This window comes from Streptomyces venezuelae ATCC 10712, from assembly GCF_008639165.1.
GTDB classification, from domain to species: domain Bacteria; phylum Actinomycetota; class Actinomycetes; order Streptomycetales; family Streptomycetaceae; genus Streptomyces; species Streptomyces venezuelae.
In genome coordinates this window covers 4,998,965-5,054,214 of record NZ_CP029197.1, presented here as the reverse complement: position 1 = coordinate 5,054,214, position 55,250 = coordinate 4,998,965, and the positions used below count along the sequence as shown (strand labels likewise).

The window sequence follows — 55,250 nt, the reverse complement described above, 5'->3', positions numbered from 1 at the left end:
GCTGTGGTCGCTCGCGGTGTCCGCGATCAACGGCTGCGGCCAGTGCCTCGACTCGCACGAGCAGGTCCTGCGTCAGGCCGGTGTCGACCGCGCCACGATCCAGGAGGCCGTCAAGATCGCCGCGGTGATCCAGGCGGTCGGCGTCACCCTCGACGCGGAAGCGGTCCTCGCCTCCGCCGAGTAAGGCGTCACGGTACGAGGAGGGCCCCGGGGCAGCGCGCCCCGGGGCCCTTCCGTCATGCCCGGCCCGTCACGTCCGGTCCGTCACTTCTTGAGCGCCGCCATGACGGCCATCATGTCCTGGGTCATCGGGACGTCGATGCCCGTCAGGTCGATCGGCTTCGTCTGCTGGATCGGCTTGCCGTCCGGGTCGACGTTGTGGTTCTCGTAGATGCTCATCGACAGCTCGGCCTGGCCGTCGAGGACCCTCAGCTCCCCGCCCTGGTCGCCCCGGCTGTCGAAGAACGCCTGCTCCCCCAGGCCCTCGATCGGCGTGACGACCTGGTAGTACTTCGCCCGCGGGGCGAACTCGGGCTCCGGGTCCGTCACCTTGTGCAGGGTGTACGAGAGCGCGACGCTGTAGCCGCTCTCGGGCGGCCCGAAGGTGATCGAGCACGAGGTCTCGTACACGGCGGGGTCGTCAAGGCCGGGCGCCGAGCCGTCCTCGCTCTTCTTCCCGAGGACGCCGGCGAGCGCCTTGAGCTCCACGGTCCCGCAGAGGTCGTCCGCCGGCCCGTATCCCCGCAGGTCGAGTCCCGGTTCCGTGGTCGACCGGAACGCGAGGAGCCCGCCGCCCCACACCGCGGAGGCCAGCACCGCGCCGCCGAGCGCCCACAGCCAGGGGCGCCGGGCCCGGGGCGGCCGCGGCGGCTTCGGCTGCCGCTCCTCGGTCAGCGTCTCGGCGACCTCGAATCCCGTCCCGCCGTCGAGTTCCGGCTCGGATATCACGTGACGTCCCCCTTGCCGTCCGAAGCGCCGCCCGCGGAGCCCGGCGCCGGTGTCGGCGCCACCTCGTACGCGGTGGCCCCGCGCGGCTCCGGCGCACTGCGCAGCGCCTGTTCGGTGCTGTACGCGCGCAGGTAGCCGACCACCGTGTTGAGGACGGCGACCAGCGGGACCGCGACCACGGCGCCGCCGATGCCGGCCGTCAGACCGCCGGCCGCGACCGCGAGGACGACCGCCAGCGGGTGGACCCGCACGGCCCGGCCCAGGATGAAGGGCTGGAGGACATGGCCTTCGATCTGCTGTACGGCGAGCACCACCACGAGCACCATCAGGGCGGTGAACACCCCGTTGGTGACGAGCGCGACCACGACCGCGAGGGCTCCGGAGACGACGGCGCCGACGAGCGGGATGAAGGCGAAGAGGAAGATGAACACGGCGAGCGGCACGGCCATCGGCACTTCGAGGAACCAGAGCCCGAGGCCGATGAAGACCGCGTCGATGAGGGCGACGAGCACCGTCCCCCGCACATAGGCGGTGAGGGTGCGCCAGGCGCGCGGGCCCGCGCCCGCGACCCCGGGCCGGGCCTGGGCGGGGACCAGCTTGAGCGTCCACTCCCAGACCTTCTTCCCGTCGTAGAGCAGGAAGAGCGTCGAGAACATGGCGAGCAGGATGCCGGTCATCGCCTCGACGACCACGGTCACGCCCTGGAGTCCGGCGGAGGTGATCTGCTCGGCGTTGGCGCCGATGGTGTCGCTGAGGTTCTTCGCGATGTCGTTGATCTGCTGCTCGGTCACGTGGAACGGACTGTCGAGCAGCCAGCGCTTGAGCTCCTCGATGCCGTCCTTGACGCGGTCGGACAGCGTGTCGATGTTGTCCATGACCTGCCACACCACGAACCAGCCGACCAGGCCCATCACGACGAAGCCGGAGACGGCGGTGACGGCGGTGGCGAGTCCGCGCGGCAGTCCCTTCCTGCGCAGCAGCGCCACGGTGGGCTGGAGCAGGGCGGTGACGAGGAGCGCGGCGACGAAGGCGAGGACGACCAGCTGGACGGAGCTGATCACCTTCATCAGCACCCAGACGGTGCCCGCGAAGACGAGCAGCCGCCAACTCGCCTCGGCCGCCACCCGCATGCCCCAGGGGATCGCCGCGACGGGGTCGGGGCGGGCGGCGACGGCCGGCGCGTACGAGGGGGGTGCGGGGACCGAACGGCCCGGCTCCCCGCCGGCGGTGGCCGGCAGGGGTGCGGCGGTGTCCGGGTCGACCGCGGGAGCGGCGGGCGCGGTCGTCGCCTCGCCGGCCGCGGGACGCTCGCCGGGCTCGTGGGCGGGGCGGAGCGGATCGCCCTCGCGTTCCGCCTCGGCCCGGCGCTCGTCGAGGCGTTCACCCATGCGGCTCAGGCTCTCGCCCAGCCTTCCCAGCCACCCTGGCACTCTCGACATCGCTTTCCTATCCCCCACTCGCTGTTCCCCCACCGGTTCCCCCGGAGACCGCGGGCATTCGAAAACTACACGCAAGAAGCCCCTCACCGTAGGACGGTGAGGGGCTCCCGCAGGTTGAGCTGCCGGTTCTAGTACCAGCGGTGGGACTGCCAGAACGACCAGGCGCCGCAGGGGCTGCCGTAGCGGCCGTTCATGTAGCTGAGGCCCCACTTGATCTGGGTGGCCGGGTTGGTCTGCCAGTCGGAGCCGGCCGAGGCCATCTTGTTGCCCGGGAGCGCCTGGACCAGGCCGTAGGCGCCCGAGGAGGCGTTGGTGGCCCGGTAGTTCCAGCCGGACTCGTGGTCCACGATGTTGCTGAAGCACTGGAACTGCGCGGCCGGGATCATCTGGCGGGCGATCGCCTTGACCTCGGCCACGGAGTACGAGCCCTGGGCGCTGAAGGACGAGGCGTCGCGGACCGCGGAGCGGCTGGCCCGCTCGGCCTCCGCCTCCTTGCGCTCCTTCTCGGCCTTGGCCGCCTTGTCGGCCGCCTCCTTCTTGGCCTCGGCGTCCTTGGCGGCGCGGAGACGAGCCGCTTCCTCCGCGGACTTCCGCGCGGCCGAGTCGGCTGCGGCGGCCTGGACGTCGGCCTGCTCCGAGAGGGACGAGACCTGTACCTGGGCCTGCTCGCCCACGGGGATGTCCGCGAGCAGCGTGGTGTCGGCCGCGGTGGCCTCGAAGTTGTCGTCCGAGGGCAGAGCGGCGTTACCCGACGCAACGCCCACGACGGCGCCGACGGTGGTGACCGCAGTGGCCGAAGCCACCGCGAATCCCCGGACCGAGATCCGGCTCACACGGTTTCCTTCCAGCATCGCTCGCACAGGTGACCACGCGGGCGAAATCGTGCCCCTGGCGCTGGTCTTCGACGTACTGGGTCACAGAAGACACGGGCCCGTGGTGCTGTGGGCGGCATACGGCGAACGGCTGTTGAGTTATGTGGTGCGTGTGCGCCCTGAAGGTGCACGTGTGCCGTATGCGGGGCCTGACGGAAGCAAGACTCTGCCGGACGGCGACACCGCAAGGCAATTCTGCGTTGCGTGTGAAAGCTCACACCTGGGTGGCGGCAGGTGTTTTGGCGAATCAGGCGGACATGGGGGCGCCGCCCGGCTAAGCTCCTGCGCTTTGCCGGGCGGCGCCAACTTCCGTACGCGGACGGAGCCGTACGAAACGGGTCAGATCTGCACGTCCTCCAGCATCTCCGTCACGAGCGCGGCGATCGGGGAGCGCTCGGAGCGGGTGAGGGTGACGTGCGCGAAGAGCGGATGACCCTTCAGTTTCTCGACCACGGCGACGACTCCGTCGTACCGGCCGACCCGGAGGTTGTCGCGCTGGGCCACGTCATGGGTCAGCACGACCCGCGAATTCGCCCCGATCCGGGACAGAACGGTCAACAGGACGTTCCGCTCCAGGGACTGGGCCTCGTCCACGATGACGAAGGCGTCGTGGAGCGAGCGGCCCCGGATGTGGGTGAGCGGCAGGACCTCCAGCATCCCGCGGCCCAGCACCTCCTCCACCACCTCGCGGCTCGCGACCGAGGACAGCGTGTCGAAGACGGCCTGCGCCCACGGGCTCATCTTCTCGGACTCGCTGCCCGGCAGGTAGCCGAGCTCCTGGCCGCCGACCGCGTACAGCGGACGGAAGACCATCACCTTCTGGTGCTGACGGCGCTCCAGGACCGCCTCGAGGCCCGCGCAGAGCGCGAGCGCGGACTTGCCGGTGCCGGCCCGGCCGCCCATCGAGATGATGCCGACGTCCGGGTCGAGGAGCAGGTCGAGCGCGATCCGCTGCTCGGCGCTGCGGCCGCGGAGCCCGAAGGCCTCCCGGTCGCCGCGGACCAGCCGTACGTTCCCCTCGGCGGTGACCCGGCCGAGCGCCTTGCCCCGCTCGGACTGGAGCACCAGGCCCGTGTGGACCGGGAGCTCGGCGGCCTCCGGCACGTACAGCGACTCCTGGTCGTAGAGCAGGTCCACCTGCTCGCCGGAGAGCGCGAGATCGGACATCCCGGTCCAGCCGTTGGCGTCCGTGATGGCCAGCTCGGCCCGGTACTCCTCGGCGAGGAGGCCGACCGAGGAGGCCTTGATGCGCAGCGGCAGGTCCTTGGAGACGACCGTGACGTCGTACCCCTCGGCCTGGAGGTTGCGCGCGACCGCGAGGATCCGTGAGTCGTTGTCCCCCAACCTGTAGCCGGCGGGGAGTACGCCGGGGTCGGAATGGTTGAGTTCGACACGCAGGGTGCCGCCCAGCTCTCCGATGGGGAGCGGGGCGTCCAGGCGCCCGTACCGGACCCGGAAGTCGTCCAGGAGGCGCAGGGCCTGCCGGGCGAAGTACCCGAGTTCGGGATGGTGCCGCTTGGCCTCCAGCTCCGTCACCACGACGATCGGGAGCACGACCTCGTGCTCCTCGAACCGGGAGACGGCGTTGGGGTCGGCCAGCAGGACGCTGGTGTCGAGAACATAGGTGCGCCGGTCGGAAAGGCGGCGCTTCGTGCTGGTCACCACGGAAGGACAGACCCCCTCGGAAGACCCCTGTGAGGTCGGGGTACGACGGAACCGGTGTCGCTGCGGAATGGGACCGGGTTCGGGCCGCCGTGCGCGGGCCGGACCACGGCCCTCCGCTTCTCCCGTACGTGTCCCGCACGGTCGTCCTGGTGCAAGGGGCCTCCCGGGTGGCGGTCTCCGTGCCGCTCACTTCACCAGGGATATGCCCTCGATCAGGCGCTGCCATGCCATGGCATATGACGACGTGTTCATGAACACGAGGTGATCGGTTCCGACCGCCTCCTGACGAGGCGGCGCGAGGCTCGGTCAGGTTCCGTAGCGCCGGTGCCGGGCGGCGTAGTCGCGCAGCGCCCGCAGGAAGTCGACCTTGCGGAAGGCCGGCCAGTGCACTTCGCAGAAGTAGTACTCGGAATGGGCGCTCTGCCACAGCATGAATCCGGACAGCCGCTGCTCGCCGCTGGTACGGATCACCAGGTCCGGGTCGGGCTGACCGCGCGTGTAGAGGTGCTCCGAGATGTGCTCGACGTCGACGATCTCGGCGAGCTCCTCGAAGCTCGTCCCGCGCTCCGCGTGCTCCAGGAGCAGCGAGCGGACCGCGTCCGCGATCTCCTGGCGGCCGCCGTAGCCCACGGCCACGTTCACGAGTATCCCCGTGTTGTCGTGGGTGGCCTGCTCGGCCTCCTTGAGCACCGACTGGGTGCGGGACGGCAGCAGGTCCATCGTGCCCACGTGGTTGACCCGCCAGCGGCCGTCGGCGGCCAGCGCGCGCACGGCGTTCTCGATGATGCCGAGCAGCGGGACGAGCTGCTCCTCGGGCCGGTTCAGGTTGTCCGTGGACAGCATCCAGAGCGTGACGACCTCGACGTCGGTCTCGGCGCACCAGCCGAGCAGCTCCTGGATCTTGTCCGCGCCCGCCTTGTGCCCCTGCTCGGGGGTCCCGCCGGACGCCTTGGCCCAGCGGCGGTTCCCGTCGAGGATGACCCCGATGTGCTTGGGCACCTGGGCATGGTCGAGGCGGCCTTCCACCCGGCGTGCGTAGAGCCCGTACACCAGGTCGCGCAGGTTCACTGTTCTTACCCCTCCATGCAGGCAGGTCCGCCGTGCCGCGGCGGTCCGCAAGCCGCCACACTACTGCGCACGGGCGACAGGCTCCCAGCCCGGGACTGTCACAAGTCCGTGATAAGCAGAGATACGTGACTGATTCCCCCCTGTATCGCGCCTCCGCCGACCGCTACGACGCCATGGAGTACCGCCGCTCGGGCCGCAGCGGCCTCAAGCTCCCCGCGATCTCCCTCGGCCTCTGGCACAACTTCGGCGACGACCGCGCGCTCGACACCCAGCGGGCGATCCTGCGCCGCGCCTTCGACCTGGGCGTCACCCACTTCGACCTGGCCAACAACTACGGACCGCCGCCCGGCTCCGCCGAGCTCAACTTCGGCAAGCTCTTCGCCCAGGACTTCGCGCCCTACCGCGACGAGCTGATCATCTCCACCAAGGCCGGCTACGAGATGCACCCCGGCCCGTACGGCGAGTGGGGCTCCCGCAAGTACCTGATGTCCTCGCTCGACGCCTCCCTGAAGCGGATGGGCCTCGACTACGTCGACATCTTCTACTCGCACCGCTTCGACCCGCACACCCCGCTGGAGGAGACGATGGGGGCCCTGGCCTCCGCCGTCCAGCAGGGCAAGGCGCTGTACGTCGGCGTCTCCTCGTACACCAGCGAGCAGACCGCCGAGGCCGCGCGCATCCTGCGGGAGATGGGCGTCCCCGCCCTCATCCACCAGCCCTCGTACTCGATGATCAACCGCTGGACCGAGGACGACGGCCTCCTCGACACGCTGGAGGAAGCCGGCATGGGCTGCATCTCCTTCGTGCCGCTGGCGCAGGGGCTGCTCACCGACAAGTACCTGAAGGGCATCCCGGAGGGCTCGCGGGCCACCCAGGGCAAGTCCCTCGACCCCAACCTGCTCTCCGACGAGGTGCTGCGGCGACTGCGCGGCCTCGCCGAGATCGCCGGGCGGCGCGGCCAGACCCTCGCGCAGCTCGCGCTGTCCTGGGTGCTGCGCGACGAGCGGATGACCTCGGCCCTGATCGGCGCGTCCAGCGTCGCCCAGCTCGAGGAGAACGTGGCGGCCCTCGCGGGTGCGCCGCTGACCGCCGAGGAGCTGGTGGAGATCGATTCGTTCGCCGTCGACACCGAGGGCACGAACATCTGGGCCGGCCGGGGCTGACGCTCCCGGAGTGACCCGGGGCGGGCCTTGAGGCGCCCCCGGGCAAAGAAAACGGGCCGGTCCGTGGGGGGGATACGGACCGGCCCGAGGGGGGGTTTCCACCATAACCCTTCGTTAGTCGTGTTGCGCGCCAGGTACGCCGAACGAACCCCGCCGAATTCGCCGGATCCCAGTCAGGACAAGGGATCCAGCCCCCCGTGGCGGGTTTGCGCCCCGGCGTGGCGGCGGAGTTCCGTCCCTCCGAAGAGGGACCGGTCCGACGGGGCGCGGCGTTGACGGCACGCCGCCGCGGGCCGCCCTGCGGCTGGCTTCCGCGCAGGTCAGGAGCGGGTCGCCCGGTCGAGCGGGGCGATGCCGTCACGCCGGGCGACGAGCCGGTGGCGGTACGTCCGCCGGGACGTCAGGGGAGGGCGGTGAAGGCGCCGAGGAGGAGGCCCAGCAGTCCGCCCCCGAGCATGAACGGCCCGAAGGGGATCGCCGAGGAGCGGTCGGCGCGGCGGAGGGCGATGCGCCCGTAGCCGTACACCGCCCCGAGCAGGAACCCGGCGAACGCCCCGGCGTACAGCACGCCCCAGCCGTACCAGCCGAGGGCCGCGCCGAGCGGCAGCGCCAGCTTCACGTCGCCCATGGCGAGCCCGCCCGGACTGATCAGGTGCAGCACCAGGTAGGCCCCGCCGAGGGCGAGCCCGCCGAGCACCGCCCCGCGCCAGGAGCCCGCCTCGTACGGAAGGAGCTCGGCGCCGCCGAGGAGCAGCGGGACGGCGACGGCGAGCGGCAGGGTCAGCACGTCCGGCAGCCGGTACACGCGCGCGTCGACACTGCCGAGGAGGACGGCGAACGGCGCCGCGAGCAGCCACACCGCCAGCTCCGGCCGGGGCCCGGTGGCGGCGGCCAGCACGGCGCAGGCGAGGCCGGTGAGCAGCGGCGCGGTGAGCGGGGCGCCGGTCGTGGCGCAGTCCCGCCGGCCGGGTCCGCCGAGCCAGCCGCGCGCGGGCCCGGTGAGAACGTGCCCGGCGGGGCAGCGGTCCCGCCACGGCTCCTCGGGCTCGACGGCGAGCCGGTACGCGGCCCGCGGCACGAGCAGCCCGACGGCTGCGCCCCAGAGGGCGGCGAAGGCGATCAGGAGGACGTCCACGGGCTGACCCTAGAAGCGGCGGGCCGCTACGGTCTGGCGCATGGGGAAATGGACGGACGGGACGGGGAGGCTGACGGTCGCCTCCCGCGAACTCCCACTCGAGGTGGCGGCCTCGTACCGGGCGCGGCGGCGGGGGCTGCTCGGCCGCGACGGCATCGACGGCATCGACGGCACGGCCGGCGCGCTGCTGATCGTCCGTACGAACAGCGTGCACACCTTCGGGATGCGGTTCGCGATCGACGTGGCCTATCTGGACCGGTCGTTCACGGTCCTGTCCGTCGTCACGATGCGGCCGGGGCGGCTCGGCATGGTCCGGCCGCGCGGACGGCACGTCCTGGAGGCGGCGGCGGGAGCCATGGCCGGCTGGGGGCTGCGGCCGGGGGTACGCGTGCGCGTGGAGACGGATTCCGGACTCACGGCGGGCCGGGACCGAGCAGGGTGAACGCCCCGTACCCGGCGGAGGCGAGCGCGAGCCCGGCGAGCACCGGCACGACGGTACGGGTACGGAGCCGGGCGAGGGCCACGGCGGGCGGGAGCAGCAGCCCGAACGCCGGCATCATCAGCCGGGGCCGGGAGCCGAAGTAGGCGGCGCCGACGAGCGAGACGAACACGACGCCGCACGTGTACACGAGCAGCGGCAGCGGCTGTCCTTGCCGTACGCACAGGACGAGCAGCCAGCTGAGCAGCGCGAGCGCCGCGCAGAGTCCGAGGGCGGCCGGCCACGGCAGCCCCACGATGAACCGGGCGAGGGCGACACCGCCGTCGATGGAGTTGCCCCAGGCGGCCTGGACGTCGAAGTAGGCCGTCGCCCTGCCCTCGCGGACACCGACGTACACGAGGTACGCGAGCCAGCCCAGCGGCGCGATGAGGACCCCGGTGAGCGTCCGCCGGGGCAGCCGCCGGTCCCGTACGAGCAGGACGAGGGCCGTGACGCCGAGCGCGGCGATCAGCGCGACGGCCGTCGGCCGGGTCAGGCCGGCGGCCGCGCAGAGGAGACCGGCCAGGATCCAGCGCTCGCGCAGCACGGCGTACAGCGACCAGGCGGCGAGGGCGGTGAACAGCGTCTCCGTGTACGCCATCGACTGGACGAACGCGGTCGGGTACACGCCCCAGAGCACGGCGAGCAGCACCCCGGCACGGGGGCCGAAGACATGCGCGCCGCACCGGTGGATGCCCCACGCGGCGGCCAGTCCCGCCGTCCAGGAGACGAGCAGCCCGGCGGTGGCCGCGTCGACCGGGAGGACGCTGGACAGGCCCCGCTCCAGAGCCGGGAAGAGCGGGAAGAAGGCCAGGTCGGAGTGGACGTCACCGTTCGGCAGGGTGGTCTCGTACCCGTAACCGTGCTCGGCGATCCGCACGTACCAGACGGAGTCCCAGCGGCCCTTGAGCCGGTGCGGCCCGTCCTCGCCCGTGACGGCGGCGGCGATCGCGAGGACCACGAGGCCGATGACCCGGGTGGCCGCGTAGCCGCCGAGGGCGAGCACGGTGGGACGGCTGAGACGGCGGAGACGGCTGGTGTCGGGCGCGAACATGCGCCCGATTATCAGCCCCTGGGCCTTATCCGGACGAACCGCGCGGCCATCACGGGCGGGAGCTGGTGGACGATCGCGTGCCCGGGCTCCTGCGGGGACGGCAGGTCCCCGAGGAACGAGGTGACGATGACCTCGTCGACGCCCAGCACCCCACGACAGCTCTGCTCCTCCAGGAAGGCCAGCGTGCGCCGCCAGTCGGCCGCGCACGGGCCCTCGCCGAGGAACGAGCGGACGGTGTCCTGGACGACGTCCCAGAAGAACACGTGGGGCAGCACGCCGCCCTGATGGAAGACGTGCTTCTCGTACACGTCCCGGAACTCGGGGATGTGTGCGACGAGATCACTGACCAACTGCACGCTCTGCACAGTCGGCGTTCTGTCCGCGCTCGGGGTCGCCATCTGTCCAGAATGCTCCCGCACGGCGGGCTTGTCCCCCCTCTTTTGCGCTTTCCTGACGACGGCTTTCGGGAGGTTTTCCACAGGGGGTGCGAAGTGTCCCCCTTCCGTGGATCGTTGGGCGTATGTACGAGTTGGCGATCCTCGCCAGGGGCGGGATCCTCCTGACGGTCTGGGCGGTCGCGGCGGGCTGGCCCCCCGGCCGCCTGACCGGCCGGCTGCGCCGCGACGGCTGGCAGCGGATCTGCCGGGGCGCGTGGGCGGCACCCGGGAAGGACGTGGACTGGCGGGTGCGGGCGACGGCGCTCCAGCTGCTGCGCCCCGACTGGGTGTGCAGCCACGGGACCGCGGCGCGGCTGCACCGCATCGAACGGCTCGGAGCGGGACAAGCCCCGAACCACCTGCACTTCACCGCCCGGACGCCCACCCGCTCACTCCTCGGCGACGGCACACACGTCCGCGTCCACGGCACGAGATTCCTCACGGCCAAAGACAGATCGACCCGCCGGGGCCTGCGGACGACGACCCCGGCGCGGACCGTGGCCGACCTGATACGGGACGCCCGCAGCCGCGAGGAAGCCGTGGTGATCGCCGACTCCGCACTCGCCCGACGGTCCGTCGAAGGAGTACGGCGCGAGGCACTCGTCCGGTACGAGGACCTCGCCGCCGAACTCACGGCGCCCCGGCGGGGAGCACCCCGCGCCCGCGACTGGCTCCGACTGGCCGAGCCCGCGTCCGGCTCACCGGCGGAGACGGTGGCGAGGCTCCGGATGAGGGACGCCGACCTGTTCCCCGAGTCCCAGCCGACCCTCCGCCCGGCGGCCGGGCCGGCCCTGCGCCCCGACTTCCTCTTCCGCGCCGAGGGCCTGGCCGTCGAGGTCGAGGGCTACGCCTACCACGGCACCCGCCGCGCCCACCGACGCGACGTGGCCCGCTTCAACGCGCTCCAGTCCTGCCCGGGCATCCACCGGGTCCTGCGCTTCACGGCGACGGAGGTCTTCCACCACCCGGACCGCATGACGGCGACGATCCGGGCGGCGCTCGCCCTCTGAGGAGGGCGACCGAGTCGGCGGAGGAATCAGAAGATGTCGGGCATACGGTTCAGGATCCGGCCCGGCAGGGAGAACCAGCGGCCGCCCTGGGCCAGGTGCCGGGTGTAGACGCCCTGGAGGAGCAGGGCCAGGGACAGGTCCACGGCGTCGACCCGGCCCTCGGTCCTGACATCGAGCGTCACCGGCCTGCTCCAGTCGTCACGGGTGACCCGGACGACGATCCCCTGCCGGAGCAGCTCGGTGACCCTCTTGTCCTGACCCCGCCGGTAGCGGTACGCCCGGCCGGCGAGGCCGACGCGCAGGGCCCGGCCGTCCCGGGACAGCCCGCTGCGGCGGCGGCTCAGAGTGCCGTTGTGCTCGCCGACCCGCACCCTGGCCCGGGCGGGCAGCGGCGCCCTGCCGAACCTGATGCCGCTGAACACCCCCTGCGGCAGGCCCTCACCCGTGACCGAAAACTGCGCGAAGCTGTCGCCCCGCCCGACGGCGTTCCCGTACCGCAGCTCCACGGACCCGAGACCGGGGATCACCCCGCCCCACGAGGGCCCGGGACCGAGCCAGCGGGACGCGGCCCCGGAGTCGGTACGGCTGAGGATGAATCCGGCAGTGCTCATGACACGCCAGTATGCCCGGGGGCGTCGACCTCAGGGCGTGACGGGCGGAGTCGTGCGGGGGAAGGAGATCTCGACCCGACGGTTCTTCTTCCGGCCCTCTTCGGTGGCGTTGTCCGCGATCGGATAGTCCTCGCTGTACCCCCGGATGTCGAAGGTCGTGCCCTGGTCGAGACTCCGCGCCAGCACCTGCTGCACGGCCACCGCCCGCTCCTTCGACAGCTTGAGCCCGTGCGCGTACGTCCCCAGGTTGTCGGTGAACCCGAAAACCCGGACACGACCGGAGCCGAGCTTTTTGATCTCGGCGGCGATGGCGGCGATACGGGCGTTGGCGGCGGGGGTGAGCTTGGCACTGTTCTTGGGGAACAGCACCTCGGCCTGCAGCGCGAACGTCACGTCCACGTTGGTGTCCTGCCGCCGCTGCTCACCGCCCTCCTCCTCGACGATCTGCTTGATGTCGAGCACCTTGGCGGGAGCGAGGGTGGCACCGTCGGGAAGCATGAGGCCGGGGGCGTTGGAATCGATGGCAGGCGGGGGCGCGGCGTCACCGGCACTCCCGGGCGGATCGTCGGCACGAGCCACGGGCACGGGCCCCAGCCCGACAGAAACGAAGAGAACCACAGCGGCGAGGCGTCGGGATGTCGTCATCATGGCGTCGCCTCAGGAGAGCTTGAGGGTGGCGGGTTCGAAGGTGGGGAGCTGGAGGGAGACGTCGGTTACTGAGGCGGGGGGTGCGGGGAATTGCATGAAGACCGGGAGCGACTTGTCGGCGCCAAGATTGGAGAGCCCGGAAGTGGTCAGTGGGCGCCCGTCTGTGTCCCGCAGCACGTAGTACCGCTTCTTGCCGATCGAGTCGACGAGCGTGGCTCCCCCCAGGGAGTTCCCGTGCTTCACGACCTCGGTCTCATCACCACTCAGGCGCGAGGAAACGATGGTCGCGGTAGCGGACGTGTTCTTCAACTGCCCCTTGATGGTGAGAAACCCACCCGCATCTCGCTCGGCCGAGTTGATGGCCAGCTCAAGCCCCTTCTGCCCCTTGGCGACTGCCAGCACCTCTGAGGGCTCTTCCGCGCTCTGCGTCTCCTGACCCGCCTGGGGCTTTTGTGACGAAGAGGTTGTCGCGGCCGGCTTGTTCGCGATCGGCTTGTCCTCGGCTCCACAGCCGACGGCGAGGACGGCGACGGACGCAATCGCCAGGGAGGCAAGCCCCTTTCGTGCGCACCGAATACTCATGAATCGCGTTCCTTACTCTTCGTCTCCGGCCAGTCGGACAGTGAAGAGATCCTCTATGGCGGGAAGTTCCGGGTTCTCGGGATCGATCGTCCAGGCCTCGCCATCACAGGTGAGCCCGGTAATCGGTTCGGGTTCAGGGACAGGCTCTTCGCCCGGTTCCGTAGGATCGGGATCCGGCTCGGTTACTTCCGGTTCAGGCTCTTCCGGTGGTTTGAAGGTGCACTTCGGCTCGATCACGGCCTTCGCGGTCGCGACAGCATGCCGCGCCTCAGTTCCCGGGAGACCGACGCTCTTCCGCGTGCTCACCGTGACGCTGAAGCCCTCCTGTCCCGACAGACGAAGGCAACTTCCGCCCAAAACGTCCGCACCGTTCCTGCCTGCGAAGTCATCCGCACGCCGGCACGCCAGAGGTACGTCATAGACGATCCCCCGCCGGAAGTCATCCCACTGACCCGGGTCGAGAATGACGGCGAGCCATCCCTCACGGAGCTGGTCCCGGGCATCCTGCGCGGCGGCAAGTGCCGCCGCGTCCGCGGCGGTCTGGGCACTGCTGCGCGTAGCGCCAGCCTGCCCCACCACGAAGTAGACGAATCCTAGGAACAACAGACCAGCAATGGCCGCGATGTAGACCGGAAAGGCCTGGCCCGCGTCGCCACTGCCGCGAGGCACGCTCTCTAGCCGCCCGTAAGCTCGGAGATCTTCGTGGCGATCGCATCCTTGATCGACTGCCCGATGTCCGTACCGGTGATCGCGACCACAATCGCCACCACCACCACAATGATCCCCAGATACTCCACCGCCGTCTGCCCGCGGTCCCCCCGCAGCAGGCGCGTGGTCAGTGTCAGTTTGGCCCTCGTCAGGGCCTTCAGCATCGCGTCGTTCATCGTGGTCCCCTCCGCGTTCAGACGCCTGTGCTCGGGTACGGTTCGCCGACCGGGGGGTCGGCGGACAGGGCCCGTGGGCCGGGTGGGCCCTGGTCATCGGGCGGGGCTCCTGCCCAGCCGGGAGGCCATGGCCTCGGACCGTGTGCGGGTGGCGGTTCGACGGGTCCCGAGGCTGCTCGCGATCACGTCCATCACTCCCCTCCCTCACACTCAGTCCGCACTGTGGCACATCCTGTTGTGCGCGCGAAGGCCTTTCCCGTGAATATGTCACCGGTCGCCCCCGCCACGCCCTTCACTTCCCCGTCACCGAGCCGAAGTCCGTGCCCGTGCCGAGGAACAGGCCCGCGCCGAGGAGGATCATCGTCGCGGGGACCATGAGGGTGGTGATGACCATGGTGGCCTTGGGGACGGCTTTCGCCGCCTTCCGCCGTGCGTTCTGCGCGTCCGTGCGCCGCATGTCGTTGGCGATCTGTATCAGCGTCTCGACGATCGGCGCGCCGAGCTCCTCGCCCTGCTGGAGCGCCGTCACGAACTGCGCCACCTGCTCCGAGTCGTTGCGGCGGCGCAGTTCGTCGAAGGCCTGGCGGCGGCTGACGCCCATGTCCATCTGCCGGAGGGTGATGCGGAGTTCGTCCGCCCAGGGGCCTTCGTACTTCTCCGCCACCCGTTCGAGGGCCTGTCGGAAGCCCAGGCCCGCCGACACCACGACGGCCAGTACGTCCAGGAAGTCCGGCAGGGTGCGTTCGATCTGGTCCTTGCGGATGCGGACGGCCGACCAGATGCCGACCTCCGTCCAGAACGCGCCGAACGCGAAGAGGAGGACCGCCACCAGGAAGGAGCCCCTCGACAGCATGAGCAGGCCGCCGAGGACGCCCAGGAAGCCGTAGACCGCCCGCCGTGCCCCGTACCGGTCGATGGTCAGTCCGCCGGGGTTTCCCGCCAGGTCGATGCGGCGGCGGACGGCGTTGACGCGTTTCGGGCCCATGAGGCGGAGGACCGCCGGCGACCAGCGCATGCCCAGGCGGTCCACGGCCGAGTCGACGGCCCCGGTGCGGGTGGCACCGACCTCCAGGGCGAGCCGGAGGTCGTCGGGGAGCCGGGCGTCGGCGCGGTAGAGGCGGATGCCGTACGCGGCTCCGGCGACGGCGAGGCCCGCGAGGAGGGCGAGGAGGAGTTCCACGGCGGCGGTCCGTCCCTACACGTCGATCTTCGAGAAGCGGCGGATGGCGATGAAGCCGACGACGTACAGGCCGAAGGCGGCCACGACCGCGAACTGGCCGAGGCCGGAGCCGGTCATCCGGTCCAGTGCGCCGGGCTGCATGTTGTCGATGAGGAGCAGCGAGCCGACGCCGATGACGGGCACGGAGTACGCGGTCATGCTCACCTGGGAGAGCTGGGTGCGGACCTCGCGCCGGGTCTCCTTGCGTTCTTCCAGCGTCTCGGTGAGGTTCCGCAGGGACGAGACGACGGTGCCGCCGGCGCGGTTGGCGAGGACGAGGGTGGTGACGAGGACGACGAGTTCGCGGGAGGGGAGGCGTTCCGCCAGTTCGCCGAGCGCGTCGTCGAGCGATGTTCCGACCGCCAACTGCTGGGCCACTTTCTCCAGTTCGTCCCCCGCTGGCGCCTCCATCTCGTCGGCGGCGAGGCTGAGGGCCATCCGGAGGGCGAGCCCGGCCTGGGTGGCGTTGGCCAGGATCCGGGAGAGTTCCGGGAGTTGGTTGATGAACTTCTCGATCCGTTTCTGCCGCTGCCAGCCGAGGTAGCCCATGGCCACCCAGATGCCGAGCAGTCCGCAGATCGGGCCGAAGAACGGCGACAGCGCGGCTTGTCCGACGACCCACAGGACGGCCACCGTCGCCGCGAGCGCCACCGTGAACTCACCCGGGGTGGTGTCGAGACCGGTCGCCGCGATCCGCAGTTCCAGCTTCCGGCCGAGCGCTGTCCGCCGGACCCGCCGGTCGACGCCTTGGAAGCGGCGCCTCCGGCGGCCGGTGCCCTCGGGCGCGCCCGATTCGTCGAGCCGCGCGACGAGTTCCGCGTGCCGGCGGGCCCCGCTCGCGTACAGCTGGATTCCGACGATCCCCAGGACGCAGCAGAGCAGCGCGACGCCGATCGTCAGCCAGAAGGGGTCGGTCGGCATCACTCCGCCTCTCGGGTGGCCAGGTGGGCGTCGGTGGGGGCCACGCCGAAGGCCTGCGGAATGGGCTGGCCCGCCAGGTAGAGCCGTTCGGCGACCCGCCTCGGCAGCGGGTGGTACGTGAACCGCCCGTACACCCGTCCGTCGGCGGCGACCGGCTGCGCCTGGAACCGGCACACCGTGGCGAGCAGGAAGCGTTCCCGGCCGTGGGAGGCGAGGACCGATATCTCGGTGATGCGGCGGGTGCCGTCGGGGTGCCGGGTGAGCTGCACGAGGACGTCGACGGCGCTGTTGATCTGGTCGCGGAGCGCCTCGAACGGCACCTTGACCTCGGACATCGACGCCAGCGTCTGGAGTCGCATGAGGGCGTCCTCGGCGGAGTTGGCGTGGACGGTGGCGAGGGAGCCGTCGTGGCCGGTGGACATCGCCTGGAGCATGTCGAGGGTCTCGCCGCCGCGGACCTCACCGACGATGATCCGGTCGGGCCGCATGCGGAGCGAGTTGCGGACGAGGTCGCGGATGGAGATGGCGCCGCGGCCCTCGATGTTCGGCGGGCGGGCCTCGAGGCGGATGACGTGGGACTGCTGGAGCTGGAGTTCGGCCGAGTCCTCGATGGTGATGATCCGCTCGCCGTCGGGGACGAGGCCGGAGAGGGCGTTGAGGAGGGTGGTCTTCCCGGTGCCGGTGGCGCCGGAGACGATCAGGTTGAACTTGGCCTGGACGAGTCCTGACAGCAGGAGCAGCATCTGCTCGTCGAGCGATCCGAGGCCGATCATCTCGTGGAGGGTGTACGCGCGGGGGAAGCGGCGGATGGTGAGGGTGGCGCCGGTGAGCGAGAGCGGCGGGATGATGACGTTGACGCGTTCGCCGGAGGGCAGCCGGGCGTCGACCATCGGGTTCGACTCGTCGACGCGGCGGTTGACGGTGGAGACGATCCGTTCGATGGTCTGCATCAGCTGGTCGTGGGAGGCGAAGCGGAGCGGCAGCAGTTCGACCCGGCCGGCCCGCTCGATGAAGATCTGGTCGGGTCCGTTGACCATGATCTCGGTGATGGAGGCGTCTTCGAGGAGCGGTTCGAGGACGCCGAGCCCGAGGGCCTCGTCGACGACGCGGCGGATCAGCTGGGCGCGCTCGGCGGTGGAGAGGACGGGCCCCTCGCGGCTGATGATGTGGCCGAGGACGCGTTCGAGGCGGGCGCGCCGTTCGGCGGCCGCGAGCGCGGACATCTCGGTGAGGTCGATCTCCTCCAGGAGTTTGGCGCGGAAGGCCGCGACCAGGTGGCCGTCCTCCCGCGCCGCCGCGCCGCCGTGATCCTCGGGGGCGTTGATCCGGGCCCGCAGGCTCATGGCCGGTCCTCCTCGTCGGGGCGGGGCATGGTGGCGGTCTTGGTCACGCTCCCGAGGCCGTTCCAGAAGGGCACGACGTTGGGGATGGTGACGGTGACGGTGACGGTGGCCTCTCCGTCCGTGCCGCCGGGGGTGACGGTGGAGCGGTTCGCGACCCAGCCGCTCACGGCGGCTTCGGCGGCGGCGCCGGGGGTCGTCGTCTCGTCGTCGTCGCTCGCGGCCCGCGCCGCGGCCCTGGCGGCGGTGCCCGCCTGTTGGGCGGCGTACGCGGCGACGCCGAGCTGGAAGCCCGCGAGTCCGACGAGGAGCAGGATGGGCAGGAACCCGAGGTACTCGATGGCGGCCTGTCCGCGGTCGCGGGACGAGGCGGGGGTACGGGTCGCCGCCGGCCGGCGCGTACGCCCGTGCCAGACGGCCCCACGCGTAGTCCCGCGCGCGCCCGCCCCACGCGTACGCCCGCGCCAGACCGCCCCCCACGTACGCCCCCGCGCGCCCGCCCCGCGCGTACGCCCGCGCCAGACCGCCCCGCTCCGCCCGCGCCCGTCCGTCACCGCTTCTCCTCCGACACCGCGCCCGCCTTCCCCGTGACCCTGAACAGGCCGCCCACGCCGGGGACGAGGACGGGCACCTCGATCTCGACCACCACCGTGGTGATGCCGTCGCTGGGGCCGCCGCAGTCCCCGCCGGAGGCGCTCCAGGCGCCGTCGATGTGGCGGCGGGCGGCCGCCGGCCCGTCGTCGCCGACGGCGCACGCCCGCGCCGCCTCGTCCGCCGCGTTCCCCGCCAGGGTGTACGTGTAGCCGACCAGGACGACCTGCCAGAGCAGGGCGAGGGTGAGCAGGATGACCGGCACCATGCCGAGGAACTCGACCGCCACCTGCCCCCCGTCGCCGCCGCCCCGCGCCCGGTCGTCCGTCATCGCTCAGCGCCCCCCGGTGCGGCGGCGCAGCCCCAGCGAGCCCCGGTCGCCGGCCCGGGCGAGCTGCTTGCCGGGCCGGCCGGCCGCCGGGGCCGCGCCGGGTGCCTGGACCAGGCCCAGTTCCCCCGCGAGGGCCCACAGGGCCTGTTTGACCGTGGACTTGGCGTCGAGTTCGTGCAGCCGGCCCGCGTCGACGACGGCCTGGAGCTCCTTGAAGTGGGCGGGGACGGCGACGCCGGCGATCCGGGTGCCGGTGATCTTCTGGACGAGCGGCGGCTGGATCTCGGTGGCGCGGTGGTGGCGGTTGACCAGGGTCACCGTCTCCTCGGCCTTGCGGACCTGGAGCCGTTCCCACATGCGTACGGTCCGCTTGGCGGCCCGGACGGCGACGACGTCGGGGGTGGCGACGAGGACGGCGGTGTCGGCCATCTCGATGGCGGCGGCGTTGGCGCTGTTGAGCTGGGAGCCGCAGTCGACGACGACGACCTCGTGCCGGCCGCGCAGGGCGCTGACGATCTGGCGGGCGGCGCGGTCGGTGACCTCTTCGCCGCGCTCGCCCTCCGCAGGGGCGAGGAGCAGGGAGAGGCCGGTCTCGTGGACGAACACGGCGTCCTGGAGGACGCGCGGCGAGATGTCGGCGATGGTGGCGAGGTCGGCGACGGAGCGCCGGAACTGGACGTCCAGGTAGGAGGCGATGTCGCCGCTCTGGAGGTCCATGTCGACGAGGGCGACGGTCCGGCCGGAGGCGCGGGCGGCGAGGGCGAGGTGGACCGCGGTGACGGTGGCGCCGACGCCGCCCTTGGCTCCGCTGACGGTGACGACGGTGCCGCCGGGGCCGGTGATCTGCTCGGCGCCCGCGCCGAGGTGGCGGCGGACGCCGACGGACCACTGGGCGGCGGCCTGGACGCGGCTGGCGAGTTCCTCGTAACCGAGCGGGAGCGTGACGAGTCCCCGGGCGCCGGAGTCCATCGCTGCGGAGAAGAGGACGGGGCTGGCGTCGGCGGTGATGAGGACGACGCCGACGGCGGGGAAGCGGAGGGCGACCTCGCGGACGAGTTCGAGCGCGGGGACGGGGCCGATCCGCTCGTGGACCAGGACGACTTCGGGGAGTTCGTCGAGGGAGGCGGCGGCGAGCCGCGCGAGGGTGTCGACGAGCTGGGTGGAGTCGGTGACCGGCGGGGCGGGTTCGGCGTCGGGGAGCTGCCCGATCAGGGTGGTGACGGACCGGGCCGCGTCGGGGTCGCCGACGGCCGGCAGGATCCTGGTGGTCATACCGGCCTCACTTGTCCTTTTCGAGCGTGTAGGTGCGGTCGCGCTGGTCGGCGGGGGCGCCGCCGGTGGTGGGGGCGACGAGGGCGAGGCGTACGTGCTCGGCGAAGGACTCGGCGTACGCGACGCGCTGGGCGTCGAGGGTGGAGAGGGCGAAGGAGATCGGTACGGCGTCGTTGGTGCGGGCGGAGCCCTGGGAGCTCTCCCTGATCGGGGTGAGCTTGCCGACGTCGAGGACGCGGGCGCCGGCGACGATCATGCGGGACTGGGCGGGCTGGTCCTTCTTCTCGCCCGCGAAGGTGGCGTAGATGTTGACGGTGGCGCCGGCGGTGATCTTGCCCGCGACGCCGGTGGCGGCGTCGATCATGATGGCGATCTCCTGCTGGCCGGGCTGGAGTTCGGGCCGCTCGACGATCATGTCGGACTGCAGGAGCGAGCCGGCCTTGAGGCGGGTGACGGCGATCCGGCCCTCGATCACGCGGAGGTCGGTGACGGCGGTCTCGGAGAGCCAGCGCTTCGGCATGGTGATCTTCTCGAACTGGTTCGCCCGCAGGGGGGTGTACGGGGCCACGTCGCCCTTGATCCGGTACGCGGTGGTCTCCGGTCCGACCTTGGAGTTCACGTCGCTGATGACGGCGAGCACGCCGGCGAAGGCGCCGAGGGCGCACAGGACGGACAGCAGCAGCAGGATGACGCCGCGGCGCTGGCGGGAGTTCATGGCCGTACTACCTCGATCGGAGACGTGGGTCCGGGGCGGACGGGGGCGGGCGGAGGGGGCGCGGAGGCGGGCTCGGGGCGGCTCATGGCAGGGCGCGGGTGGGATTCACGTGCGGGTCGCCGTGGGCGGTGCCGTGCGCGTTGCCGTACGAGTCACCGTGCCCGGTCCCGTGCGCGGTGCCGTACGAGTCACCGTGCCCGGTGCCGTGCCCGGTCCCCTGCGTGTTCGCCGGGGTGAGCTCGGCGTACGAGGTCGGGTGCGGGGCCGGCTGCCGGGCCGTCTCCAGGGCGGGGGCGCTCTGTCCGCCCAGCTCCCGTCCTCTCCCCTGTCCCCGGCCCTGCTCCGGCGCCGGCCCCACCTGGAGCGGCGCCCCGCAGAAGCCGCAGCGGTCGCCGATGAGCTCCATCCCGCACCAGTGGCAGGAGTCGCGCCGTACGGAGGAGACGAGCTGGTGGAGGACGGGCAGGTCGGGCAGGTACGCGGCGAACTCGACGAGCTTGCCGGTGCCCCACCAGCCGGGCGATGTGTCGGGCAGCGCCGCTTCGAGGACGGCCCCCTGGACCCGCCAGCGGGGCACGAGGGTGGTGGTGGGCCAGTCGGTCTGGAGCTGGCCGCGGGCGAGCAGGAGTTCGGTGGCGAACTCGGGCCCGGCGAGGGTCTCCTCGTTGTTGCCGAGGCGCACGATCTGGGGGACGGGTCCGGCGAGGACGGCGAAGTGGGCGCCGGGCAGCCAGCCCTTGAGGTGGGAGCCGAGGCTGACGGGGACGCGGTCGAGCCGGGAGACGGAGCCGAGGACGGCGCCGGCGTAGATGTAGTGGGCGAGCAGCCGGGCGGCGGAGGCGAGGACCCCGGGGCTGAAGTCGCAGCCCGCCAGCTGCCGTAGCTGGCGGACGAGTACGGCCGCGCCGAGTGGCGGCAGGTCGGTCCCGACCAGGGCGATCCGGTCGCTTTCGAGGAGGGAGCGGACGGCGCGGAGCCGGTCCTTGACCGCGGCGGGGGCGGAGCCGGGGCAGATGGCGATCACGTGGCCGTAGCGCGCGAGGAGCTGCTGCATGTCGGCGAGGGAGGCGTCGAGCGACTGGGTCCCGGGGTCGGGGAGGACGGCGGCGTGCGGGGTTCCTGGGTCGGTCGGCGGCAGCACGAGGTCGGCGCTGGTGACCGCGATCGCTGTCGGCACGCCGGACCCCCCGTCCCTCCGGGCCGCCGGCGCCCCGGGGGCCGCGGATCACTTACCGCGTTCGTGGCGTCACCCCAGGGTGCTGCCGCCTCTGCACCTTATCCACGTCCCCCGGGGTGGTGAACACACAATCCGCCAAGCTCACTCAAATATTTGGGCCGGGAGCTCGGGTCCTCCGGCCCTGCCCGCCCCCGGTGAACAGGCCTTGCTGCCAGAGGTCTTGACAACGCGATTGGTCTGGACCAGCTTGTTCCGACAACGGTGGCCACCGTCCGCACGCCCGTACCCCCCTGTACCAGGCACCCCGTACGACGACGAAGACGTACGGCACCTCCACATCCCCACATCCCCAACTCCCCTCCGGAGGATGCACGTGGACCGCACCACCACCCGTCCGCACGGACGCCGCTGGCTCGGCGGAGCCCTCGCGCTCGCCGTCGGCTCCGGGCTCGTCCTCGTCGGCGGCGCCGGCACCGCGCAGGCGGCGGACGTCAACGTCGCCAAGAACGCCGGCTTCGAGAACGGCCTCGCCAACTGGTCCTGTTCCGCCGGGAGCGGCGCCGCCGTCTCCTCCCCGGTCCGCACCGGCGCCGGCGCCCTGCGTGCCACCCCCGCCGGGCTCGACAACGCCAAGTGCGTGCAGACCGTCACCGTGAAGCCCAACTCGACCTACACGCTGAGCGCCTGGGTCCAGGGCGGCTACGCCTACCTCGGCGCGAGCAACACCGGGACCGGCTCCGGCAGCGTCTCCACGTGGACGCCCGACAGCGCCGCCTGGAAGCAGCTCACCACCACCTTCACCACCGGCGCGAGCACCACCTCGGTCGAGATCTACACCCACGGCTGGTACGGGACCTCTCCGTACTCCGTCGACGACGTCAGCGTCTTCGGGCCCGACGGGGGCGGCGGCCAGGACCCCGACCCGGTCGTCCCCGGCACCCCGGCGGGGCTCGCCGCGGGCACCGTCACCTCCTCCTCCGTCGCCCTGAGCTGGGGCGCGGTCTCCGGCGCCACGGGCTACAAGGTGTACCGGGACGGCGGCAACCCGCAGACGGTCAGCGGTACGTCGACGACGGTCACCGGGCTCACGGCCGACACCGCGTACCAGTTCCAGGTCGCCGCGACGAACTCCGCGGGCGAGTCGGCGAAGTCCTCCGCCGTGTCGGCCCGTACGGCCAAGGTCACCGACCCGGGCCCCGGCCCGAACGTGCCCAAGCACGCGCTGACCGGCTACTGGCAGAACTTCAACAACGGCGCCACGGTGCAGAAGCTGCGGGACGTGCAGGCGCAGTACGACATCATCGCCGTCTCGTTCGCCGACGCCACGGCCACGCCCGGCCAGATCACCTTCAACCTCGACCCGGCCGTCGGCTACGCCTCCGTCGCCGACTTCAAGGCCGACGTGGCCGCGAAGAAGGCGGCCGGCAAGTCCGTGATCATCTCGGTCGGCGGCGAGAAGGGGAACGTCACGATCAACAGCGACGCCTCCGCGACCGCCTTCGCGAACAGCACGTACGCCCTCATGCAGGAGTACGGCTTCAACGGCGTCGACATCGACCTCGAGCACGGCATCAACTCCACGTACCTGACCAAGGCGCTGCGCCAGCTCTCCGCCAAGGCCGGTTCGTCGCTGGTCCTGACGATGGCCCCGCAGACCATCGACATGCAGAACACCGGCACGGAGTACTTCAAGACCGCGCTGGCCGTGAAGGACATCCTCACGGTGGTCAACATGCAGTACTACAACAGCGGTTCGATGCTCGGCTGCGACGGCAAGGTCTACAGCCAGGGCTCGGTGGACTTCCTCACCGCGCTCGCCTGCATCCAGATCCAGGGCGGTCTGGCCCCGTCGCAGATCGGTCTGGGCGTCCCCGCCTCCACGCGGGGCGCAGGCAGCGGCTACGTCGACCCGCAGATCGTGAAGAACGCGCTCGACTGCCTGACCAGGCTCACCGGCTGCGGCACCTTCAAGCCGGCCCAGGCCTGGCCCGGGGTGCGCGGTGCGATGACCTGGTCGACGAACTGGGACGCCACGGCCGGCAACGCCTGGTCGAACGCGGTGGGCCCGCACGTCCACAACCTGCCGTAGCGGTTCGCACCACCCGCGGCGCCGCCGGTCCTCCGGCGGCGCCGTGCCGCGTTCCTCAGGCGGGCAGGAAGCGGGCCAGGACCCGTTCGAGTCCGCGGACCCACTCGTCGACCCGCGCCGCCCGGCGGCCGTCGATCTCGCAGGTGTACTCGGTGCCGTCGTACAGGACGACGCTGATCCGCAGCCACCGGCCCCGCCGGGTCCGCACGTACCGTACGGCTCCGATCTCGGGCCAGGTGAAATCGGCCTCGTCGTCGAGGAGTTGCAGGCATATCCCGGCGCCGTCGACGACGATCCCGTACACGTTGTCGGCGGCCACGAACTCCGGCACGGGCTGCGGGGGCGCGACGGGCGGCGGCGGCACGAAGAGCGCCGGCACGGGCGGCCCGAACCCCGCCGGGACCGCGTCACGCGGCGGCGGGGCGGCGAACCCCGGTGGCACCGAATCGGCCAGCGGCGGGGCCATGTACCCCGGCGGAACCGAATCCCGCCGCGGCGGAGCCACGTGCCCCAGCGGGACCGAGTCCCGCGGAGCCACGTACCCCGGCGGAACCGAATCCGGCGAAGGCGGTCCGAAGCCCGGGGGGACCGGGTGCCGCGGTGTCGCGGGCGCGTCGACGACCGTCGGCGGCGGTACGGTCCCCGCCGGGTCCCGCACCCCCTCGCCCAGCTCGTCCAGGATCTGCTCCGGCGTGGGCCGGTCTGCCGGGTCCTTGGCGAGGCAGCGGCCCACCAGTTCCCGCAGCGGTTCCGGTACGGAGGCCAGGTCGGGGGCCTCGTGGACCGCGCGGTACATGAGCCCCATCGGCGTACCGTCCCCGAAGGGCCGGCCGCCCGCCGCGGCGACGAGCACCGCGCCGAGGGCGAAGACGTCGGCGGCGCCGGTGACCTCCTCGCCGAGGGCCTGTTCGGGGGCGAGGTAGCCGGGCGTGCCGAAGGCGGAGCCGGTGGCGGTGAGCCGGGTGGACTCCAGCGCACGGGCGATGCCGAAGTCGAGGACGCGGGGCCCGTCGGGGGCCATGACGATGTTGCCGGGCTTGAGGTCGCGGTGGACGAGACCGCACGCGTGGATGGCCTCCAGGGCCTCGGCGAGCGCGGCGCCGAGCGCGCGCAGCCGCGCCTCGTCCATCGGGCCGTCGGCGGTGACGAGCGCGGAGAGGGTGGGGCCGGGGATGTAGGCGGTGGCGAGCCAGGGCGCCTCGGCGTCGGGGTCGGCGTCCACGACCTGCGCGGTGTGGAAGCCGCCGACCTGTCGGGCGGCGGCGACCTCGGCCCGGAAGCGGGCGCGGAAGGACGGATCGGCGGCGAGTTCCGGCCGGGCCACCTTGACGGCGACGGCGCGCCCGCCGCGCGATCGGGCCAGATAGACGGTGCCCATGCCGCCTTCGCCTAGTTTGTGCTCGATGACGTATCTACCGATGAGGGTCCCCACGCGGGACAGTATGGCCGAACTCGGTATCTTGACCGGTCCATGACAGAGCCCCACCATGTGCCCAACACGGAACGACCCGCACGAGTTTGTCGCACCCCCCACCCTCCCCACCCAGGAGACGACATGCGACGTCCCACCCGCGGCAGAAGGTCCGCCACCCTCGCGGCCCTCGTGGCGCTCGCCCTCGCGGCGCCCCTCTCCGCACTCACGACACCCGCCGGGGCCGACCCGGCGCCGACCGCCGCCCGCATCGCCGCCGGCGCCGAGGAGGTGATCCGGCAGTACGAGGTCGCCGGACCCTCCACCCCGGCCGCCCGCACCGCGCTCACCGCCACCGGCGTCTCGATCGACGAGGTCGACGCCCGCTCGGTCGTGGTGAGCGCCAACACCGAACAGCTCAGGACCCTCAAGGCGCTCGGCTACAAGCCGGTCGCCCTGCCGGGACCGCCGGACCGCGGCGCCGAGGGCGGCAAGACCGCGGGCCCGCTCGACTTCCCCTCCGCCGACGCGAAGTACCACAACTTCGCCGAGATGAACGCGGAGATCGACCAGCGGCTCGCCGCCTACCCCTCGATCATGAGCAAGCGGGTCATCGGCAAGACGTACCAGGGCCGGGACATCGTCGCCATCAAGATCAGCGACAACGTCGCCACCGACGAGAACGAGCCCGAGGTCCTCTTCACCCACCACCAGCACGCCCGCGAGCACCTCACCGTCGAGATGGCGCTGTACCTGCTGCGCGAACTCGGCGCGGGCTACGGCACCGACACCCGGATCACCAACGCCGTGAACGGCCGCGAGATCTGGATCGTGCCGGACCTCAACCCGGACGGCGGCGAGTACGACATCGCCAGCGGCTCCTACCGCAGCTGGCGCAAGAACCGCCAGCCGAACTCCGGCTCCTCCTACATCGGCACGGACCTGAACCGGAACTGGGACTACAAGTGGGGCTGCTGCGGCGGCTCCTCCGGCTCCAAGAGCTCCGAGACCTACCGCGGCACGGCCCCCGAGTCCGCCCCCGAGGTCAAGGTCGTCGCCGACTTCGTCCGCTCCCGGGTGGTCGGCGGCAAGCAGCAGATCACCGCGGCCATCGACTTCCACACCTACAGCGAGCTGGTCCTCTGGCCCTTCGGCTGGACGACGGCCAACACCGCCCCCGGCATGACCCTGGACGACCGGAACGCCTTCGCGGCGGTCGGCGGCAAGATGGCGGCCAGCAACGGCTACACGCCCGAGCAGTCCAGCGACCTCTACATCACGGACGGCTCGATCGACGACTACCTGTGGGGCTCGCAGCGGATCTTCGCGTACACCTTCGAGATGTACCCGTCCTCCGGTGGCGGCGGCTTCTATCCGCCCGACGAGGTCATCGAGCGCGAGACGAGCCGCAACCGCGACGCCGTCCTGCAGCTCCTGGAGAACGCCGACTGCATGTACCGCTCGATCGGCAAGCAGGCCCAGTACTGCACGGCCTGACGGCCCGTACGTGACGGGGCGCCCCGGCGGGGACACCGCCGGGGCGCCCCCGCGTCACGGGCCGGGCCGGGCCGGTCAGACGAACAGACTCAGCAGGGCCGCCACCACGAAGCCGGCCAGGGAGAGCACCGACTCCAGGACCGTCCAGGACTTCAGGGTGTCGCGTTCGCTGATGCCGAAGTACTTGGAGACGATCCAGAACCCGCCGTCGTTCACGTGCGAGGCGAAGATCGAGCCGGCCGAGATCGCCATGATGACGAGGGCCAGGAAGGCCTGCGAGTGGCCGCCGCCCTCGACCAGCGGCAGCACGATGCCGACCGTGGTGACGATGGCGACCGTCGCCGAGCCCTGGGCGACGCGCAGCACCAGGGAGATGAGGTAGGCGAGCACGATGACGGGGAGACCGACGTCGTGGAAGGTGTCGGAGAGCGCCTGGGCGACGCCGCTCACCTTGAGGACCGCGCCGAAGACGCCGCCCGCGCCGACCACGAGCAGGATGTTGCCGACCGGCTTGAGGGAGGAGGTGGACACCTGCTCGAGGGACTTGCGGGACCAGCCGCGCCGGATGCCGAGCAGCCAGTACGCGAGCAGGAGCGCGATCGTCAGGGCGACGAAGGGGCTGCCGAAGAACTCGATGACGGAGCGGAGGGTGGACGCGTCCAGGGCGATGGAGGAGAAGGTCGCGGCGAGGATGAGGACCAGCGGCGTGCCGATGATGAGGAGCACGGTGGAGAGGGCCACGGGCGCCTCTGACCCGCCGGACCGCTCGGCGGCGACCTTGGCCCTGGCCTCCTCGGCGGCCTCGACCATGTCCTGCGGGACGGCGACGAAGAGCCGGCGCCCGATCCATCCGGCGTACGCCCAGGCGGCGAGCACCGCGGGGAGGCCGACGAGGGCGCCCATCAGGATGACCCAGCCGAGCGAGACGTGCAGCAGGCCGGCGGCGGCGACCGGGCCGGGGTGCGGCGGCAGGAAGGCGTGGGTCATGGAGAGGCCCGCGAGCAGCGGCATGCAGTACAGCAGGATCGATTTTCCGGACCGCTTGGCAGCCGCGTAGACGATCGGCGCGAGGACGAAGATGCCGACGTCGAAGAAGACCGGGATGCCGAAGATGAGGCCGGTGAGGCCCATGGCGAGCGGGGCGCGCTTCTCGCCGAAGAGGCCGAGGAGACGGCTGCTCAGCACCTCGGCGCCGCCCGACACTTCGAGGATCGCGCCGAGCATGGTGCCCAGGCCGATGATGATCGCGACATGGCCGAGGATGCCGCCCATGCCGGTCTCGATGACGGAGGTGGCGGCGGACTTCTGGACGGTGCCGAAGAGTTCGGTGACGGAGAGGCCGGCGGCGAGGCCGACGCCGATGGAGACGGCGAGCAGCGCGACGAAGGGCTGGAGCCGCACCTTGATGATCAGCAGGAGCAGTACGGCGATGCCGAGGGCGGCGACGGTCAGCAGTCCCGCGGTGCCGGGTATGAGGTGGAGCAGTCCACCGGTGTGCGGGGGCGTGGCGGGGTTCATGGCGGGGGAGCCTCGCTTTTCGGGTAGGGCGGAGCGCGGCACGGCGTTCCGGGGGAGAACGCCGTGCCGTGGAGCGGCTGGTGGTTCGGGGGGATCGGTTCAGGTCCGTTCGGGCGGATGGGTGCGGGCCGGCGGGCCCGGGTCAGCCGAGGACGGCGAGGGCGTCGATCTCGATGAGGAGGCCCTTGGGCAGACCGACGTAGACGGTGGTGCGGGCGGAGGCGGGGGCCTTGAGGCCCTGCTCCTCGAAGTACTGGTTGTAGATCGCGTTCATCTCGGCGAAGTGGTCCACGTCCGTCAGGTAGACGCGCATCATCATCACGTCGTCCCAGCTCGCGCCGCCCTCCTCCAGGATCGCCTTGACGTTGGCGAAGGTCTGCAGGGTCTGCTCGCGCAGGGTGGGTCCTGCGACGGTCGGGGCCTGGCCCTCGACGGCGGGCAGGAAGCCGACCTGGCCCGCGACCTGGAGGATGCCGCCCTTCTTCACGCCGTGCGAGAACTTGGCGGGCGGGGCGGTGTGGGTGGCGGGGGTGAGGGCGATCTTCTCGGTCATTCGCTGTCCTTGGACGTGGTCGGGGCGGTGCCGGAGTACTCCCGGCTGATGGCGTCCGCGGTGCGGCGCACCTGCGGGAGGAGGGAGAGGAGTTCCTCGGCCGTGACGACCACGTTGGGCGCCGAGACCGACATCGCGGCGACGACGCGCCCGTCGGCGCCGCGGATGGGCGCGCCGACGCAGTTGATGGACTCCTCGTGGCCGCCGAGGTCGGTGGCCCAGCCCTGTTCGCGGACGGTCGCCAGCTCCTTGAGGAAGGCGGCGGCGTTCGGGGTCGAACGGGGCGTGTACGGGGGGTAGTCGAGCTTGCCCGCGAGGGCGCGGCGCTCGGGTTCGGGCAGGTCGGCGAGGAGCAGCTTGGCGACGGCGGCGACGGTGATGGCGACGGGCTTGCCGATGCGCGAGTACATGCGGACGGGGTAGCGGCTCTCGACCTTGTCGATGTAGAGGACCTCGCCCTCCTCGTGGACGGCGAGGTGGACGGTGTGCCCGATGCGTTCGTTGAGCGCGGCGAGGTGGGGGTGGGCGATCTCGCGGATGTCGAGGTTCTCGACGGCTTCCTGCGCGAGCGCGAAGAGGCGGGCGCCGAGCCGGTAGCGCTGGTCCTGCTGGCGGTAGACGAGGCCGTGCTCGTGCAGGGTGCGCAGCAGCCGGAGGGCGGTGGACTTGTGGACGCCGAGCCGGTCGGCGACCTGTCCGAGGTCGGCGGGCCCCTGCGCGAGCAGGGGCAGGATGCTGAGCGCCCGGTCGACGGTCTGGCTCATGGTGTACGTCCCTCCTGGTCGTCCCCCGTCCAGCCGGGGCCGAGCTGAAGTGTGCCCCAGGCGGCGGGGGTGAGGGCGGCGAGCCGGTCGGCGTGGGCGCGGCGGGGTGGTGCGGCGAGGTCGCCGGGGACGGTGAGGGCGGCGGCGGCGAGCAGGTGGCCGTGCCGGAGGCGGGCGGTGGCGTCGAGGCCGCGGAGGGTGGCGGAGAGGAATCCGGCGGCGAAGGCGTCTCCGGCGCCGACGGCGGCGACGACGTCGACGCGGGGGGCGGGCACGTGCGTGACGGTGTCGGTTCCGGTGCCGGTGCGTTCGTGGACGGTGGCGCCGTCGGCGCCGCGTTTCACGACGAGGACGGCGGGTTCGGGGAGGGCCGCGCGGATCGCGGCCGGGTCGGTGAGGCCCCAGGCCTGTTCGGCCTCGTCGGCGCCGACGAAGACGAGGTCGGTCCGGCGGGCGAGTTCCAGGAGGACGGGTCCCGCGGTGGCGGCGCCGTCGCGCCAGAGTCCGGGGCGGCAGTTGACGTCGAAGGAGACGAGGGGGCGGCCGGGCCGGGGCGCGGTGAGGGTGCGCATGAGGGCGAGGCAGTCGTCGGAGAGGGCGGCGGTGATGCCGGTGAGGTGGAGGACGCGGGCGCCGGCGACGGTCTCGTACGGCACGGTCGTGGGTGACATGGCGGAGGCGGCGGAGCCGGCCCGGTAGTAGACGACCTCGTGGGCGTCGGTGGCGCGGTCGGCGGCGGTGCGGAAGTAGACGCCGGTGGGCCGCCGGGGGTCGCGGTCGACGGCGGTGACGTCGACGCCGTAGGACCCGATGGTCTCGACGAGGTGGTCGCCGAAGCCGTCCCGGCCGACGCGGCCGATCCAGCGGGTGCGGTGGCCGGCGGCGGCGAGGGCGCAGGCGACGTTGGACTCGGCGCCGCCGATCGCGCGCTCGAAGGCGGGTACGTCGGCGAGGCGGCCGGGTCGGGAGGGGAGGAAGGTGACCATGGACTCGCCGAGGCACACGACATCCACGGGCGGTTCTCCGGCCACTCTGGCGCTCCCTTGCGACTCTGGCGGGGTCCATTGACCCGGCCTTGGCCCGGATGCTAGACAGCTTTGAGCGACATACGCAATGACTGTTGCATCATTCGCAACGCTTCGATGAGGAGGCCTCATGCCCGACCTGGCGAACGAGCGCGTCGACCACCGCTTCAAGGCCCTGCCCCCGGACGCCGAGGGGCTGACCGTCGGCGAGCTCGCCGCCCAGCGGCGCAACCTCTTCACGGGCGGCTTCACCACCCCCGTCCTCGCCCTCTCCGCCGAGTCCGTCGAGCACAACCTCCGCCTCCTGGAGACGTACGCCGAGCGCCACGGCCTGGCCTTCGCCCCGCACGGCAAGACCTCCATGGCCCCCCAGCTCTTCGACCGGCAGCTGGCGCACGGCGCCTGGGGCATCACCGCGGCCGTGCCCCACCAGGCCCGTGTCTACCGCGCCCACGGCATCGCGAGGATCTTCCTGGCCAACGAGGTCGTCGACCCGGTCGCGCTCCGCTGGGTCGCCGCCGAACTCGACGCCGACCCGGACTTCCGCTTCCTCTGCTACGTCGACTCCGTGCGCGGCGTCGAGCTGATGGACGAGGCCCTGCGCGCGGCCGGCGCCGCCCGCCCCGTGGACGTCGTCGTCGAGCTGGCGGCCGGCGCCGCCGGGCGTACCGGGGCGCGGACCGAGGCGGAGTGCGCGGTCGTCGCGGACGCCGTCGCGGCCGCCCCCACCCTGCGGCTCGTCGGGGTCGCCGGGTACGAGGGCACGATGCCCGGGGCCGACGGCGACCTGGTCAGGGAGTGGCTGCGCCGCCTGGTCGCGCTCGCCGCCGACTTCGACAAGGCCGGCCGCTTCGACCCCGCCGTCGGGGAGATCGTGGTGAGCGCGGGCGGCAGCGAGTGGTTCGACGCGGTCGCGGAGGTGTTCGCGGAGATCCCCGGCCTCTCCCTGCCCGTCCTGAAGCTGCTGCGCTCCGGCGCGTACGTCTCGCACGACGACGGCCAGTACCGCGAGCGGACCCCGTTCAACCGGGTCCCCGAGGAAGGCGCCCTCGAGCCCGCGTTCCGCCTGTGGTCGCAGGTCGTCTCGCGCCCCAACCCCGAGCAGGCCTTCACCAACGCGGGCAAGCGCGACGCCGCCCACGACCTGCACCTCCCCGAGGCGCAGGTGGTCCGCGACGGCCGCACCGGCGAGATCCGGCCCGCCGAGGGACTGACCGTCACCGGCCTCTCCGACCAGCACACCTGGGTCCGCACGGAGGAGGGCGCCGACCTGGAGGTCGGCGACTGGCTCGGCACGGGCCTCTCCCACCCGTGCACGATCTTCGACAAGTGGCAGCTGATCCCACTGGTCGAGGCGGACGGCACGGTCGTCGACTACATCCGCACGTTCTTCTAGGAGGGACCGGGCATGGATCTCGTCTTCCACGACGCGGAGGTCGTCGACGGCACCGGCGGCCCCTCCTACCGCGCCGACGTGGCGGTCGACGGCGGCCGGATCGCCGCGATCGTCAAGGAGGGCGCGGCGGCCGGCTGCCAGCGCCCCACCGCCCGCCGCGTCGTGGACGCCGAGGGCCTCGTCCTCTCCCCCGGCTTCATCGACATGCACGCCCACAGCGACCTCGCGCTGCTCCGCGACCCGGACCACAGCGCGAAGGCCGCGCAGGGCGTGACCCTCGAGGTCCTGGGCCAGGACGGTCTGTCGTACGCCCCGGTCGACGACCGCACCCTCGCCGAGGTGCGGAAGGCGATCACCGGCTGGAACGGCTCCGGCGACGACATCGACTTCGACTGGCGCACGGTCGGCGAGTACCTGGACCGCCTGGACCGGGGCATCGCCGTCAACGCCGCGTACCTGATCCCCCAGGGCACGGTCCGCATGTACGCGGTCGGCTGGGACGACCGCCCGGCGACGGAAGCCGAGCTCGACCACATGCGCCGCCTCGTCGCGGAGGGCATGGAGCAAGGGGCGGTCGGCATGTCCTCCGGCCTGACCTACACGCCGGGGATGTACGCGAAGGACGCCGAGCTCACGGAGCTGTGCAAGGTGGTGGCGGGGTACGGCGGCTACTACTGCCCCCACCACCGCTCGTACGGGGCGGGCGCCCTGGAGGCGTACCAGGAGATGGTGACGCTCACCCGGGAGGCCGGCTGCGCCCTCCACCTCGCCCACGCCACGATGAACTTCGGCGTCAACGAGGGCCGGGCGCCGGAGCTCCTCGCCCTCCTGGACGAGGCCCTGGACGGGGGCGCGGACATCAGCCTGGACACGTATCCGTACACCCCCGGCTGTACGACCCTGGTGGCCGTGCTGCCCAGCTGGGCGAGCGAGGGCGGCCCCGAGGCGGTGCTCGCGCGGCTGCGGGACGACGCGACGGCGGAGCGGATCCGGCACCACCTGGAGGTGATCGGCTCGGACGGCTGCCACGGGGTGCCGATGGACTGGGACACGATCGAGGTCTCGGGAGTGTCCGAGGCCGCGCTCACCGACTGGGTGGGGCGCCGGGTGGACGGCTGGGAGTCGGCCCGCCGGCTCCTCCTGGAGGACCGGCTCGGGACGACGATCCTGCAGCACGTGGGCCACGAGGAGAACGTCCGCACGATCATGCGGCACCGGGTGCACACGGGCGGCTCGGACGGCATCCTCCAGGGCCTGAAGCCGCATCCGCGCGCGTACGGCACGTTCCCCAGGTACCTGGGCCGGTACGTGCGCGAGCTCGGCGTCCTCTCCCTGGAGGAGTGCGTGGCGCACCTGACCTCCCGGCCGGCCGCCCGCCTCCGTCTCCCCGACCGGGGCGTGGTCCGCGAGGGCCACATCGCGGACCTGGTCCTCTTCGACCCGGAGACGGTCGGAGCGGGAGCCACGTACGAGTCCCCCCGCACCCTGCCGACGGGCATCCCGCACGTCCTGGTCAACGGCGAGTTCGTGGTGGAGGACGGCAAGCGGACGTCGGCCCTCGCGGGCAGGTCAGTCCGCCGCGCGCGCTAGCGCCCGGCGGCGCGCCGCCCCCTCGTCCCACGGCTCCCGCCGCAGCCACAGCAACCCCGCCGCCAGCACCACGCCCGCCGCCAGGAAGCCGTACCAGGGCGTCCGCCCGTCCAGCGCCGTCTCGTACCCGAGGGCCGCCGACAGCACGGCCAGCAGCTGCCCGGCCCGGCTCCGCCAGGCCGCGGCCGCGACCGCCGCCGTCCCCCACAGCAGGTACCAGGGCTGGACCATCGGGGACAGGGCGACGAGCGCGACCAGCGCGAGCCCGAGACCGAGGACCGGGTCGAGCAGCCCCTTCCAGGCCCGCCACGCCAGCACCAGGATGATCACCACGGCGGCCAGCAGCCCGAGATTCTGCACGAGCGCCTTGACGGGGTCGGGGTCGTCCGCGAGGAGCGACCCGACCGCCAGACCGAGATCACTGCTCACGGAGAGCGCCGTGTGGATCGTCCCGGCCACGCTCTGCGTGCGCAGCCACCCGAACCCGGTGCCCGCGAGCACCGTCGCCCCCGCCGCCACCGCCCCGGCCACGAGCCCCGGCAGCACGAGCCCCTTCACCAGGGACCGGACGTTCCCGCCGTCCCGCCGCGCGACCAGCACCCCGATGAAGAGCAGCGCGACCGCCGCCGGCGACTTGACCATCATCGCCAGGCCCACGAGGACACAGCCCAGCACCCACCGGCCCCGCACGGCGAGCAGCACGCCCGCCAGCATGAGCCCGATCATCAGTCCGTCGTTGTGCATGCCGCCGACGACGTGGATGAGCAGCAGCGGGTTGAGGGCGGCCAGCCACAGCGCCCCGCCCGGGCCCCCGGGACCGCCGCCGAGACCCCGGACGGCCCAGACGATCAGCGCGAGCGCGCCGAGCGCGATCAGCCGCATGCCGAGCACGGCGGGCACGATCTCGCCCTCGGTCAGCTTCACGACCAGCTGTGCCAGGACCAGGAAGGCGGGACCGTACGGCGCGGGCGTGTCGGTCCAGTGGCCGCCGACGCTCGCGGCCGCGTCCGCGCCGAGCTCGCCGGGTCCGAGGACGGAGGGCCCGCCGCCGTACACGTCGTGCCCTTCGAGGACCATGGCGCCCTGGGCGATGTAGCTGTAGACGTCCTTGCTGTACAGCGGCGGCGCGAGGAGCAGCGGCAGGGTCCAGCAGGCGAGGGTGGCGAGCACCCCGTCGCGCACGCCCCGGGCGAGCAGGACGCCGTACCGCCACCAGGCGGCGACGAGCAGGGTCAGGCCGAGGTACGCGAGGAGCGCGCCGGCCAGGGTGAGCGCGGAGCCGCGCGGCTCCCACAGCCCCCAGCCGCCGCGTACCGGCAGCGCCCCGGCCGCCCACCCGCCCACGGCGACGGCGAGCGACCCGGCAGCACCCAGCCACCGGCATCCGGAAGCACTGAAGACCCACATGACGGGCCAACCTATCCCGCCGGACGGAGGACCCCTATTTCGACGGTCCTCACCGGCGAAGACACGGGCCGGCGCGGCCCCGCAGGTGTCCGACGTGTCCCAAAACACGAGGCGTCCCGGCCGACCCGGCCGTAAGCTCTCGTCATGCAGGTGATCCAGTCCACGAAGCTCGCCAACGTCTGTTACGAAATCCGGGGTCCGGTGCTCGAAGAGGCGATGCGGCTCGAAGCCGCGGGTCACCGCATCCTCAAGCTCAACACGGGCAATCCGGCCGCGTTCGGCTTCGAGTGCCCGCCCGCCATCCTCGAGGACGTGCTGCGCAACCTCTCCGAGGCGCACGGCTACGGCGACGCGAAGGGGCTGCTCTCGGCCCGCCGCGCGGTGATGAGCCACTACGAGACCAAGGGCATTCCGCTCTCCGTCGAGGACATCTATCTCGGCAACGGCGTCTCGGAGCTGATCCAGATGTCGATGCAGGCGCTCCTCGACGACGGCGACGAGGTGCTCGTCCCGGCCCCGGACTATCCGCTGTGGACGGCGTCGGTCTCGCTCGCGGGCGGTACGGCCGTGCACTACCGCTGTGACGAGCAGGCGGACTGGATGCCGGACCTCGCGGACATCGAGCGGAAAATCACCGACCGTACCAAGGCGATCGTGATCATCAACCCGAACAATCCGACGGGCGCGGTCTACGACGACGAGATGCTGCGGCAGCTGACCGAGATCGCCCGCCGCCACAACCTGGTCGTCTGCTCGGACGAGATCTACGACAAGATCCTCTACGACGGCACCACGCACACCCCGACGGCCGCCGTCGCGCCCGACCTCCTGGTCCTCACGTTCAACGGGATGAGCAAGAACTACCGGGTGGCCGGTTTCCGCTCGGGCTGGCTCGCGGTCTGCGGCCCGAAGCACCACGCGTCCTCGTACATCGAGGGCCTGACGATCCTCGCGAACATGCGCCTCTGCGCGAACATGCCGGCGCAGCACGCGGTGGCCGCCGCCCTCCAGGGCCGGCAGTCGATCGAGGACCTCGTACTGCCGGGCGGGCGCCTACTGGAGCAGCGGGACACGGCGTACGAGCTGCTGACGCAGATCCCGGGCGTGACGTGCGTGAAGCCGAAGGGCGCGCTGTACCTGTTCCCACGCCTCGACCCGAACGTCTACAAGATCAAGGACGACCGGCAGATGGTCCTCGACCTGCTGCGGGCCGAGAAGATCATGGTGGTGCACGGGACGGGCTTCAACTGGCACGAGCCCGACCACTTCCGGATCGTCACACTGCCGGCGGCGGCGGACCTGGCGGACGCGGTGACCCGGATCGGCCGGTTCCTGGACGGCTACAGCCAGCCCTGACACCCCCGACCGGACCCCGCTCAACTTTAGACTGAATCTAAGCTAGGATGGCTCCAGAACACTCAGGAGGCCGTCCCATGTACGAACCGATCCGCACCAAGTCGGTCCACCGGATGGCCGACGACGCCCACGACGCGTACCCGCACCGCTCCCGCGAGGAAGAGCTGGACATCCAGCTCGCCGGACACCTCTCCGCCCTGCTCGCCGTCACCGACGAGCTCGGCGACACGGAGGCCGCCGAGCAGATCGCCCGGCAGGTGGCACGGCTGCGCGGCGCACCGCCCGCGCGGCACGCCGGTCTCACCGGCTCGCCCGCGCGGGACCTGCACCGCAGGGCCCACGCCCTCGCGGGCCGCGCCCTGGTCGTCGCCGCCTCCCGGGCCGACACGGCCGCCGCGATCCTCGCCGCCGGGCGCATGGACGCGCACACCGCGGCGCTGGCCGGGGAACCCACCCTGGCCGCGGCCGGCGCCCCCTGACGGCCCCGGTCCGCGCGGCACGAACCGCGCGGACCGGGCGCCACCCACCCGGCACACCCCTGAACCGCCGCCGGGCACCTCCCCCTCCGCCGGCGAACCGCCCGTGAAAATCCGGCGATACGGCAGTCCACGCTCCGGTTCGGTACCGGGATCGGCCCTTCACCCCCCGTCCACCCGACTCCCCCTGGAATGTGGGTTTCCGCGAGCACGCTGCCCGCGTGAGACGCATCCTGGGAATCGTCCTCGCCGTCCTCCTCCTCGGCGGCGTGGCCGCCGTCCTCCTGACGGGCGGCGACAAGGACACGGGCACGGCAACGAAGACCGTGCGAGGAGTCATCGGGTCGGAGAAGGCGGAGTTCTTCGCCGACCCCCAGGTGGTGAAGGCCCTGGCCACGAAGGGTTTCACCGTGGGCACCGAGACCTCCGGGTCCTGGGACATGGAGGAACTGCCCCTCGACGGTTACGACTTCGCCTTCCCGTCCTCCAAGGCCCCGGCCGACGGGCTGCGCGCGAAGACGAAGAACGCCAAGGCCACGACCGCACCCCTGCGGCCCTTCTACTCGCCGCTGGTCGTCGTCGCGCACAGCGCCGCCGCCCAGGTCCTCGCCGGGAACGGCCTGGCGACCCTCGGCCCGCGCGGCACCAGCGGCACCCTGAAGATGGACGCCTACCTCGCGGCGGCCCGCGCCGACCGGACCTGGCAGCAGCTCAAGGGCTCCGCCGGGCACGCCGAGCTCAGCGGCACCGTCTTCATCACCTCCACCGACCCGGTCGCCTCCAACTCGGGCGCCCTCTACCTCGCCGCCGCGAGCTACGTCGCCGACGGCGGAAGGGTCGCGAACGGCACGGAGGCCGTCACCCGCACGGCCCCGCTGCTGCGCAAGCTCGTCCAGGTGCAGGGCGCCCAGCAGTCCGGCTCCGACGCGCCCTTCCGGGACTTCATCAGCGGCGTCGGGAACCCGCTCGTCCTGGTGTACGAGTCCCAGGTCGCCGCCCAGCTGCTCGCCGGCCACCCGATGGGCGACCTCGTCGTCCTCTACCCGGACACCACGGTCAACAGCGACCACACGCTCGTCCCGCTCACCGAGAACGGCCGGGCGCTCGGCGAACTCCTCGCCACCGACCCGGAGTTGCGCGGGCTCGCGGTCCGCCACGGCTTCCGGCCGCAGGGCGCGGCGAGCGAGTTCACCACCGCGACCCAGAGCCACACCGCCTACCTCAACCAGACGCTGACCGGAGTCCGCCAGGCGCCCGTGCCCACCGGCAAGGTGCTGCACGAGATGGCCCTGCGGGCCCGCGACCAGGGGGAGTCCGCATGACCACGCCCGAGGACCCGAGAAGGACGATGTCGCTGACACCGCCCGAGCACGACACCCCGCTCGTACTCACCCCGCCCGAGCCCGTTCCGCCGGTCCGCGCCGAGCAGGCCTCGGGACTCGTACCGCTGGACGAGTCCGTCGTCGCGGAGATGTCCCGCAGGGCCGACGAGTACGTCGGCTCGCTCTCCGGCCTCGACCCGCGCTCCCCCGAGTTCGCGGGCCGCATCGGCGAGATCGCGGCACTGGGAGCGGGCGAGATGCGCTCCGCGGCCCAGCAGTCGAACCGCATGCTCGACCGCACGATCCGCTCGCTCGGCTCCGGCGGCTCCGGCGGACCGGGCGGTTCGGGCGGCTCCGGCTCCGACGCCCAGTCCCGCGTCGGCTCCTCCCTCGTCGAACTCCGGCGCACCGTCGAGGACCTGGACCCCCGGGACACCCCCGGCAAGGGCCTCAAGGGGCTGCTCTCGAAGCTGCCCGGCGGCAACAGGCTGCGCGACCACGTCGCCCGGTACGCCTCCTCGCAGGCCACGCTGAACCGGATCGTCGGCTCGCTGCGCGGCGGCCAGGACGAACTGCGCCGCGACAACGCCGCGTTGCAGACCGAACGGGCCCGGCTCTGGGAGACGATGGGCAAGCTCCAGGAGTACGCGGTGCTCACCGACGCCCTGGACGCCGCCGTGGAACAGCACATCGCCGCCACCCCCGACCCGGCCCAGGCGGACGCCCTCCGCGCCGACGTGCTCTTCCCGGTCCGGCAGAAGCACCAGGACCTGCTCACCCAACTCGCCGTCTGCGCCCAGGGATACCTGGCGATGGACGTCGTCCGCCGGAACAACGACGAGCTGATCAAGGGCGTGGACCGGGCGGCGACCACCACCGTCTCGGCGCTCCGGTTCGCGGTGATGCTCGCCTCCGCGCTGGAGAACCAGCGGAAGGTCACCGAGCAGGTGAACACCCTGCGCGCGACGACGGAGGACCTGATCCGGGGCAACGCCGAGATGCTCGCCGGGCAGGCGGGCGAGATCCAGCGGATCGCGGCCGATCCGGCCGTCGGCGCGGAGACCCTCCGCACGGCCTTCCAGCAGATCTACCGGACCCTCGACGCCATCGACACGTACAAGGCGCGGGCCACGGAGTCGATGGCGGCGACGGTCGAGTCGCTGACCGCCGAACTCCAGGAGGCCGGCGCCCACCTGGCCCGCAGCCGCCGCACCGGCGCCCTGGAAGGCGGCGGCCTCGCATGACGACGACCCGCACCCGCCCCCGCCGCTCCCTCTCCCGTACGGTCGCCGGGCTGGCCCTCGCGCTGCTCGTCACCGCCTGCTCCGGCGGGTCCGGGGACGGCGGCAGCGGCGGCGCCACCGGCCGGCCCGACCAGCGGGGCCAGGGAGCCGCCCCCGGCACCCTCCGGGTCCTCGCCTCCTCCGAGCTCGCCGACATGGCCCCGATCCTCGAAGAAGCCCGCAAGACCACCGGCGTCACCGTCCGGCCCACCTACACCGGCACCCTCGACGCCGTCGAACAGATCGCCTCCGGCACGGCGGAGAAGGAGTACGACGCGGTCTGGCTCTCCTCCAACGACTACCTCCGGCTCCGCCCCGACACCGCGAAGAAGATCACCGGCGAGACGCCGATCATGACCTCGCCGGTGGCCCTCGGCGTGCGCCCCGCGGCCGTCGCGCGGCTCGGCTGGGACCCGGCGAAGGTCACCTGGTCGCAGCTGCACCAGGCGGTCGCCGCCGGGAAGCTGACGTACGGGATGACCGACCCCAAGCGCTCCCACTCCGGTTTCTCCGCGCTGGTCTCGGTCGCCTCGGGCCTCTCCGGCGCCCAGTCCGCGCTCACCGCGCAGGACGTCGGCGAGGCCACCCCGCGGCTCAAGGAGTTCTTCACCGGCCAGAAGCTGACCTCGGGCTCCTCCGGCTGGCTCGCCACCGCCTACGCCCGCAGGACCGACGTCGACGCGCTCGTCAACTATGAGTCGGTGCTGCTGTCCACGCCCGGCGAGCTGACCGTGATCCGCCCCTCCGACGGCGTCGTCACCGCCGACTACCCGCTCACCCTGCTCACCGCCGCCCGCCCCGAGGCGAAGGCGGCGGCGGGCCGGCTCACCGCCTTCCTGCGCACCCCGGACGCCCAGCGGCAGATCACCGTGAAGACCCTGCGCCGCCCGGTCGTCCCCGGCGTCGACCCGGCCCCCGCGCTCGCCCGGGACCAGCGGCGCGAACTGCCCTTCCCCGGGGACCGGAAGGTGGCGGACGGACTGCTCGACGCCTACGACAACACCCTGCGCAGGCCCTCCCGGACGGTCTACGTGCTCGACACCTCAGGCTCCATGAACGGCGACCGGCTGGAACGCCTCAAGACGGCCCTCGTCGAGCTGACCGGCGACTTCCGGGACCGGGAGGAGGTCACCCTGATGCCCTTCGGTTCGGCGGTGAAGCGGGACGAGGTGCGGACGCACACGGTCGACCCGGCCTCACCGCGGCAGGCCCTCGACGCGATCAGGGCCGACGCCCGGAAGCTCACGGCCTCCGGCGGCACGGCGATCTACTCCAGCCTCCAGGAGGCGTACCGCTCGCTCGGGAAGTCGTCCGGCGACACGTTCACCTCGATCGTCCTGATGACGGACGGGGAGAACACCGACGGCGCCCCGGCCGCCGCGTTCGACTCCTTCTACGGCTCGCTGCCCGCCGGGCAGCAGCGCACCCCGGTCTTCCCGATCCTCTTCGGTGACTCGGACCGCGCCGAGCTCGGCCATCTCGCGGACCTGACCGGGGGCAAGCTCTTCGACGCCCACCAGGGTTCGCTGGACGGCGCCTTCGAGGAGATCCGTGGCTACCAGTGACCGTCTCCTCGGGTACGCCGGCTCCCGCAAGAACCTCACCGGCTGCGTCTGCGGCCTGGCCGGTGTCGGCGTCACCCTGACCGGGGCGGCGGGTGCGCTCTGGCCGCTGGTCGTCGCGGGGCTCTACGCGGCGGGGGCGCTGATCGCCCCGCCGGAGCGCCCGGACACCCCGGAGTTCGCCGAGGAGGGCGACCGGCTCGACGGCGTACGGGCCGACTTCGCGACCCTGCGCGCCTATCTGGCGGAGGTGGAGCTGCCGGAGCCCGCGCGGCGGGCCGTCACCGCGCTGGAGACCCTGGTCGAGGCGCTGCTCGCACCGGGCTGGGTGACCGACCCCGAGCAGCTGCACGTGCTGGCCCGCGCGGTGCGGCAGGACGTCCCGGAGGCGGTCGACGCCTTCGTACGGACGCGGTGGTGGGAGCGGTTCGCGCCGGGGGCGGAACCGCCGGAGAGTCATCTGGAGCGTCAGCTGGCCGCACTGCACGGGGAGTTGACGGGGATCGCCGCCGCGCTGCGGGACAGCGAGGCGATCCGGCAGCAGATCCACACCCGGTACGTGGAGGAGCGGGGCGACTGAGCGCGGACGTGCGCCGGCCCCCGGGGCCTGAGGGGGCTCCGGGGGCCGGTTGCGTCGTGATGGACCGTCGTGACCCCACTGGTCAGGGCGGTGTTTCGGGGCAGCCCACCACGAGTTTCGGGGGGACTAGCCGAGGCGCTCCACGAGCGCGTGGTACTCGTCCCACAGCTCCTTCGGCGTGTGGTCGCCGAAGGTGTTCAGGTGGTCGGGGACGAGGGCGGCCTCTTCGCGCCACACGTCACGGTCGACCTTGAGGAGGAACTCCAGGTCCTCGGCCGGCAGGTCGAGGCCGTCGGTGTCGAGGGACTCCGGGGTCGGCAGGATGCCGATCGGGGTCTCGACGCCCTCGGCCTTGCCCTCGAGGCGCTCGACGATCCACTTGAGGACGCGGCTGTTCTCGCCGAAGCCGGGCCAGACGAACTTGCCGGCGTCGTTCTTGCGGAACCAGTTCACGTAGTAGATCTTCGGCAGCTTGGCCGCGTCGGCGGTGGCGCCCACCTTGACCCAGTGGGCCATGTAGTCGCCCATGTTGTAGCCGCAGAACGGCAGCATGGCGAAGGGGTCGCGGCGCAGCTCGCCGACCTTGCCCTCGGCGGCGGCGGTCTTCTCGGAGGCGACGTTCGCGCCGAGGAAGACGCCGTGGTTCCAGTCGAAGGACTCGGTGACCAGCGGGACGGCGGAGGCGCGGCGGCCGCCGAAGAGGATCGCCGAGATCGGGACGCCCTTGGTGTCCTCCCACTCGGGGGCGATCGTCGGACACTGCCCGGCCGGGACGGTGAAGCGGGCGTTCGGGTGGGCGGCCGGGGTCTCGGACTCCGGCGTCCAGTCGTTGCCCTTCCAGTCCGTGAGGTGGGCGGGGGCCGTCTCGGTCATCCCCTCCCACCAGACGTCGTTGTCGTCGGTGAGGGCGACGTTGGTGAAGACGGAGTTGCCCCAGAGGGTCTTCATGGCGTTGGCGTTGGTGTGCTCGCCGGTGCCGGGCGCGACGCCGAAGAAGCCGGCCTCGGGGTTGATCGCGTAGAGGCGACCGTCCTCGCCGAAGCGCATCCAGGCGATGTCGTCGCCGATGGTCTCGACGGTCCAGCCGGAGATCGTGGGCTCCAGCATGGCCAGGTTGGTCTTGCCGCAGGCGGACGGGAAGGCCGCGGCGACGTACTTGGCCTCGCCCTGCGGCGGGGTGAGCTTGAGGATCAGCATGTGCTCGGCGAGCCAGCCCTCGTCACGCGCCATGACGGAGGCGATGCGGAGCGCGTAGCACTTCTTGCCGAGCAGGGCGTTGCCGCCGTAGCCGGAACCGTACGACCAGATCTCGCGGCTCTCGGGGAAGTGCGAGATGTACTTGGTGGAGTTGCACGGCCACGGCACGTCCTCCTGGCCCTCCTCGAGGGGGGCGCCGAGGGTGTGGACGGCCTTGACGAAGAAGCCGTCGGTGCCGAGCTCGTCGAGGACGGGCTGGCCCATGCGGGTCATGGTGCGCATGGAGACGGCGACGTACGCGGAGTCCGTGATCTCGACGCCGATGGCGGAGAGCGGGGAGCCGACGGGGCCCATGCAGAAGGGCACGACGTACATGGTGCGGCCGCGCATGGAGCCGCGGAAGATGCCCTTCTCGCCCGCGAAGATCTCCTTCATCTCCGCCGGGGCCTTCCAGTGGTTGGTCGGGCCCGCGTCCTCCTCCTTCTCGGAGCAGATGAAGGTCCGGTCCTCGACGCGCGCGACGTCGGTCGGGTCGGAGGCGGCGTAGTACGAGTTCGGGCGCTTCACCGGGTCGAGCTTCGTGAAGGTGCCCTTGGCGACGAGCTCCTCGCACAGGCGCTCGTACTCGGCCTCGGAGCCGTCGCACCAGACGATGTTGTCCGGCTGGGTGATCTCCGCGATGTCGCTCACCCAGGAGAGGAGCTCCTGCTGCTGGGTCGGAAGGTTCTGGGGAGCCGCGTTGTCGCGCGCCACGATTGCTCCTTGTAGAGGGGTTTTTTGGTGTGTGCCCCGTGGGGGCCGCGACCCGGATGCTTCGTAGCTGCTCATCCGGTGCCGACCGCACTCATTTGATCATCCGATGGATCCGCCCATATGTCCAGGGGTGTGCACACGTGAGCATCGCCACTCATATCCGAGACCTACGGGCCCGTAGGTACGATTCCGTTCCATGACTGCAGCCACGCCGGAAGTGACCCCGATCGAGCCGAACGTGGTCGGCGAACCCCCTGCACTCCCGCTGAAGCCCCGCCTCAGAGGATGGCTGCACGCGGGCATGTTCCCCGCCGTGATCGTCGCGGGCCTCGTCCTCGTCGCCCTCTCCGACTCCCCCCGCGCCCGCGTCGCCTGCGGGATCTACGCCCTCACCGCCTGCCTGCTCTTCGGCATCAGCGCGCTGTACCACCGCGGCAACTGGGGCCCGCGCGGCGAGGCCGTCCTGCGGCGCCTCGACCACGCCAACATCTTCCTGATCATCGCGGGCACCTACACCCCGCTGACCCTGCTGCTGCTCCCCGACTCGACGGCCAAGCCGCTCATGTGGGCGGTCTGGGCGGCGGCCGCCGCCGGCATCGCCTTCCGGGTCTTCTGGGTCGGCGCCCCTCGCTGGCTGTACACGCCCTGCTACATCGCGATGGGCTGGGCCGCCGTCTTCTTCCTCCCCGACTTCATGCGCGCGGGCGGCATCGCCGTCCTCGTCCTGGTGATCGTCGGCGGACTGCTCTACAGCGCGGGCGGCGTCATCTACGGCATCAAGCGCCCGAACCCCTCACCGCGCTGGTTCGGCTTCCACGAGGTCTTCCACTCGCTGACCCTGGCCGCGTTCATCGTCCACTACGTCGGCATCTCGCTGGTCGCCTACCAGCACGCCTGACCGGGCCGTCGCCGGCCCGTGCTCACGGGCCGGCCGGCCCGCCCAGCGCCTTCCTGACCACCCGCGCCGACTCGGGATTGTCGGCGCACCCCCACACCCCGTGCGGGCAGTAGTCGGTGACGGTCTGGTACACCGGCCGGTGGGCCGCGAACCAGTCGAGCATCCCCCGCACGTACGCCGGGTTGTCGCCGTTCCTGAAGAGCCCCCACTCCGGATACGAGACCGGCTTGCCGTGCGCCGCCGCGAACCGCACGTGGTGCTCCAGGCCGTACTCCTCGGCCACCTGGTCCTCGAAGGAGAGCCCCGCCGGCTGGTCGTACGCGTCCATCCCGATGATGTCGACGACGTCGTCCCCCGGATAGCAGCGCGGCCACTCCACCGCGTCCCGCCCCCGGCTCGGCGTGAAGTCGAAGCGGAACCGCTGCCCCGCCACCCCCCGCAGCACCCCCACCACCCGGCGCCAGTACGCCTTCCAGGCCGCCGGGTCCGGCCCGCAGCGATGGCTGTACGTGGTGCCGTTCATCTCCCAGCCCAGCACCAGGACCGCGTCCCCGAGCCCGTGCTCCACCAGCCGCTCCCCCAGCGCCAGGAAGTGCCGGTCGAAGGCCCCGGCCGCCCCGCTCCTGAGCCCCGCCCGCACCTCGGCGTCCGGCAGCCCCGCCTCGCTGCGGTCCATCAGCGGCACGTTGAGCACGAACAGCCGCCCCGGCCGCGCCGCCTTCCAGCGCGCCCAGGGATCGAAGAGCGCCGGGTGTCCCTCGATGTTGGACCAGCGGTCGCCCGGCAGATAGGTGTGGCCGACGGTCAGGGAGTCACCGCCGAGCCACCGCTGCGCCTGCGCGATCCTGCGCACCCCGGCCTCGTCGGAGCCGGTGAAGAAACCGGACGGCACCCCGGGCAGCGGCTCCGGGTCCGGTTCGGGCGCGGCCCGGTTCCCGCCGTGCCGGTCGCCGGGGGCGATCCGGTCGTACGGCAGCAGGAGCACGAGAACGGCCGCGAGCAGCACGGTGAGTGCGGCCCGCGGCCAGGTGAGGTGGCGGTTCACGTCAGCTCGTCCAGAATTCCCACCAGCGGGTCAGGATCAGCATCCCGATGATCCCGATGTGCAGGACGGGGAGGGCGAAGGTGAACTCGCCGAGGAAGGTCCGCACCCCCGCCGGGGCGGGGATCACACCGTGGCGGACGTTGTGCGCGGTGACGTACCAGAACATGACGATGGTGGCGACCCAGGCCAGGCAGCACCACAGGCAGAGCGAGTTGATCTCGTACAGCGACTGGTACATCAGCCAGGTGCAGAAACCCACGCCGAAGAGCATCCCGGCGTTGAGGCCGAGCCAGAGCCAGCCCCGGTAGCGCGCCCCGGCGAGGAGCCCGGCACCGACGGCGACGACGACGGCGTACGTGACGAGCCCGAGCATCGGGTTGGGGAAACCGAAGACCCCCGCCTGCTCGCTCTTCATGATGTTGCCGCAGGAGACGACCGGGTTCAGGCTGCACCCGGGCTGGAAGCCGGGGTCCTCCAGGAGCTTGAACTTGTCGATCGTGATCACCCAGCCGGACAGCACACCCGCCGCCCCGGTGATCATCAGCAGCCAGGCGAACGCCCGGCCGCCGCCGATCGTCCCGACGCGCTCCGCCGGCGACTCCTCCTCCTGCCGCTGACCCGGCACCCCGCCCCGTACGTTCAGCGTCGCCATGGCGACCCCCTTCCCGCTCAGCCCTGCAGGCGCCGGACCGGCATCATGATGTGGGCGCTCTCCTTGAGCATCTCCTCGTCGGAGACGAAGGCCCGCAGCCCGGCCTCGTCGACCGGCTGCCCCGGGACCGCGTCGGGCCACGGCCGCACGGAGCAGATCAGGTAGACCTGTCCGCTCTCGCGAGCCGCCGCCTGCCACTCGTCGGGCACCGGGCACTGCACCTTCAGGAAGGGCAGGTTGAGGACGACGGAGCCGCCCTCGACGAGCAGGGAGGCGTTGATCCCGGCGTCCTTGTCCAGGTCGAAGAGCCGGTCGCCGACGGAGACGCCCATGCTCTCCAGAGCCGTCCGCATGGCCTGCTGACCGGCCTCCGGCCCGTCCCGGCCGTCGCCGAGCGAGTACACCATCAGAAAGGGCGTACCCGCCGAATCGGCGGAGGGCTCGCTGGACCACGGAATCACCGTGAGAGTTCCCAGCGGAGAGGCGCTGCGCGCCGAGGAAACGACGTTGGAAGTGGTCATGAATCCGGATGCTAGGGGCCAACCACCCTCTCCCCGCACCGTTTTCACCCGAACGGCCGACATTCACGCCGCTGGCATTTCCGGCGCAACGAACCCGGGGTTTCATCGTTGTGCCCTGAGGGCAATCGCCGACCCCGAGGAGATCACTCATGATCGTCCCGCGCCGCGTCGCACTGCGGTCCCTCTTCGCTCTGGCCGTCACCGCCTTCACCGGCGGCGCGCTCGGCCGGGTCGCCGGCCGGCCACCGTCCGGGGCGGCCCCGGACGGCACGGACCCGCACGCCTTCGACGAGATGTACCGGGGCCGCCGCGTCATCGGCTTCTCCGGACCCGGCGGCGCACCGGTGGCCCTCGTCGACGGACGGCCGCTGCACCTGATGCGCTGCGCGGACGGCGGTTACGTCACCCCGATCGACCACTACGAGTCCTGCCCGACGCCCCTGGCGGCCGTGCGCGCGGCGGTGGACGAGCTGGGCGGCGCCCGGCTCTCCCCGCTCGCCGCCGCCCATGGCGTCCCCACCGACCCGACGGGAGGGAGCCCGCGTGGTGTACACGCGTAAGAACCAGCGCGATCTGACCGGCGCCGAGCGCCGGAAGTTCGTCGCCGCCGTCCTGGAGCTCAAGCGCACGGGGGCGTACGACCGCTTCGTCCGCACCCACATCGACCACTACACGGCCGACGGCGAGGGCAAGCTGCGGGTCGCGCACATGACGCCGAGCTTCCTGCCCTGGCACCGCAAGTTCCTGCTGGAGTTCGAGTCGGCCCTGCGCCGGATCGACGCCACGGTCTCCGTCCCGTACTGGGACTGGACCCGCGACAACAGTCCGGCCTCCTCAGCTCTGGGGCGAGGACTTCATGGGCGGCAACGGACGGCGGGCCGACCTACAGGTGATGACCGGCCCGTTCGCCCACTCGGCGGGCCGCTGGACGATCACCCAGTCGATGACCGAGGGACGCTTCCTGACCAGGGACTTCGGCCGACCGCACGACCCGGTCACGCTGCCGACGCAGGCCCAGCTGGACGAGGTGATGCGGGAGCGGGTGTACGACGTGGCGCCCTGGAACTCGACCAGCGCCTCCGGCTTCCGCAACCGGCTGGAGGGCTGGGCGCCGGGCCGGGGCAACGAGCGCTTCCGCATCCACAACCGGGTGCACCGCTGGGTCGGCGGACTGATGCTCGGCGGCGGTTCCGTGAACGACCCGGTGTTCTGGCTGCACCACTCCTTCGTCGACCTGGTCTGGTCGCGCTGGCAGCAGCGCAACCCCGGCGCCGCCTATCTGCCCGCGGAGCCGCCGCCGCTCGGCGACGCCCAGTACCGCAAGGTCGTCGCGCGGAACGAGCCGATGGCGCCGTGGGGCGTGAGTCCGGCGTCGATGTTCGACCACAGCCGGATCTACCGGTACGCCTGAGGCCGGGCCCCGGGCCCGGCCCCGTACACACGTGTCCCCCCGACCCGGCCGGATCGGGGGGACACGGTCGGTGCGGGGGATCAGCCGCCGTAGCCGCCGTCACCCTTGTCGTGACCGTCGGCGTTGATGCAGGTGTTGCCGAAGGCCGGGTTCAGCAGGCCGATGACGTTGACGGTGTTGCCGCAGAGGTTGACCGGGACGTGGACCGGGACCTGGACGACGTTGCCGGAGGCGACACCGGGCGAGTGGGCGGCGACGGCCTCGGCGCCCGAGTCGGCGACGGCCAGGCCGGCTCCGCTGAGGGCAACGGCACCCGTGCCGGCGAGAACAGCGGCAGCCTTCGCGATGCGAGACATCAAGAACTCCTTGGACGTGGAAAGCGACCGCAGGAATCACGGCCGTCATTCCCGTTCAACGGCGTACCACGGACCGGGTCACGGCCATTGGGCCGAAAGGGAAGGAGGAAAACCGAAAAATGGCCCGCGGGCCGAGAACCGTCCGCCGTCGGATACGGCGGGACGGCCTCGGTCCACGGGCCGCGGCCATGCGACAAGCCTTCTCTTGCAACGACCGAGAGCCCTTCGGGTGGCGGGGAAGAATCGTGTCTTCACCCGCCCGGTGACCGGTCATACAAGCGAGCGGAAGGCGGGGGGTGTCAGTTCCCGCCCGGCGCCAGGCCCAGCTGCGGGTCGAGGGCCCCGCTGAGCACCGGGGTGAGGAGACCCACCTGAGGCTTCGTGAGCTCGGGGAGACCCGCGAGCCCGTCGCCGCGCGGAGCCTCCACCGGGTTGCCGACGACGGCCCCGGGGGTGGCCGTCCTCATCTCCGAGTGCGGGCTGCTGAGGAGCGCGTGGCCGGGCTCGCTGCCCTTGAGGAGCTCCGGCAGCGGCGCGTCGACGACGGTCTTCGGGAGGGTGCCGGTGAGCGGCACGCTCGGCAGCGTCACGTCGGGGAGCGAGCCGAGGCCCTTCTGGAAGCCGGTGGGCGCGCCGGGCATCGGGACGGGCACGCCGGTGGCCACGGTCGGCGCGTCCATCGGCAGGACCGGCTCCAGGCCCTGGAGCGGAACGATCACCGGCGCCTCGACGGCGGCGGCGGGGGAGGCCATGGCGGCGGAGGCGAATGCGGTCATGAGGAGTCCCATGCCCGCGCGAGAGCGCAGAGTCATGTGAGGTGAACGATCCCTTTGGCCGAAACGTGGCGGGACTAACCCGTGTGCAGCAACGCGCGGGGCCCTCACCGGTGAAGGTGAGGGCCCCGGTTGACGCTCGGCCGGGTACGGCCGGCGCGTCAGTGGCGGCGGGCGATCCGGCCGCCGCGGAGGTACACGACCGATCCGCCGACGATGAGCGCGGCGCTGATGGCGGCCGCTCCCATGAGGGCGGCGTCGCTGCCCGTGTCGGGGAGTTCGGGGTGGCCGGGCGGGGTGCTCGGCGGGGTGGTGGGCTCCTCGCAGCCGGGCTCCGGCTCCTCGCCGGGCTCGGGCTCCTCGCACTCACCGGGCTCGTCCGGGGTGGTCGGCGGCGTGGTGGTGGGAGGAGTCGTCGGCTCCTCACAACCCGGCTCCGGCTCCTCACCGGGCTCGGGCTCCTCGCACTCACCGGGCTCGTCCGGGTTGGTCGGCGGCGTGGTGGGGGGATGCGTGACCGGCGGAGTGGTCGGCGGCGTGGTGGTGGGCGGAGTGGTCGGCTCCTCGCAGCCGGGCTCCGGCTCCTCGCCGGGCTCGGGCTCCTCGCACTCACCGGGCTCGTCCGGGTTGGTCGGCGGCGTGGTCGGCGGGTACGTCGGCGGCGTGGTGGTGGGCGGAGTCGTCGGCTCCTCGCAGCCCGGCTCCGGCTCCTCGCCCGGCTCGGGCTCCTCGCACTCACCGGGCTCGTCCGGGTTGGTCGGCGGCGTGGTGGGGGGATGCGTGACCGGCGGAGTGGTCGGGGGGTGCGTGGGGGGATACGTCGGCGGGTGCGTGGGGGGATGCGTGGGCGGCGTGGTGGGTTCACCCGGATGGGTCGGCTCACCGGGGTGCGTAGGTTCACCCGGCTCGTCGCCGTAGCCGCCGGGACCCTCCGCGTGGGCGCAGAGGTCACCGACGGCCGCGGCGACGAAACCGCCGAGATCCATGCTCTTGCCGCAGACGTCCGCGGGCAGGGGTGCCTGGACCTGACCGGGGCCCGGACCGTCACCCGTACCGGCATGGGAGTTCGCGGCCAGGGCGAATCCGCCGCTCAGCGACAGGATGCCGGTCGCTGCCGCCGCGGTGAGTACTTTCCTGCTGATGATGGACCGCATACCGCTCTTCCTCTGGAGAAAGGGAGAGACCGGCGAGGATCCCCCCTCGCTCCGACCGGCCTGATCCACGCCGACGTTCGCGTGGGACTGGCCAGAGGGTATGGGTCGGCGAACCCCGGGCAACCAGGGCCACACGGCAGCTGATCAGAAAATCATTCGATCAGCCGACCGTGGGAAACAGGGGCGCGAAGGACCCTGCAAATGCCCTCACAGGCAGTGTTGCTGAGCGGCCGTCAGCCGCCGAGCGGCAGGCCACCGAGCAGCTGGGCGCCCTTGGTGGTGTCGTTCAGCTTGGTCGCGGTGTCCGTGACGGTCTTGACCGGCGAGCCGTCCGTGGTGCTGCTCAGCACATCCGACTTCAGCCCATTGGCGGCGATCGCGTCGAGGCCACCGTTCAGGCTGGTGGGGGTCAGCGCCTCCGTGGCCATGGCGGGCGCGGCAGCGCCGAGCGCCATGAGCGAACCGGCGACGACCGCGGCGACCTTGGTGGGCTTCATGGAGTGAATCCTTCCTTTGTTCTTTCAAGTCACTTACCGCACAGGGTTCTTGGCCGAATCCCGTGCACTTTGTTCTGCTTCTGTAACGAACGGCGCGCCACCCGGAAACTCCGGAAGGAAGGATTTCTCGACACTGCACCCGATCGAAGGGGACCGGTGCTATTTGCCGATCGCGCGCCGGTCGGCCCCGGCCGGGCACCTCCGCGCACGCCTGTGCCGGCCCGGCGGGAACGCCGGACCGGCACAGGGACCGCGAGGTGACTACGGGAGCGACACCGGGGGCTTGACCGGCAGCTCGGGCGCGGCGACCGGCGGGTCGACGGGCAGCGCCGGCGGGTCCACCGGCAGCTCGGGCACCGCGACCGGCAGGCTCGGCAGCTGGGGCAGTCCGGCCAGGTCGGGAGCGGGCAGGCCGCTGCCGAGGACGGTGGCGACGGCCAGGTTGACCAGCGAGGTCAGGGTCGCCGTGACCTGCGGTACGACTCCGCCGGCGTCACCGGAGGTGACCGCGGCGAGCAGACCGGCGACCGCCTTCTCCACGGTGGCGAGGGCGTCGGTCACGACGTCCGCCGGGGCGGCGGCCTTGCCCGCCCACGCGGCCTTGGCGCCGGCCGCGACGGGCAGGCTCACGGGCGGCTTCACGGGCAGGGCGGGGGCTTCCACCGGCGGCTTCGCCGGAAGCTCGACCGGGGTTTCGGCGGCCGGCGGGGTGACGGGGAGCTCGGCCGCGGGCGGCGTGACCGGGAGGTCGGCCGAGGGGGGCGTGACGGGCGCGTCGGGCAGGGCCGGGGCGGTGGCCTTGGCCTGGTCGACGGCTGCCGCGATCTTGGCCTTGAGTGCCTCGGCGTCGGCCGCGGGGAGCTGACCGGAGTCGGCCTTGAGCGTGGCCGTGAGGAGATCGGTCACGGGAGTGATCACCGAGCCGAGCTCGCCGAGCGCCTCGGTCTGGCTCAGCAGGGCGGCGGCGTTGGGAAGCGGCGCTCGGGCGGCCCGGGCGGCCGCCGTGGAGGGACGGTGTTCGTCGGCGAAGGCGGGTCCCGCCGTGCCGAGGGTGATGGCGGCGGATATCGCCAGGGCGGTGATGCGGCGCGTGGCCAGGGGACGCATATGTGTTCCTTTTCCTTATGCGTCGGACAAGTTCCCTCTCACCGTGCCTGCGGGTATAGCGCTCCGCAACCGTAGAACTACGGAGCGCCACACCTCCGTTCGAGTGAATCCACCCCTCACACCTGCCCTCATGCGGGGCGTACGCCGTTGCACCGGACGGCGCACCCACGTGCGGCCGAACGAGTGACGAACCAGTGGCCACAAGGAAAAGCCGGTGCGCCCACCCCGGGAGGGATGGGCGCACCGGCTTCGGAAGGACCGATCAGGCGTGCCGGATCAGGCGTTGACGCAGGCGTTGCCGAAGGTCGGGTTCAGCGCGCCGATGACGCTGACGGTGTTGCCGCAGACGTTGACCGGGATGTGCACCGGGACCTGGACGACGTTGCCGGAGCCGACACCGGGCGACTTCACGGCGGCGGCCTCGGCGCCGGCGTCGGCGGCGGCAGCACCGGCGGCACCGGCGACCGCGGCGGCGGCACCCACGGTCAGGACAACGGCCTTCGCGATACGGGACATGGGGAAGTGCTCCTCGATCGAAATTCAACGTGGACTGCGCGGACTGTTCGGCCCGGCTCTCTCAACAACGCCCCGGCTTTTCATCGGTTGCTCTCCCGAACGGGTGACGTTCAACCGATCTTTGGCCCATAGGAGGGCCATTGGAGGGACTGGGCGTGGAATGGCGCAACACGCTCAACGAGGAACCTGCCACGGGGATACGGGAGTTAGCGTTTCCAGGCATCTAATGCTTACTATCGCCCCGCGTCGGGGTTATAACGTTCCCGAACGTTGCTTCCGGGCCCGCCGCGCGTTCACCCATTTCGTGCGGACGACACCTTCCCCTCTCCCGGCCTTCGCGGGTCTTCCCTTCCTTCTCTCATCAAAGCGGAGAACCTGTATGCGGAATTCAGCGGTTCTTGCTGTGCGTCGCAGCGTGTTGTGCGCCCTGTCGTGTGCGGCGCTGTCCGTCACGCTGCCGGGCGCCTCCGCCGCCGCGCCCCAGCCCCGGGAGGCGAGCCGCGTCCCGTTCGCCGCGCGCTACCAGGCCGTCCAGCACGGTGGGATCGTGCGCGCCGCCAACTCGTCGGCGAAGGGCGCGAAGGGCACCGAGTCGGTCAACGACGACGCCACGATCGCCTACGTCGACGTGGACAGCGACCCCAACACGTACAACTCGAGCCGCGCCGAGCTCGCCGTTCCCGCGGGTGCCCGGGTCAGCTGGGCCCGCCTGTACTGGGGCGGCAACCTGCGGGTGGGCGAGCAGAAGCCGGCCGCGGACAACGGCCGGGTGCTGATCGCCGAGCCCGGCGGCCAGTACAAGGCGCTGCTCGCGGACTCCCTGATCGGCCACCGCACGGGCGACGGCGCGGACGCCTTCCAGGCCTCCGCCGACGTCACCGAGCTGGTCCGCTCGTCCCGCTCGGGGCAGTGGACGGTCGCTCAGGTCAACGTCGCCATGGGCCGTTCGGCGGTCGGCGGCTGGGGTGGCTGGACGCTCGTCGCCGCGTACGAGAAGGCCTCGGAACCGCTGCGGCGGATCAGCGTCTGGGACGGATTCGAAACGGTCGGACCACGCACCGGAGAGCTGCGCGTCCCGCTCGACTCAAACCGTTACGGCAAGGGCACGAACGGCCGTCTCGGAGTGATCGCCTATGACGGCGACCGGGGTACTTCCGGTGATTACCTGGCCGTCGAAACGAGCGGCACGAAGAGCACCCTGCTCTCCGATTCCGCCAATTCCGCGGACGACGTGATGAACTCCAGCATCACCGAATTCGGCGCCGGTCGTACGGTCCGCTTCCCCGATGGTACGAACACCCTCGGGTACGACTCCGACGTCCTCGACCTGCGGGAGGCACTGCGCGAGGGGGCCGACCGGGTCCACGTCCGGTCCGGGAGCCGGAAGGACACCGTCTGGCTCGGTGCCCTCTTCCTCCAGGCGGACGTCCGGCGCTGACGTGCTGCCTCCACGAGACACGGACTCCGGGTCCGTCACCGTCCTGCACGCGGTCCAGCCCGGTGACGGCGGGGTCGCCCGCGTCGTCATCGACCTCGTCCGCGCCCAGCTCGCCGCCGGCCTGCGGGTCGCGGTCGCCTGCCCACCGGACACCGTCCTCTCCGCCGCCGTCCGGGCCGAGGGGGCCGACACCCATGCCTGGCGCGCCGGCCGGAACCCCGGCCCCGGGCTCGTCCGCGAGACGAGGGACCTGGCCCGGGTGATCCGTACCGTCCGGCCCGGCCTCGTCCACGCGCACAGCGCGAAGGCCGGGCTGTGCGCCCGACTCGCCCTGCGCGGCCGGGTTCCGACGGTGTATCAGCCGCACGCCTGGTCCTTCGAGGCGGTCGAGGGAACGACCGCCGCGCTCGCCCGGCGCTGGGAGGTGTACGGCGCCCGCTGGGCCGACCGGATCCTCTGCGTCAGCGAGGCCGAACGGCGTACCGGCGAGGCCGCCGGGGTCGCGGCGGAGTGGTCCGTCGTCCACAACGGTGTGGACGTGGCCCGGTTCGCGACCGACGGCCCCTCGCGCAACCCCGCGCCCACCGTCGTCTGCGTGGGCCGGCTCTGCCGCCAGAAGGGGCAGGACGTCCTGCTCGCCGCCTGGCCCGCCGTGCTCGCGGAGGTCCCGACGGCCCGGCTCGTCCTGGTCGGCGACGGCCCCGACGGCGACCGGCTGCGCGCCGCCGCCGGTCCCTCGGTGCGGTTCACCGGGGCCGTCGACGACACCGCCCCCTGGTACCGGGCCGCCGACGTGGTCGTCCTGCCGTCCCGCTGGGAGGGCATGGCGCTCGCGCCCCTCGAGGCCATGGCGGCCGGCCGGCCGGTCGTCGTCAGCGACGTCGACGGGGCCCGCGAGAGCCTGCCGCCCGCCCATGAACCCCTGTGCCTGGTCCCGCCCGAGGACCCGGCCGCGCTCGCCACCGCTCTCGGCCGCCTCCTCGGCCGGCCGGAGCTCCGGCACCGCCTGGGCCGCGAGGCCCACGAGCACGTACTCAGCAGATTCGATGTCCGGCGCACCGGCGCGGCCGTCGCGGACGTCTACCGCGAACTGGCCGGAGTGCGGGGCACCGAGCACAGAGAGCCGATTGCGCAGTGACCACGGAAAGCACCAGCGTCCCTCCCTCGCCGGGCCCCTGGCCCACGGCGGGCCAGGCCTTCGGCCTCGCCTCCCTCGCGTCGCGCCGCGGCGCGACCGACCGGCTCGCGCTGCCGCACCGGCCCGCGCGGCCACGGTCCGGCCGGCTCCCGCTCGTCGCGGCCGACTGCCTGGCCGTCCTGACCGCCGCCGCGCTGCTGAGCCGCGCGCACCACGACGTCCGGCTGCTGCTGCCGGTCGCGCTGCTCGTCCTCGTCCTCGACGGGCACGCCGGGCTCCACCGGCCCGCCGCGTACACCCGGGCGCTCGACGAGCTGCCCGCGCTGGCCTCCCGCGCCGGGGTCGCCTGGTGTCTGGCGGCGGCCGCGGTGGCCGGGTACTCCCCGGCCCTGGCGATCGGTCCGC

Annotated in this window: 55 protein-coding genes and 2 pseudogenes (2 of these 57 running past the window's edge); 20 read left to right on the top strand and 37 right to left on the bottom strand. The window is 72.2% G+C overall.

Going from position 1 to position 55,250, the window contains the following annotated elements; genetic code table 11:
* Positions 1–184: the 3' portion of an alkyl hydroperoxide reductase gene (locus DEJ43_RS23535; RefSeq protein ID WP_015035886.1), read on the top strand. Its footprint begins 356 nt before the window's first position; only the last 184 of its 540 coding nucleotides appear in the window; the start codon falls outside the window, past its left edge; it ends in the stop codon at positions 182–184.
* An 80-nt stretch (positions 185–264) separates the two neighbouring features.
* Here the strand turns inward: DEJ43_RS23535 and DEJ43_RS23530 are convergent, their stop codons facing one another.
* The 5 genes from DEJ43_RS23530 to DEJ43_RS23510 form a co-directional block, all read right to left on the bottom strand.
* Positions 265–948 carry a hypothetical protein gene (locus tag DEJ43_RS23530; RefSeq protein WP_015035885.1) on the bottom strand — a complete coding sequence of 228 codons (684 nt, stop codon included), beginning with the start codon at positions 946–948 and terminating at the stop codon, positions 265–267.
* Positions 945–2,387: an AI-2E family transporter gene (locus DEJ43_RS23525; protein ID WP_015035884.1), complete on the bottom strand. Its 1,443-nt coding sequence runs from the start codon at positions 2,385–2,387 to the stop codon at positions 945–947. The genes DEJ43_RS23530 and DEJ43_RS23525 overlap by 4 nt, the downstream gene beginning before the upstream one ends.
* A 128-nt stretch (positions 2,388–2,515) precedes the next feature.
* Entirely contained in the window at positions 2,516–3,220 is a 705-nt protein-coding gene (locus DEJ43_RS23520) for an aggregation-promoting factor C-terminal-like domain-containing protein (RefSeq protein ID WP_015035883.1), read from the bottom strand.
* A 378-nt stretch (positions 3,221–3,598) separates the two neighbouring features.
* A complete protein-coding gene (gene phoH2 / locus DEJ43_RS23515; RefSeq protein WP_015035882.1) occupies positions 3,599–4,924 on the bottom strand; it encodes an RNA 5'-3' helicase PhoH2 in 1,326 nt (441 codons plus the stop codon).
* 306 nt (positions 4,925–5,230) lie between these two features.
* Entirely contained in the window at positions 5,231–5,992 is a 762-nt protein-coding gene (locus DEJ43_RS23510) for an isoprenyl transferase (protein WP_015035881.1), read from the bottom strand.
* Between the two features lie 125 nt (positions 5,993–6,117).
* On the opposite strand from DEJ43_RS23510, the gene mgrA reads away from it, so the two are divergent.
* Entirely contained in the window at positions 6,118–7,155 is a 1,038-nt protein-coding gene (mgrA, locus tag DEJ43_RS23505; RefSeq protein ID WP_015035880.1) for an L-glyceraldehyde 3-phosphate reductase, read from the top strand.
* Positions 7,156–7,555: 400 nt separating this feature from the next.
* Here the strand turns inward: mgrA and DEJ43_RS23500 are convergent, their stop codons facing one another.
* Positions 7,556–8,290, bottom strand: coding sequence for a prepilin peptidase (locus DEJ43_RS23500; RefSeq protein WP_015035879.1), 735 nt, complete (start codon positions 8,288–8,290; stop codon positions 7,556–7,558).
* 40 nt (positions 8,291–8,330) lie between these two features.
* On the opposite strand from DEJ43_RS23500, the gene DEJ43_RS23495 reads away from it, so the two are divergent.
* Entirely contained in the window at positions 8,331–8,732 is a 402-nt protein-coding gene (locus DEJ43_RS23495; RefSeq protein ID WP_015035878.1) for a DUF192 domain-containing protein, read from the top strand.
* Here the strand turns inward: DEJ43_RS23495 and DEJ43_RS23490 are convergent.
* On the bottom strand, positions 8,704–9,822 hold the full coding sequence (locus DEJ43_RS23490; protein ID WP_015035877.1) for a mannosyltransferase family protein: 1,119 nt from the start codon (positions 9,820–9,822) through the stop codon (positions 8,704–8,706). The genes DEJ43_RS23495 and DEJ43_RS23490 overlap by 29 nt on opposite strands.
* 11 nt (positions 9,823–9,833) lie before the next feature.
* Positions 9,834–10,178 carry a hypothetical protein gene (locus DEJ43_RS23485; protein WP_223831084.1) on the bottom strand — a complete coding sequence of 115 codons (345 nt, stop codon included), beginning with the start codon at positions 10,176–10,178 and terminating at the stop codon, positions 9,834–9,836.
* Positions 10,179–10,342: 164 nt separating this feature from the next.
* On the opposite strand from DEJ43_RS23485, the gene DEJ43_RS23480 reads away from it, so the two are divergent.
* Positions 10,343–11,269 (top strand): hypothetical protein, encoded by a 927-nt coding sequence (locus DEJ43_RS23480; protein WP_015035875.1) that lies wholly within the window; start codon positions 10,343–10,345, stop codon positions 11,267–11,269.
* 26 nt (positions 11,270–11,295) lie between these two features.
* Here DEJ43_RS23480 and DEJ43_RS23475 read toward each other — a convergent pair whose 3' ends face one another.
* The 13 genes and pseudogenes from DEJ43_RS23475 to DEJ43_RS23415 form a co-directional block, all read right to left on the bottom strand.
* A complete protein-coding gene (locus DEJ43_RS23475) occupies positions 11,296–11,880 on the bottom strand; it encodes a hypothetical protein (protein ID WP_015035874.1) in 585 nt (194 codons plus the stop codon).
* A gap of 30 nt (positions 11,881–11,910) precedes the next feature.
* Positions 11,911–12,528, bottom strand: coding sequence for an OmpA family protein (locus DEJ43_RS23470; protein ID WP_015035873.1), 618 nt, complete (start codon positions 12,526–12,528; stop codon positions 11,911–11,913).
* Positions 12,529–12,537: 9 nt separating this feature from the next.
* Complete coding sequence (locus DEJ43_RS23465; RefSeq protein ID WP_015035872.1) at positions 12,538–13,110, bottom strand: hypothetical protein; 573 nt, start codon at positions 13,108–13,110, stop codon at positions 12,538–12,540.
* A 12-nt stretch (positions 13,111–13,122) separates the two neighbouring features.
* Complete coding sequence (locus DEJ43_RS23460) at positions 13,123–13,779, bottom strand: pilus assembly protein TadG-related protein (RefSeq protein ID WP_015035871.1); 657 nt, start codon at positions 13,777–13,779, stop codon at positions 13,123–13,125.
* A gap of 5 nt (positions 13,780–13,784) precedes the next feature.
* Positions 13,785–13,994, bottom strand: a complete 210-nt coding sequence (locus DEJ43_RS23455) for a membrane protein (protein WP_015035870.1) — start codon at positions 13,992–13,994, stop codon at positions 13,785–13,787.
* A gap of 292 nt (positions 13,995–14,286) precedes the next feature.
* Complete coding sequence (locus tag DEJ43_RS23450; RefSeq protein ID WP_015035869.1) at positions 14,287–15,174, bottom strand: DUF5936 domain-containing protein; 888 nt, start codon at positions 15,172–15,174, stop codon at positions 14,287–14,289.
* Positions 15,175–15,189: 15 nt separating this feature from the next.
* Positions 15,190–16,134 carry a type II secretion system F family protein gene (locus DEJ43_RS23445; protein ID WP_041662830.1) on the bottom strand — a complete coding sequence of 315 codons (945 nt, stop codon included), beginning with the start codon at positions 16,132–16,134 and terminating at the stop codon, positions 15,190–15,192.
* On the bottom strand, positions 16,134–17,477 hold the full coding sequence (locus DEJ43_RS23440; RefSeq protein ID WP_015035867.1) for a TadA family conjugal transfer-associated ATPase: 1,344 nt from the start codon (positions 17,475–17,477) through the stop codon (positions 16,134–16,136). Before DEJ43_RS23440 ends, DEJ43_RS23445 begins: the two co-directional genes overlap by 1 nt.
* A complete protein-coding gene (locus DEJ43_RS23435; RefSeq protein WP_015035866.1) occupies positions 17,474–18,028 on the bottom strand; it encodes a TadE/TadG family type IV pilus assembly protein in 555 nt (184 codons plus the stop codon). Before DEJ43_RS23435 ends, DEJ43_RS23440 begins: the two co-directional genes overlap by 4 nt.
* Positions 18,025–18,396 carry a TadE/TadG family type IV pilus assembly protein gene (locus tag DEJ43_RS23430; RefSeq protein WP_015035865.1) on the bottom strand — a complete coding sequence of 124 codons (372 nt, stop codon included), beginning with the start codon at positions 18,394–18,396 and terminating at the stop codon, positions 18,025–18,027. Before DEJ43_RS23430 ends, DEJ43_RS23435 begins: the two co-directional genes overlap by 4 nt.
* Positions 18,397–18,399: 3 nt before the next feature.
* On the bottom strand, positions 18,400–19,668 hold the full coding sequence (locus DEJ43_RS23425) for a CpaE/TadZ family protein (protein WP_015035864.1): 1,269 nt from the start codon (positions 19,666–19,668) through the stop codon (positions 18,400–18,402).
* 7 nt (positions 19,669–19,675) lie between these two features.
* On the bottom strand, positions 19,676–20,383 hold the full coding sequence (gene cpaB / locus DEJ43_RS23420; protein ID WP_015035863.1) for a Flp pilus assembly protein CpaB: 708 nt from the start codon (positions 20,381–20,383) through the stop codon (positions 19,676–19,678).
* A 361-nt stretch (positions 20,384–20,744) separates the two neighbouring features.
* Positions 20,745–21,560 (bottom strand): annotated as a pseudogene (locus DEJ43_RS23415) (hypothetical protein); the annotation flags it as partial.
* Positions 21,561–21,927: 367 nt separating this feature from the next.
* Between DEJ43_RS23415 and DEJ43_RS23410 the strand changes: the two are divergent.
* Positions 21,928–23,649, top strand: a complete 1,722-nt coding sequence (locus tag DEJ43_RS23410; protein ID WP_181399437.1) for a chitinase — start codon at positions 21,928–21,930, stop codon at positions 23,647–23,649.
* Positions 23,650–23,704: 55 nt separating this feature from the next.
* On the opposite strand, the gene DEJ43_RS23405 is transcribed toward DEJ43_RS23410, so the two are convergent.
* Complete coding sequence (locus tag DEJ43_RS23405; protein WP_015035860.1) at positions 23,705–25,027, bottom strand: serine/threonine-protein kinase; 1,323 nt, start codon at positions 25,025–25,027, stop codon at positions 23,705–23,707.
* A gap of 177 nt (positions 25,028–25,204) precedes the next feature.
* Between DEJ43_RS23405 and DEJ43_RS23400 the strand changes: the two genes are divergently transcribed.
* Positions 25,205–26,557: a M14 family metallopeptidase gene (locus tag DEJ43_RS23400; RefSeq protein WP_015035859.1), complete on the top strand. Its 1,353-nt coding sequence runs from the start codon at positions 25,205–25,207 to the stop codon at positions 26,555–26,557.
* A gap of 75 nt (positions 26,558–26,632) precedes the next feature.
* Here DEJ43_RS23400 and DEJ43_RS23395 read toward each other — a convergent pair whose 3' ends face one another.
* The 4 genes from DEJ43_RS23395 to DEJ43_RS23380 form a co-directional block, all read right to left on the bottom strand.
* Positions 26,633–28,075, bottom strand: coding sequence for a GntP family permease (locus tag DEJ43_RS23395; protein ID WP_015035858.1), 1,443 nt, complete (start codon positions 28,073–28,075; stop codon positions 26,633–26,635).
* Between the two features lie 142 nt (positions 28,076–28,217).
* Positions 28,218–28,628: a RidA family protein gene (locus tag DEJ43_RS23390; RefSeq protein WP_015035857.1), complete on the bottom strand. Its 411-nt coding sequence runs from the start codon at positions 28,626–28,628 to the stop codon at positions 28,218–28,220.
* Positions 28,625–29,392 carry an IclR family transcriptional regulator gene (locus tag DEJ43_RS23385; protein ID WP_015035856.1) on the bottom strand — a complete coding sequence of 256 codons (768 nt, stop codon included), beginning with the start codon at positions 29,390–29,392 and terminating at the stop codon, positions 28,625–28,627. Before DEJ43_RS23385 ends, DEJ43_RS23390 begins: the two co-directional genes overlap by 4 nt.
* A complete protein-coding gene (locus DEJ43_RS23380) occupies positions 29,389–30,423 on the bottom strand; it encodes a sugar kinase (protein WP_015035855.1) in 1,035 nt (344 codons plus the stop codon). The genes DEJ43_RS23385 and DEJ43_RS23380 overlap by 4 nt, the downstream gene beginning before the upstream one ends.
* 124 nt (positions 30,424–30,547) lie before the next feature.
* On the opposite strand from DEJ43_RS23380, the gene DEJ43_RS23375 reads away from it, so the two are divergent.
* Together DEJ43_RS23375 and DEJ43_RS23370 are read left to right on the top strand one after the other, a co-directional pair.
* Positions 30,548–31,813 carry an alanine racemase gene (locus tag DEJ43_RS23375; RefSeq protein ID WP_015035854.1) on the top strand — a complete coding sequence of 422 codons (1,266 nt, stop codon included), beginning with the start codon at positions 30,548–30,550 and terminating at the stop codon, positions 31,811–31,813.
* 12 nt (positions 31,814–31,825) lie between these two features.
* A complete protein-coding gene (locus tag DEJ43_RS23370) occupies positions 31,826–33,403 on the top strand; it encodes an N-acyl-D-amino-acid deacylase family protein (protein WP_015035853.1) in 1,578 nt (525 codons plus the stop codon).
* On the opposite strand, the gene mptB is transcribed toward DEJ43_RS23370, so the two are convergent.
* Positions 33,383–34,810 (bottom strand): polyprenol phosphomannose-dependent alpha 1,6 mannosyltransferase MptB, encoded by a 1,428-nt coding sequence (gene mptB, locus DEJ43_RS23365; protein ID WP_015035852.1) that lies wholly within the window; start codon positions 34,808–34,810, stop codon positions 33,383–33,385. The genes DEJ43_RS23370 and mptB overlap by 21 nt on opposite strands.
* Before the next feature lie 144 nt (positions 34,811–34,954).
* Here mptB and DEJ43_RS23360 point away from each other — a divergent pair, with 144 nt between their 5' ends.
* From DEJ43_RS23360 to DEJ43_RS23335, 6 genes are all read left to right on the top strand, one after another.
* Positions 34,955–36,166: a pyridoxal phosphate-dependent aminotransferase gene (locus DEJ43_RS23360; RefSeq protein WP_015035851.1), complete on the top strand. Its 1,212-nt coding sequence runs from the start codon at positions 34,955–34,957 to the stop codon at positions 36,164–36,166.
* A gap of 77 nt (positions 36,167–36,243) precedes the next feature.
* Positions 36,244–36,645: an SCO4983 family protein gene (locus tag DEJ43_RS23355; protein ID WP_015035850.1), complete on the top strand. Its 402-nt coding sequence runs from the start codon at positions 36,244–36,246 to the stop codon at positions 36,643–36,645.
* Positions 36,646–36,836: 191 nt separating this feature from the next.
* Positions 36,837–37,964 (top strand): hypothetical protein, encoded by a 1,128-nt coding sequence (locus tag DEJ43_RS23350; RefSeq protein ID WP_015035849.1) that lies wholly within the window; start codon positions 36,837–36,839, stop codon positions 37,962–37,964.
* Positions 37,961–39,208, top strand: coding sequence for a toxic anion resistance protein (locus DEJ43_RS23345; RefSeq protein WP_015035848.1), 1,248 nt, complete (start codon positions 37,961–37,963; stop codon positions 39,206–39,208). The genes DEJ43_RS23350 and DEJ43_RS23345 overlap by 4 nt, the downstream gene beginning before the upstream one ends.
* Entirely contained in the window at positions 39,205–40,812 is a 1,608-nt protein-coding gene (locus DEJ43_RS23340) for a vWA domain-containing protein (protein WP_015035847.1), read from the top strand. Before DEJ43_RS23345 ends, DEJ43_RS23340 begins: the two co-directional genes overlap by 4 nt.
* The gene (locus DEJ43_RS23335; protein ID WP_015035846.1) at positions 40,799–41,389 is read left to right on the top strand and encodes a hypothetical protein; all 591 of its coding nucleotides are present in this window, start codon (positions 40,799–40,801) and stop codon (positions 41,387–41,389) included. Before DEJ43_RS23340 ends, DEJ43_RS23335 begins: the two co-directional genes overlap by 14 nt.
* 126 nt (positions 41,390–41,515) lie before the next feature.
* Here DEJ43_RS23335 and DEJ43_RS23330 read toward each other — a convergent pair whose 3' ends face one another.
* Entirely contained in the window at positions 41,516–43,339 is a 1,824-nt protein-coding gene (locus DEJ43_RS23330) for a phosphoenolpyruvate carboxykinase (GTP) (protein WP_015035845.1), read from the bottom strand.
* Positions 43,340–43,535: 196 nt separating this feature from the next.
* On the opposite strand from DEJ43_RS23330, the gene trhA reads away from it, so the two are divergent.
* A complete protein-coding gene (gene trhA, locus DEJ43_RS23325) occupies positions 43,536–44,237 on the top strand; it encodes a PAQR family membrane homeostasis protein TrhA (protein ID WP_015035844.1) in 702 nt (233 codons plus the stop codon).
* Positions 44,238–44,259: 22 nt separating this feature from the next.
* Here the strand turns inward: trhA and DEJ43_RS23320 are convergent, their stop codons facing one another.
* From DEJ43_RS23320 to DEJ43_RS23310, 3 genes are read right to left on the bottom strand one after another with little or no spacing between them, the layout of a single operon-like run.
* Positions 44,260–45,282 (bottom strand): glycoside hydrolase family 26 protein, encoded by a 1,023-nt coding sequence (locus tag DEJ43_RS23320; protein ID WP_015035843.1) that lies wholly within the window; start codon positions 45,280–45,282, stop codon positions 44,260–44,262.
* A gap of 1 nt (position 45,283) precedes the next feature.
* Complete coding sequence (locus DEJ43_RS23315; protein WP_015035842.1) at positions 45,284–45,934, bottom strand: vitamin K epoxide reductase family protein; 651 nt, start codon at positions 45,932–45,934, stop codon at positions 45,284–45,286.
* Positions 45,935–45,951: 17 nt separating this feature from the next.
* Positions 45,952–46,455, bottom strand: a complete 504-nt coding sequence (locus DEJ43_RS23310; RefSeq protein ID WP_069202170.1) for a DUF5949 family protein — start codon at positions 46,453–46,455, stop codon at positions 45,952–45,954.
* 149 nt (positions 46,456–46,604) lie between these two features.
* On the opposite strand from DEJ43_RS23310, the gene DEJ43_RS23305 reads away from it, so the two are divergent.
* On the top strand, positions 46,605–47,015 hold the full coding sequence (locus tag DEJ43_RS23305) for a tyrosinase family oxidase copper chaperone (protein WP_015035840.1): 411 nt from the start codon (positions 46,605–46,607) through the stop codon (positions 47,013–47,015).
* A pseudogene (locus tag DEJ43_RS23300) lies at positions 46,963–47,866 on the top strand (tyrosinase family protein). The gene DEJ43_RS23305 and the pseudogene DEJ43_RS23300 overlap by 53 nt, the downstream one beginning before the upstream one ends.
* Before the next feature lie 80 nt (positions 47,867–47,946).
* Here DEJ43_RS23300 and DEJ43_RS23295 read toward each other — a convergent pair.
* The 6 genes from DEJ43_RS23295 to DEJ43_RS23270 form a co-directional block, all read right to left on the bottom strand.
* Positions 47,947–48,222 (bottom strand): chaplin, encoded by a 276-nt coding sequence (locus tag DEJ43_RS23295; protein ID WP_015035838.1) that lies wholly within the window; start codon positions 48,220–48,222, stop codon positions 47,947–47,949.
* A 299-nt stretch (positions 48,223–48,521) separates the two neighbouring features.
* Positions 48,522–48,998: a hypothetical protein gene (locus DEJ43_RS23290; RefSeq protein ID WP_234101982.1), complete on the bottom strand. Its 477-nt coding sequence runs from the start codon at positions 48,996–48,998 to the stop codon at positions 48,522–48,524.
* Positions 48,999–49,156: 158 nt separating this feature from the next.
* Entirely contained in the window at positions 49,157–50,149 is a 993-nt protein-coding gene (locus DEJ43_RS37835) for a hypothetical protein (protein ID WP_041662828.1), read from the bottom strand.
* Between the two features lie 233 nt (positions 50,150–50,382).
* On the bottom strand, positions 50,383–50,646 hold the full coding sequence (locus DEJ43_RS23280) for a hypothetical protein (protein WP_015035834.1): 264 nt from the start codon (positions 50,644–50,646) through the stop codon (positions 50,383–50,385).
* A gap of 261 nt (positions 50,647–50,907) precedes the next feature.
* On the bottom strand, positions 50,908–51,753 hold the full coding sequence (locus DEJ43_RS23275; RefSeq protein WP_015035833.1) for a secreted protein: 846 nt from the start codon (positions 51,751–51,753) through the stop codon (positions 50,908–50,910).
* A 276-nt stretch (positions 51,754–52,029) separates the two neighbouring features.
* A complete protein-coding gene (locus DEJ43_RS23270; RefSeq protein WP_015035832.1) occupies positions 52,030–52,269 on the bottom strand; it encodes a chaplin in 240 nt (79 codons plus the stop codon).
* 379 nt (positions 52,270–52,648) lie between these two features.
* Between DEJ43_RS23270 and DEJ43_RS23265 the strand changes: the two genes are divergently transcribed.
* The 3 genes in view from DEJ43_RS23265 to DEJ43_RS23255 are tightly spaced (at most 1 nt apart) and all read left to right on the top strand, a layout consistent with a single transcriptional unit that may run on beyond the window.
* Positions 52,649–53,707, top strand: coding sequence for a DUF3344 domain-containing protein (locus DEJ43_RS23265; protein WP_015035831.1), 1,059 nt, complete (start codon positions 52,649–52,651; stop codon positions 53,705–53,707).
* A gap of 1 nt (position 53,708) precedes the next feature.
* Positions 53,709–54,845 (top strand): glycosyltransferase, encoded by a 1,137-nt coding sequence (locus DEJ43_RS23260; RefSeq protein ID WP_015035830.1) that lies wholly within the window; start codon positions 53,709–53,711, stop codon positions 54,843–54,845.
* On the top strand, positions 54,842–55,250 hold the 5' portion of the coding sequence (locus tag DEJ43_RS23255; protein ID WP_015035829.1) for a sugar transferase. Its footprint extends 1,040 nt past the window's final position; only the first 409 of its 1,449 coding nucleotides appear in the window; the start codon lies at positions 54,842–54,844; its stop codon lies beyond the right edge, outside the window. Before DEJ43_RS23260 ends, DEJ43_RS23255 begins: the two co-directional genes overlap by 4 nt.

Coding starts and splice junctions, on each gene's coding strand:
- DEJ43_RS23445 (WP_041662830.1), bottom strand. CDS start 16,134: ATGCCGACCGACCCCTTCTGGCTGACGATCGGCGTCGCGCTGCTCTGC.
- DEJ43_RS23480 (WP_015035875.1), top strand. CDS start 10,343: ATGTACGAGTTGGCGATCCTCGCCAGGGGCGGGATCCTCCTGACGGTC.
- DEJ43_RS23355 (WP_015035850.1), top strand. CDS start 36,244: ATGTACGAACCGATCCGCACCAAGTCGGTCCACCGGATGGCCGACGAC.
- DEJ43_RS23405 (WP_015035860.1), bottom strand. CDS start 25,027: ATGGGCACCGTCTATCTGGCCCGATCGCGCGGCGGGCGCGCCGTCGCC.
- DEJ43_RS23455 (WP_015035870.1), bottom strand. CDS start 13,994: ATGAACGACGCGATGCTGAAGGCCCTGACGAGGGCCAAACTGACACTG.
- DEJ43_RS23295 (WP_015035838.1), bottom strand. CDS start 48,222: ATGTCTCGCATCGCGAAGGCTGCCGCTGTTCTCGCCGGCACGGGTGCC.
- DEJ43_RS23345 (WP_015035848.1), top strand. CDS start 37,961: ATGACCACGCCCGAGGACCCGAGAAGGACGATGTCGCTGACACCGCCC.
- DEJ43_RS23525 (WP_015035884.1), bottom strand. CDS start 2,387: ATGTCGAGAGTGCCAGGGTGGCTGGGAAGGCTGGGCGAGAGCCTGAGC.
- trhA (WP_015035844.1), top strand. CDS start 43,536: ATGACTGCAGCCACGCCGGAAGTGACCCCGATCGAGCCGAACGTGGTC.
- DEJ43_RS23425 (WP_015035864.1), bottom strand. CDS start 19,668: ATGACCACCAGGATCCTGCCGGCCGTCGGCGACCCCGACGCGGCCCGG.
- DEJ43_RS23475 (WP_015035874.1), bottom strand. CDS start 11,880: ATGAGCACTGCCGGATTCATCCTCAGCCGTACCGACTCCGGGGCCGCG.
- DEJ43_RS23490 (WP_015035877.1), bottom strand. CDS start 9,822: ATGTTCGCGCCCGACACCAGCCGTCTCCGCCGTCTCAGCCGTCCCACC.
- DEJ43_RS23410 (WP_181399437.1), top strand. CDS start 21,928: ATGCACGTGGACCGCACCACCACCCGTCCGCACGGACGCCGCTGGCTC.
- DEJ43_RS23390 (WP_015035857.1), bottom strand. CDS start 28,628: ATGACCGAGAAGATCGCCCTCACCCCCGCCACCCACACCGCCCCGCCC.
- DEJ43_RS23470 (WP_015035873.1), bottom strand. CDS start 12,528: ATGATGACGACATCCCGACGCCTCGCCGCTGTGGTTCTCTTCGTTTCT.
- DEJ43_RS23340 (WP_015035847.1), top strand. CDS start 39,205: ATGACGACGACCCGCACCCGCCCCCGCCGCTCCCTCTCCCGTACGGTC.
- DEJ43_RS23440 (WP_015035867.1), bottom strand. CDS start 17,477: ATGAGCCTGCGGGCCCGGATCAACGCCCCCGAGGATCACGGCGGCGCG.
- DEJ43_RS23265 (WP_015035831.1), top strand. CDS start 52,649: ATGCGGAATTCAGCGGTTCTTGCTGTGCGTCGCAGCGTGTTGTGCGCC.
- DEJ43_RS23370 (WP_015035853.1), top strand. CDS start 31,826: ATGGATCTCGTCTTCCACGACGCGGAGGTCGTCGACGGCACCGGCGGC.
- DEJ43_RS23280 (WP_015035834.1), bottom strand. CDS start 50,646: ATGAAGCCCACCAAGGTCGCCGCGGTCGTCGCCGGTTCGCTCATGGCG.
- DEJ43_RS23400 (WP_015035859.1), top strand. CDS start 25,205: ATGCGACGTCCCACCCGCGGCAGAAGGTCCGCCACCCTCGCGGCCCTC.
- DEJ43_RS23290 (WP_234101982.1), bottom strand. CDS start 48,998: ATGACCGCATTCGCCTCCGCCGCCATGGCCTCCCCCGCCGCCGCCGTC.
- DEJ43_RS23310 (WP_069202170.1), bottom strand. CDS start 46,455: ATGACCACTTCCAACGTCGTTTCCTCGGCGCGCAGCGCCTCTCCGCTG.
- DEJ43_RS23495 (WP_015035878.1), top strand. CDS start 8,331: ATGGGGAAATGGACGGACGGGACGGGGAGGCTGACGGTCGCCTCCCGC.
- DEJ43_RS23430 (WP_015035865.1), bottom strand. CDS start 18,396: ATGACGGACGACCGGGCGCGGGGCGGCGGCGACGGGGGGCAGGTGGCG.
- DEJ43_RS23395 (WP_015035858.1), bottom strand. CDS start 28,075: ATGAACCCCGCCACGCCCCCGCACACCGGTGGACTGCTCCACCTCATA.
- DEJ43_RS23360 (WP_015035851.1), top strand. CDS start 34,955: ATGCAGGTGATCCAGTCCACGAAGCTCGCCAACGTCTGTTACGAAATC.
- DEJ43_RS23315 (WP_015035842.1), bottom strand. CDS start 45,934: ATGGCGACGCTGAACGTACGGGGCGGGGTGCCGGGTCAGCGGCAGGAG.
- DEJ43_RS23270 (WP_015035832.1), bottom strand. CDS start 52,269: ATGTCCCGTATCGCGAAGGCCGTTGTCCTGACCGTGGGTGCCGCCGCC.
- cpaB (WP_015035863.1), bottom strand. CDS start 20,383: ATGAACTCCCGCCAGCGCCGCGGCGTCATCCTGCTGCTGCTGTCCGTC.
- DEJ43_RS23385 (WP_015035856.1), bottom strand. CDS start 29,392: ATGAGCCAGACCGTCGACCGGGCGCTCAGCATCCTGCCCCTGCTCGCG.
- DEJ43_RS37835 (WP_041662828.1), bottom strand. CDS start 50,149: ATGCGGTCCATCATCAGCAGGAAAGTACTCACCGCGGCGGCAGCGACC.
- DEJ43_RS23275 (WP_015035833.1), bottom strand. CDS start 51,753: ATGCGTCCCCTGGCCACGCGCCGCATCACCGCCCTGGCGATATCCGCC.
- DEJ43_RS23465 (WP_015035872.1), bottom strand. CDS start 13,110: ATGAGTATTCGGTGCGCACGAAAGGGGCTTGCCTCCCTGGCGATTGCG.
- DEJ43_RS23305 (WP_015035840.1), top strand. CDS start 46,605: ATGATCGTCCCGCGCCGCGTCGCACTGCGGTCCCTCTTCGCTCTGGCC.
- DEJ43_RS23375 (WP_015035854.1), top strand. CDS start 30,548: ATGCCCGACCTGGCGAACGAGCGCGTCGACCACCGCTTCAAGGCCCTG.
- mptB (WP_015035852.1), bottom strand. CDS start 34,810: ATGTGGGTCTTCAGTGCTTCCGGATGCCGGTGGCTGGGTGCTGCCGGG.